The organism is Polaromonas sp. P1_H6, from assembly GCF_056405195.1.
On record NZ_JBFUCN010000014.1, the window covers coordinates 110990 to 167853 of the forward strand.

Sequence of the window (56864 nt, forward strand, 5' to 3'; positions counted from 1 at the left end):
ATGCAGTAGTTGGCGCCCACGCATTGTTTGATCTGGTCTTCCTTGCCGTCGCGGATCTTGATGACCATGTGCGGGTCGGCGATCTGCGCGCGCGTCATGCCGACCATGTCGACCATGCCGGCGGCCAGGATGCGTTCAGCCTGCGAGGCGTCGCGAATGCTTTGCGCGTGCATGACCGGTACCCTGGACACCGATTTGATGCCGGCGGCCAGGTGTACAAAGGGCTCGGGCGGCAGCGCCATCGGCGGCATGCAATTGACGAGGGTGTTGTGCGTATCCGCACCGGAGCCGACCACGCTCAGGAAATCGATCAAGCCGCTTTCCGACATGGCCTGGGCAATCTCCTTGGCCATCTCGTGGCTGATGCCGTCTTCATGGAATTCATCGCCGCACATGCGCATGCCGACGCAGAAATCGGCGCCGACCTGTTCGCGCACGGCTTGCAGCACTTCCATGCCGAAGCGCAGGCGGTTTTCCAGGCTGCCGCCGTACTCGTCGGTGCGGTGGTTCACCCGTGGACTCCAGAACTGGTCGACAAGCTGCTGGTGCGCTGCGGAGATTTCGATACCGTCGAGTCCCGCGTCCTTCACGCGCCTGGCGGCCCGGCCGTAGTCGGCCACGATGCGGCGAATCTCTTCGATCTCTATCGTCTTGGCGTTGCCGCGGTGCACCGGTTCGCGGATGCCCGAGGGACTGACCAGATGCGGCCAGTCAAAACCGTGCCAGGCATTGCGCCGGCCCATGTGGGTGGCCTGGATCATCAGTTTGGCGCCATGCTTGTGCATGGTGTCGGCCAGCTTGGCCAAAGGCTCGATCACCGAGTTCTTCGCCAGATTGACGGAACTCCACCACGACCAGGGACTGTCGCGCGACACCGGGCTGGAGCCGCCGCAAATCGCCAGGCCCACGCCACCTTTGGCTTTTTCCTCGTAATACCGGATGTAGCGCTCGGTCGGGTTGCCGCCTTCCGCGTACACCTCGGCATGCGCGGTGCTGACGATGCGGTTGCGCAACAGAACCTGGTTCAGGCGAATGGGCTCAAACAAGTGCGGGTAGCGCATGACGGATCTTTAGAGAGGACTGACGGTGAAGACGCAGTGGCTGTGGCCTTCCGCGGCGCACTGGGTTTCGGCGCTTGTGGTGCGCACGGCCGAGCCGCTGGTTTCCAGCACCCAGTCCATCGCACCCGAGAACCAGCCCGCGAACAGGTAGCAAACCTTGGCATCGTTCACCGGCACACCGGCAATGCCTTGCGCGAGCACGAACACCGAATTTTCCAGCTTGACCAGGGCATGGCCGGTCGCGGCGTTTGATTCGATGAACGAAAAAAGGCCCCAGCCGCGCTGCGACAAGCGCTTGAGGTAGTGCTCATAGACGGCCATGCCGGCCAGTCCATGGGTGGCCGCTTCCTGCTGGCACCAGAAATAGGCCGAGCGATGTCCGGCCTTGTAGAGCGCGGGGGCATAGACCTCCCGGCCCACCATGGCTTCGGTCTCGACGTGGTTATTGACGAAGAAGTGCCGCGGCACATAAATCATCGGCAGACCGTCTGTGGTCCAGACGCCGCTTCGGGCGTCAACTTCAATGGGGAGTTGCGGGTTCATCTTGGGTCTCGTTATGAATGGCAAAACGCAGGCCAATTTCGGATCTCAATCTGCAATGAAGGTCTCCGCCTTGCTTTGCTGCCGCATTGCCGGCGGCGGAACGCGGACTTCACCACAATCCAGCCGCGGCCGGAGGTCCCAGGCCGGCCTGGGACCAACTTCTTCAGGAAGGCGACGACGGCGGGAGCCTTGGTGTTCAGCGCCGGGTTGATGACGCTGTCCACATGCTCTTCCGCGCCGTAGATGTTTTTGGGGTCGGCCAGGAAGCGAAGCTTGTACTTGGCGAACATCCAGTGGGGAATCCAGCCCGTGACGGCAATGGATTTGTTGGCGCGATAGGAGCGGTCGAGTTCGGCGGCCATGGCGGGGCCGGAACTGGGCAGCAGGCGCATTTCCAGGCCGTAGGCTTTGATGGCTTCCTCGGTTTTGCGCATGACGCCCGCGCCGGCGTCGATGCCCACAATACGGTTGTCGAAATCGGCGCGGAAGTTGTTGAGGTCCGTCAGGCTGGTGGCCTTGACGTAGTCGGGCACGATCAGGCCGATCTTGGCGCCGGGGTAGTTGGCGCCCAGGATCTGGACCTTGTCCTTGAAGCTGGTCAGGTAGGCTTCGTGCGTCACCGGGAGCCAGGCCGACAGCGTCATATCCAGGTCGCCGCGCGCCACGCCTTGCCACATGATGCCCGCTGCCAGCGGCACCAGTTCAACCGGGTTCCCCAGCTTGCTGCGGATGATGGCCGCAGCCAGGTTGGTGGTGGCCACACTGTCGGACCAGCCATCGACAAAGCCGATTTTGATCGTGGGTTTGGCCTGGGCGAAAGCACCCATGCCCGAAGCGGCCAGTGCGGACAGGCCCAGCGTTTGCGCCAGAAACTTGCGGCGAGGACGGGGGGAAGAATTTTGCGTTTTCATCATGGTACGAACACTCCTGATTAGAAGAAGAAAGCGGAACAAGCTCAATCGGGCAGTGTGAACTACACGCCCCACACCTCACCAAAAACACGGAGCCAGTTGCGCCCCATGACCTTTGTGATCTTTGCCGCCGGCCAGCCCGCGCGCTCCATGGCGGCCGTCAGGTTGGGCATCTCGCCGATAGTGCGTATGCCCAGCGGGTTTTGCACGGTGCCGAAATTGGTGAGGCGGCGGCCACGGCCTTTGTCGTGGGTGATGTGGTCGAAAAATTCCTGTCCGTAGCCTTGCGTGTGGTCGGTCCCCACGCCCACGCAGTCCTCGCCCACCAGCTTGATCACATAGTCCAGCGCCTCGACATAGTCTTCCACGGTGGCGTCCGTTCCCCGCTTCAGGAACGGCGGGAACATGGTGACCCCGATGAAGCCGCCATGGTCGGCGATGAACCGGAGCTGCTCGTCGCTCTTGTTGCGCGGGTGTTCCTTGAGGCCCGCGGGCAGGCAGTGGCTGTAGGTGACCGGCTTCTTCGATTCGAGGATGGCTTCTTCGGAGGTCTTGGCGCCCACGTGCGAGAGATCCACCATGATGCCGACGCGGTTCATCTCGCCGATCACCTCGCGTCCGTAGCCCGAGAGTCCTCCGTCGCGTTCGTAGCAGCCGGTGCCGATCAGGTTCTGCGTGTTGTAGCAGAGCTGGACCACCCGCACCCCCATGTCGGCGAAGGTTTCGATGTAGCCCAGGTGGTCTTCAAAGGCGTGCGCGTTCTGGAAGCCCAGGATGATGCCGGTCTTGCCGTCCTTCTTGGCCCGCTCGATATCCGCCGTGGTGCGCACCAGGGACAACAGGTCGCTGTTGGCGCGGATCAGCGCCTTCATCTCGGCGATGTTGTGGACCGTGCTTTTGAAGTCATCCCACACCGATACGGTGCAATTGGCGGCGCTCAGCCCGCCCTTTTTCATGTCCTCGAAAACCGAGCGGTTCCACTTGGAGATGATCAGGCCGTCGATGATGATGGAGTCTTGGTGCAGGGTGCTCATGGTGAATTCCTTACAGGCGCGATGTCGGGTTGAACTTCAGGCGTAGAGAGGGAAGCGGGCGGTCAGCGCCTTGACGCGGGCGTAGACGGCGCTTTCCGTCGCCGCGTCGCCGGCGGGATTGGTTTTCAGGCTGTTGAAAACTTCCAGCATCAGGCGGCCGACCTCTTCAAACTCGGCCGTGCCGAAGCCCCGTGTGGTGCCGGCGGCCGTGCCGACACGGATGCCGGAGGTGATGGTCGGCTTCTCGTCGTCGAACGGAATGCCGTTCTTGTTGCAGGTGATGCCGGCGCGCTCGAGCGCCACTTCGGTCGTATTGCCCTTCAGGCCCAGGGGACGCAGGTCGACCAGCAGCAGATGGTTATCCGTGCCGCCGGTCACCAGGTCCAGGCCGCCGGCCTTGAGCACCGCGCCCAGGGCCTTGGCGTTGGCCACCACCTGCTGGGTATAGGCCTTGAAGCCGGGCTGCAGCGCCTCGCCGAAGGCCACGGCCTTCGCGGCAATCACGTGCATCAGCGGGCCGCCCTGCGAACCGGGGAACACGGCGGAGTTGATCTTTTTGGCGATCTCCGCGTCGTTGGTCAGCACCACGCCGCCGCGCGGGCCGCGCAGGGTCTTGTGGGTGGTGGAGGTCGTCACATGGGCGTGCGGAACCGGGCTGGGAGAGACGCCGGTGGCCACCAGGCCGGCCACGTGGGCCATGTCGACCATCAGGAATGCGCCGACCTTGTCGGCAATTGCGCGGAAGCGCGCCCAGTCGATGGTGCGCGGGTAGGCGGAAAAACCCGCGATGATGAGTTTGGGCTTGTGTTCGATGGCCAGGGCCTCGACCTCGTCATAGTCGATCAGCGAATCGGCGCGGCGCACGCCGTATTGCACGGCCTTGAACCATTTGCCGGAGAGCGCCGGTTTGGCGCCGTGCGTCAGGTGGCCGCCGGCCGACAGCGCCATGCCCAGCACCGTGTCGCCGGGCTGCACCAGCGCCAGCATGACCGCGGTGTTGGCTTGGGCGCCGGAGTGGGGCTGCACATTGGCGAATTCGCAGCCAAACAGCTTGCACAGGCGCTCGATGGCCAGGGTTTCGACCACGTCCACGTGCTCACAGCCGCCGTAGTAGCGCTTGCCGGGGTAGCCTTCGGCGTATTTGTTGGTCAGCACCGATCCCTGCGCATCCAGAACGGCCTGGGAGACGATGTTTTCGGAGGCGATCAACTCGATCTGTTCGCGCTGGCGCTGTAATTCGTGGTCCATGGCGATGCTGACGGCCGGGTCGGCCTGGGCCACGCCTGTGGAGAAGAAATCTTCAGTTTGCATGGGAACGCTCTTTCAAACGATTTCGAACAAGGGGGTGAAAATCGGGTCGGCGCATTGCGCCGGGCTGGTAATGCACAGCTGGTAAGGCCTGGCGGTGCGCTCCAGCAGGCGCCAGGTGTAGTCCGCAAAGCTCCGGCGGAACACCAGCACCACACCGGCTTCGTCGGTGCGCGCCACGGTGAAGTCGGTCTTGGACGCCACGGTGGCGGCGCAGCGGCCCACGGCCAGGCTCTCGTAGTCGTAAGGGCCGAGCTGGCGCATCAGCAGCATGTGGTCGGGCCCGGTGATGCGCAGCGCCGTCAAGCCGCCGCTGTTGTCCACCACCTGGGCGAACACCTCCTGCAACGCACTGGTCAATGCAGCCAGCAGCGCATTGCGGTCCGAACGCTTGCAGACCAGCAGCCATTCGTCGGGCGAGACCCACAACACCGCACCGGCGCTGGTGGACAAAACCGTCATCGGCTGGGTCGGCAGCGCCTGGCCCAGCACGCCGGCCACGCCCTGCATGAATGCCGTGTCGCCGGCTTGGCCTCGCAGCACGATATAGCCCAGGTGGGGCAGCTCACTCATGATCACGCGGTTCGCATTGGCGGGCGTTGCCACGCGGCTGGGCAGGCCAAAGGCGTGCAGGGCGGATTCCAGCATCACATTGGGTGGATTAAACATTTTGACGGTCGCCTTTCACGTCCACGAACACGCTGCCGCCGACTTTGACGGGAGTGACCTTGCCGTGGGCATGCACATACAGGGTCTGCTCCTTGCGCTGCAGGCCGCCGGCAACCACGGCCATGGCGATGGAGCGGCCCAGGAAGGCGCTGTGGTAGCTGGACGTCACATGGCCCAGCATCTGGTTGGCCGCGCCCGTGGTGGCGCTTTCCATGATCTGCGCACCTTCGACCAACACGCTGGACGGGTCTTCGGGCAACAGCCCCACCAGCTGTTTGCGGCCTTCGCGGGCCGTGTCGCTGCGGGCCAGCGAGCGCTTGCCCAGGAAGCTGAACGGTTTCTTCATGCCGACGGCCCAGGCCATGTCCAGGTCCAGCGGGCTCATCGAACCATCGGTATCCTGGCCGACGATGATGAAGCCCTTTTCGGCGCGCAGCACATGCATGGTTTCGGTGCCGTAAGGCGTGATGTCGAACTCGGCGCCGGCGGCCATCACGGCCTCCCACAGCGCGCGGCCGTAGCCGGATTCGACGTTCAGCTCATACGACAGCTCGCCCGAGAAGCTGATCCGGAACACGCGTACGGGCAAGCCGCACACCGTGCCCGAACGCCAGTCCATAAACTTGAAGTTGTCCGGGGAAAGATCGATGTCGGAACACAGCTTCGCCAGCACCGCGCGTGATTTGGGCCCCACCAGGGCGATGGTGGACCAGTGGTCGGTCACCGAGGTCATCCACACCTTGAGTTCGGGCCATTCGGTCTGGTGCCAGCGCTCCAGCCAGTTCAGCACGCGGGCCGCGCCGCCGGTGGTGGTGGTCATGTAGAACTGGTTTTGCTGGATGCAGGCGGTGACGCCGTCGTCCATCACCATGCCGTTTTCGTCCAGCATCAGGCCGTACCGGCATTTGCCGACGGCCAGCTGGGTCCAGGCATTGGCGTAGATGCGGTTCAGGAATTCGCGCGCGTCCGGGCCGTCGATCTGGATCTTGCCCAGCGTGGAGGCGTCCATCACCGCCACGCCCTTGCGCGCCGCCAGGCATTCGCGGTTCACGGCGGCGTGCAGGTCTTCGCCGGGCTTTGCGAAGTACCAGGGCCGCTGCCATTGGCCGACCGGTTCCAGCGCCGCGCCGCGCCCCACGTGGGAAGCATGGATGGCGCTGTAGCGGTTCGGGTCGAACAGCTCTTCGCGCATGGTGCCGGCCAGCGCGCCCAGGCTCACCGGCGTGTAGGCCGGACGGTAGGTGGTGGTGCCGACCTCGTTCACCGGGCGCTTCAATGCGCGGGCGGTGATGACAAAGCCGTTCACATTGGACAGCTTGCCCTGGTCGGTGCCGAAGCCCAAAGCGGTGTAGCGTTTGACGTGCTCGATCGAGTGGTAGTTCTCACGCACCGCCAGTTCGATGTCGGCGGCGCTGACGTCGTTCTGGTAGTCGACAAAAGCCTTGGCGCCCGCGCCTTCGGCCTTGCCGTCGGGCAGGCGGAACATCGGACGCGCCGCAAGGCGCCGGGGCTGGACGCAGGAGGGGACCTGCAACGATTCTCGTTTGCCGCAGGCGCTCAGCACCTGTTGCATCGCTTGCGTGGTTTGCGCCAGCGCGTCGGCCAGCTCGAAAGCGCCGGTGACCGAGCCGGCGCAGGCAACCCCTTTGCGCCCGGTGTGCGGCGCCACAAAGGCCGCGATGGATTCATCCCATTGCGGGCGGCTGCCGTCGTGGCAAAACAGGTGCACCGTGGGCGACAGGCCGCCGGAGCTCAGCACCACGTCGCAGGCAATGAAAGTGCCGGCGCCGGTGGCTTCATCGCGGGTGGGATGCAGGGGCACAAGTTTCACGCCCTTGACTTCGCCGCCACCCGTGACTTCGGCGATGCCGTGGCCCGCCATCACCGTGTAACTGCTGTTGCGCGCCACCGCGCTGTGGCGCACATCCGCCACCGTGACCTGGGCGCCGGCTTTGGCCAGGCTTTCGGCGCAGTCGTGGATCAGGTCGCTGGTGCCGCAGATCACGACGCGACGGCCGACGCGCACGCCGTAGCGCTGCAGAAAGGTCTGGCCGGCGGACACGGTCATCACGCCGGGCAGGTCGTTGTTGCCGAACACCAGCGGGCGCTCGATGGCGCCCGTGGCCAATACGACCTGGCGGGCGCGGATCTTGTGCATGCGGTGGCGCGGCAGGTGGGCCTGGCGCTGCTCCGGCGGGAGATGGTCCTGCACCAGTTCCACGGCCTGCACCAGGTTTTGTTCATACATGCCGAAGGCGGTGGTACGCACCAGGACGGTCACATGCGGCATGTCGGCCAGGGCGGCCTGCATGGAGCGGATATAGGCATCGCTGTTGCGGCCGTCGATCTGCGCATGGGGGTCGGACAGCAGCCAGCCACCCAGCTCGTTCTGCTCGTCCAGCAGCAGGGTTTTGAGGCCGGCGCGGCCGGCCTGCAGCGCGGCCAGCAAGCCGCAGGCGCCGCCGCCGACGACCAGCACGTCCACGTGGTGGTGCAGGTGGTCGTAGTTCTCGGGATCGGGTTCGGCCGGCGCGTCGCCAAAGCCGGCAAACTTGCGGATCACGGTTTCATACAGCGGCCAGAGCTTTTGCGGCCACTTGAAGGTCTTGCTGTAAAAGCCGGCCGGCATGAAGCGCGAGCCCTGGCCCAGGACCGACTTCAGGTCGAAGTCCAGCGAGGGCCAGCCCGAGGTGGACCGGGCGCTCAAGCCCTCGTAAAGCTCGGCCTGGGTGGCCTTGACGTTGGGTGTGGTCAGTGCGCCCGTGCCCAGCTGCACCAGTGCATTGGGTTCTTCCGCACCCGCGCCGATGATGCCGCGGGGCCGGCCGTACTTGAAACTGCGCGCCATGCGGCGCACGCCATGGGCCAGCAGGGCGGAGGCCAGCGTGTCGCCGGGGTGGCCGGTGTAATCGCGGCCGTCAAAGCTGAAATTGACCGTGCGCGTGCTGTCGATGCGCATGCCGGCCTGGGGGACTCTGGTACCGCTCATACCTTTTGCTCCCCGGCAATGTCCGCCAGAAACAGGGCCTTGCCTTCGGCCAGCGTCCAGGTGCCGGCTATTTCATAGGTCGCGGTGTTGCGCTTCACGGCAAATACCTTGCGGCAGGCCGCCGTGTGCTGCCATTGCTCCCAGAACCAGCCCTTGGTGTTCCTGCGCATGAAAACATAGTCGCCCCAGGTGGCGTCGTCCACGGTCTCAGGCTGGAGCGGGCGGGGAATGTAGGCTTCACCGGCATTGCTGAACTCTTCCTCGTCCCGCGTTTCGCCGCAATGGGGGCAGTGCAATAAAAACATATCAGTGGGCGACGCCTGCGGCGCCGTGTTCGTCGATGAGGTGGCCGGTGTGGAACCGGTCCACGGAGAAGGATTTGGCGAGCGCATTGGGCTCACCCCTGGCCAGCATGTCGGCAAAGACATGGCCCGAGCCCGGCGTGGCCTTGAAGCCGCCGGTGCCCCAGCCGCAGTTGAAGAACAGGCCTTGCACCGCGGTCTTCGAAATGATCGGGCAGGCGTCGGGCGTCACGTCCACAATGCCGCCCCATTGCCGGTTCATGCGCACGCGGGAGAACTGGGGAAACAGCTCGATGATGGCGGCTGCCGTGTGCTCTATCACGTGCGGGCTGCCGCGCTGGCCGTAGCCCAGGTAGCTGTCGATGCCGGCGCCGATCACCAGTTCACCTTTGTCGGACTGGCTGAGGTAGCCGTGGACCGCGTTGGACATGATCACGGTGTCGATCACGCGCTGCATCGATTCGGACACAAAGGCCTGCAGCGGATGGCTCTCCAGCGGCATGCGCAGGCCGGCCATTTTGGCCAGCACCGATGAATGGCCGGCGGCCACGCAGCCCACGCGATCGGTTTTAACGGTGCCCAGGTTGGTCTCCAGGCTGCGGATTTTGCCGCCCGCGATGTCCATGCCGGTGACTTCGCAGCCTTCGATCAGGTCCACACCCAGGCGGCTGGCGGCGCGGGCGAAGCCGCGCGCCACGGCGTCGTGGTGGGCGATGCCGGCGCGCGGCTGCCAGCTGGCGCCCAGCACCGGATAGCGGCGGCTGCGGCTGCAGTCCAGCTGGGGAATTTTTTCTTTCACTTCCCGCGCGTTCAATACATGGGCGTCAATGCCTTGCAGCGCGTTGGCGTTGACCCGGCGCTCGATGTCGCGCATATCCTGCAAGGTGTGGCCCAGGTTGAACACGCCGCGCTGGCTGAACATCACGTTGAAGTTCAGGTCTTCAGTCAGGCCTTCCCACAGCTTGAGCGAATGCTCGTAGATCGCCGCCGACTCGTCCCACAGGTAGTTGGAGCGCACGATGGTGGTATTGCGCGCGGTATTGCCCCCGCCCAGATAGCCTTTTTCCAGCACCGCGATCTTGCCGACCTGGGGGTGGTTTTTGGCCAGGTAATAGGCCGTGGCCAGGCCGTGCCCGCCGCCGCCGACGATCACCACGTCGTAGGACGGCTTCAATGCCACCCGCTCCCAGGCGGGCTCCCAGGTTTGGTGATTTTTGAAACCGTGCTTGAGCAGGCTCCAGAGAGAGTAGTGTTGGCCGCGCATAGTCGCTTGTGGGGAGGTCCAATGAATCTGCGCCCATTGTTGGATTTCCCAGGTGCGCCAACTTGCGCCGGGCGGACGCACACTTGCTCAAATTCGACATGATGTCGGATTTGGCGTGCGCGGGAGATGCTGGTGATCTTCCGGGCTGCGTTCGTCACGAGTCCGGAGAGGAAGTCACGGTTGAACGCGGTGAAGCGTTCGGAGTTACCGACGGGTCAGCCCGCCAGCGCGAGGCTCGCCACCTGGACAAACCAGCTCACGCCCAGCGGCAGCACCTCGTCGTTGAAGTCGTAGCTGGGATGGTGCAATGAGGGGGTGTCTTCACGTCCCGGGTTGGCGCCCTGGCCCAGCCAGAGGTAGGCGCCGGGCCTGGCTTTCAGCATGAACGCGAAATCCTCGGACGTGAACGCCGCCGAGGGCGCCACCGAAGCCCGCAGGCCCGCGGCTTCGGCGGCGCGCAGCGCCAGCGATGCTTCTTGCGGCGTGTTCACGGTGGCCGGGTAGTAGCGCACGTACTCCACGTCGATCGCGGTGCCGGTGGCCTGGGCCACGCCTTGCGCGACCTGCCGGATGGCGGTTTCGATGGTGTCCTGGACGCCGGCGTCGAAGCTGCGCACCGTGCCCGTGAGTTCGACCGCGGAGGGCAGCACGTTGTGTGACTGGCCGCCGCTGATGCGCGTGACCGAGAGCACCGCATTCTCGGTGGGTGGAATGCGGCGCGAGGTGATGGTGTGCAACTGGGTGACCAGCTCGCTCGCGGCGAGCACCGCGTCGGGCGTGCGATGCGGCTGGGCCGCGTGGCCGCCCCGGCCCCGCACCACGATGTCGAAGCGATCCGCCGCCGCCATGATGGCGCCCGGCCGCGTCTGGGCCGTGCCGGCGGGCAACTCGGGCCAGTTATGCAGGGCGTAGACCGCGTCGCAGGGAAAGCGCTCGAAGAGCCCTTCCTGGACCATCACGCGTGCGCCGCCCCGGCCTTCCTCGGCGGGCTGGAAGATGAAGTTGACGGTGCCGTCGAAGCGGCGCGTGCGTGCCAGCTGGCGTGCCGCGCCCAGCAGCATGGCGGTGTGCCCGTCGTGCCCGCAGCCGTGGTGGACGCCGGGAAAGCGGCTGACGTAGGGCCGTTCGCCTTGCTCAAGAATGGGCAGCGCGTCCATGTCGGCGCGCAGTCCCACGCTGCGCTGTCCGCTGCCGGCGCGCAGCACGCCGACAACACCCGTGCCGCCTATGCCCTCGTGCACCTCCAGCCCCAGGTCGCGCAAGGCCTTGGCGACGATGCCGGCCGTGCGGTGTTCCTTGAATGCCAGCTCCGGATGCGCGTGCAGGTCGCGCCGCAGCGCGACCAGGTCGGGCAGCAGGTCCGCGATCTCCTCTGTCATGGTGCGGCTCAGCATGCCGTTCGCGGCTGGCCGGCGGTCGTCAGGTACTGCCCCGGTGTCATGCCGAACACGCTCTTGAAATGCCGCGAGAGATGGCTTTGGTCATAAAAGCCCGCTTCACTGGCCGCGCTGGCGACCGGCATGCCCTGCCGGATCAGGGCCTGCGCGCGCGCCAGGCGGAGCCGGCAGATGTAGCGGTGCGGGGAAACGCCCACTTGCTGGCGAAACACGGTGGCGAAGCGCCAGATGCTGAGCCCGGCAAGATCGGCCAGCTCCGACAGTGACAGCGCCTGGTTGAGGTTCTCGTGGATGTGCCGCTGCACTCGCTGGATCGCTGCGGCCGAGCGGGCGGGCGCCGGGATGCGGGAAGGAGGGTTCATGCTCCAAGCGTAGGCCGGCCCCACCGGAGATGGCACCGGAAACGGACGCCGGTGCAGCAGCAAATGTCGAATCGGGCCGGGCTGCAGCAAAAGCTGCGGCCCCGCGGCCCGCTCAAGCGTGCGGCTGGATCAGTTGCTCGATCGGGTAGAAGTTCTTGACGAAGGGCGTCTTGATCACGATGTAGCTGAAGTATTTTTCGATGCCGATGTTGGCTTCCAGCAAGCCTTCAACGATCTCCTGGTAGTGGTTCACACCGCGTGTGACGAACTTCAGCAGGTAGTCGTAGCCGCCGCTGACCAGGTGGCACTCCACGATCTCGTCGATCGGCCGGATGCTCATCTCGAACTTGACGAAGTCCTCGCGCTTGTGGTCCTGCAGCGTGACCTCGGTGAACACCAGCAGCGTGTCGCCCAGCTTCTCCAGCCGTATCTGCGCGCCGTAGCCGGCGATGTAGCCGGCTTGCTCCAGCCGCTTCACGCGCACCAGGCAGGGGCTGGGGGACAGGCCGACGGCATCGGCGATTTCGACGTTGGAGGCGCGCCCGTTCTTCTGCAGGTGGCACAGGATACGCAGGTCAAGGCGGTCTAGCTTGGGGTTGCCGGTGGAGGTATTCATCGTTAACCCCATTTAAGCAAGTTCCACGCCCAAGTCAATCAGGTCAAGCCAGGGCGCGCCGCACTTCGGGCTGCTCCAGCACGGTGTCCAGCGTGCGGTTCAGCCGCTCGAACATCTGCTCGAACTCCGAGGGCGTGAAGCACAAGGCCGGCGCAAAGCCCAGGATGCCGTCGCCGAAAGCGCGGAAGATGAGGCCGTTCTCGTAAGCCGCTTTGGCGATGCGGTCGGGCAGCTGCAGCGCGGGGTCGAAGCCGGCCCTGGTGTATTTGTCGCTCACCAGCTCCAGCGCGCCCAGCAGCCCGCGCGAGCGCGCGTCGCCCACCAGCGGATGGCGCAGCATGGCGCGCAATCCCGCTTCGAAGTGGGGCGCGACGCGCTGGCCGTTGGCGAGGATGCCGCCCTCTTCGTAGAGCCGTATGACTTCCAGCGCCACGGCGGCGCTCACCGGGTGCGCGGAGTAGGTGGCGCCGTGGCCCACCAGCGCGCCGGCCGGCGTGCCGTCGGCGATGCCGGCGTACACGCGATCCGACATCAGCAGCGCGCCCATGGGCGCATAGCCGGAGGTCAGCCCTTTGGCGACGGTCATCAGGTCCGGCGACACGCCTTCGGCATCGCAGGCGAACATCGGGCCGGTGCGGCCGAAGCCGGTGATCACCTCGTCGGCTACGAACAGGATGTCCAGCTCGCGGCAGGCCTGGTGCATAGCCTTGAGCCAGCCCGCCGGCGGCACGATCACGCCGCCCGAGCCCTGGATCGGTTCGCAGAAGAAGGCCGCGACGTTCTCCGCGCCCAGCGTGTTGACCTTCTCGCGCAGCGCGGCCACCGAAGCCGCGATCAGCGCTTGCGGGTCATCGCCCACGGGGCTGCGGTAGGGGTAAGGCGAGGGGATGTAGTGCTGTTCGGGGCGCGGCAGGTCGAATCCGCGATGGAAGGCGGGCAGGGCCGTCAAGCCGGCGCCGGTGGAGGATGAGCCGTGGTAGCCGCGCTCCAGCGCGATGAAGTGCTTCTTGCTCGGCCGGCCCGTGGCGTTGTAGTACTGCACGATGAGGCGCACGGCGGCATCGATCGCCTCGGATCCGCCCAGCGTCAGGTACACGTGCTCCAGCCCGGGCGGCGAAATTTCCACAAGCTTGGCGGCCAGGCGGATGGCCGGCTCGCTGGCGTAGCCGAAATAAGCCGTCGCGTAGGGCAGCTCGCGCATCTGGCGCGCGGCGGCTTCCACGACGCTTTCGTGGCCGTAGCCGATGTTGACGCACCACAGGCCGGCGAAGGCATCGAGCAGTTCACGGCCGTCGGCGTCGCGCAGCCAGGCGCCCTTGCCGGAGCGCAGCACCGTGGCGCCGCGCTGCTCATGGCCGCGCCAGTTGGCCACAGGGTGGATCAGGTGTGCGCGGTCTAGCGCCACAAGCGAATCGAGTGAAAGGGTTTTGGTGGACATCATGGGCACAAGCTTAGGCGCGAGTGCGCAGCGGGTGCTGCGGCTTGGCCCCTTGCGCGCGCACGACCATGCTGTTGTTCGTACGCCTACGGTAGAAGATTCTGCGGCCCTGGGGCCCGTGGACGGGCCCAGGAGTCTGGGCGGCAGAAGGAGCATCGGCTGCAAAGCGAGCGCAGCGGTCCATTTTTCACCGGCTTTTTGCCCCATAGCTACGGCTATGGGTCTGCAAACCCGGTAAAAACTGTCCTCGCTGGGCTCGCTTTTCGCTTCGATGCCTTCTACCGCCCAGACTCCTAGTACCCGCGCAAGCGGTCCACCACGCCCTCAAGCGGCAGGCCGAAGGCGTATCGCCGCAGGTTGTCCAGCAGCGCTTCGCCCGCGGTTTCTGCCTGGGTCGCGCTGGCAATATGGGGCGTGAGCCAGATGCGCGGGTGCTTCCAGAACGGATGGCCCGGCGCGGGCGGCTCGGGCTCGCAGACGTCCAGCACCGCAGCCGACAGCCGCCCGCTTTCCAGCGCGGCGAGCAGGTCAGCTTCCACGAGGTGGCCGCCGCGCGCGGCGTTGACCACGCAGGCGCCTTCCGGCAGCGCGTCGAACACGCGCCGGCCGAGAATGCCGCGCGTTTCGGGCGTGAGCGGCAGCAGGCATACCAGGATGTCGGTGCGGGCCAGGAACTCGTCCAGCTCCGCCTCGCCGCTGTAGCAGCGCACGCCCGGCTCGTTGCGCTTCGAGCGGTTCCAGCCGGCGCAGTCAAAGCCCAGCAGCCGCAGCTGCGCGAGCGCCGCGCGCCCCAGCATGCCCATGCCCATCACGCCCACGCGCCGCGTGGAGGCCGGCCGAACGGGATGCTCTTTCCATTGGCCCAGGCTTTGCTGATGCAGGTACTGCGGCATCTCCCGGTGCAGCGACAGCACGGCCCAGCTGACGTATTCGCACATGCAGGCCGTCAGCCCCGGCTCCACCATCCTGACCACGGTGAGCCCGGCCGGCAGTGCCGCGAAATCGAACTGGTCCACGCCGGCCCCAACCGAAAACAGCACCTCCAGATTGGGAAGGGCTTCAGTGATCCGCGGCGGCGGCTCCCAGGCCGCGAGGAAGCGCACCTGCGCCGGATCCCCGATCTCGGGCCAGGTCAAAAACGGCAACTGCGGCATCCTGCGCGCGAACTGCTCGGCCCAGACGGCCCCGCGCTGCGCGGGGCCTTTGTACAAAAACGCCATCGTCAGCCCATCGCTTGATTAACGAGCGCCCAGCCGCCCACGGCCGGGCCCCGCTCCAGCGGCCCGCCGCGCACCATGGTCGTGACGCTGCTCACGCGCAGCAGGCCCTGCGCTTCCAGCCATTCGGGCAGCCCGCCGGTGGCGTCGACGTCGATGCGCAGGAACTTGCCGGCAAAGCGGCTGCACCAGTGGCCGACGAGTGCCTGTGCGCTGGTGAGGTCGGGCGCCACGACCGGGCCGATGGCATGGCCGCGCCCGAAGCGCCGCACGACGGAGAATCCCACGGCTTCACCGCCGCTTGCCAGCACCACTGTTTCGCCTTCGGCCAGCAGCTGGCGCAGCATGGCTTCGCGCGGCATGCCGGCCGAGCGCGCATCAAGGGCGACCAGCGTTTTTGCGTCGTTGCGTCCCAGCGGCCGCAGCCGCTGTCCCTGGGGCAGCGCCATCAGCTGGGCCGGGGCCGCCAGGCTCTGGTGCTGCCGGATCTCGCCCGTGATGGCGAAGCCCATGCGTTCGTACAAGCCGCGGCCTTCAGGTGTGGCGTTCAGCATCACGGTGCGGTCTTCCAGTCCCGCCATCACCGCGTGCATGAGATGCTGGCCCACGCGTTGCCCCTGCATGTGAGGGGACACCAGCACCAGGCCCACCGACGCGTATTGTTTTCCCCAGGCCCAATGCATCGCCGTGCCGACCAGTGCACCGTCGCGCACCGCGGCCACGCCCTGGCCGTGCGCCAGGCCGAACTGCCAGTCCTCCAGGCGATGCGGCCACTGGAACTCGCGCGACAGCGCCTGCGCCGCTTCCAGGTCGTCCGCTTGCAGCCGGCGAAGCGTCACGCCGTCGGGCAGCGGGCGGCCCACCGCCTCAAGTGCGGCCTGGGAAATGGAAACGTGGTCGGGCATGGGGCTTTCCTTCAAAACGTCAAGTGCGGTTTGGGGAAGATGATGCTCGGCGCAAGGGCCCCCGGCTTGTACGATCTTGGCGCCGGCCACGGCCGCTGGAAGAACGGCACAAAGCGCCTGGAGCCCGCGGTACTGCGAAGGAATGCTGCGTTCGCGCCGCGCAGAACCGCAACAACTGCGGCGGATGCTGCCTAGGATTGCTCCTATTGAACCACCGCGTACAACATAAAGCTTACCGATGTCCGTCGACTGCCACCCGCTCCCTGTGCCTGCCGGCTGTTTCCCCTCCGTCGCCTGAACCCTTTTTCCACCCTACCACCCACGAGGTAAACCATGATTTTCCGACCCAAGTACATCTCCTTCGATTGCTACGGCACGCTCATCTACTTCCGCATGCACGAGGTGGCGCACAGCATCGTCGGAGACCAGCTGCCGCCCGAGCGCATGCAGCAGTTCCTCAAGGACTTCAGCGCCCTGCGGCTGGACGAGGCCATGGGCGACTGGAAGCCTTACGACCAGGTGCTCAAGTCCGCGTGGGCGCGCACCTGCAAGCGCCACGGGGTCGCTTACCGCGACGAGGACGGGCAGAAGTTCTACGACGCCGTGCCCACCTGGGGCCCGCACACCGACGTGCCGTTCTCGCTCACCCGCGTGGGCAACAAGATCCCGCTGGTGATCCTGTCCAATGCCATGAACGAGCAGATCGACGCCAACGTCCGCAAGCTCGAAGCGCCCTTTCACAAGGTGTACACGGCGCAGGACGCCGGCGCCTACAAGCCGCGCCTGCAGGCCTTCGAGTACATGTTCGACCAGCTGGGCTGCTCGCCGGACGACATCCTGCACGTGTCCTCCAGCCCGCGCTACGACCTGATGTCGGCCCACGACATGGGCATCAAGAACAAGGTCTTCGTCAACCGCGGCCATGAGCCCAAGCCCAGCGAGTTCTACAGCCACGTGGAGATCCGCGACATCAACGGGCTGCCCGCGCTGGTCGGCCTGTAATCCGGCACGCGCCCGCCTTCCCACTTTCCGCCTTTTCGCCTTTCCGCCTTCATTCAATTGCATAAAGACCCGCCACCCATGAGCAACCTCACTTTCTTCAAACTCGACGACCTCGGCCCCGGCCGCGAGAGCGGCCCCTTGCCCGAGCGCCTGCTCGACGGCGATCCACGCTTCACCAACTGGGACGTGGAACAGACGGCCGACGGCAAGCTGCGCACCGGCGTGTGGGAAATCACGCCCGGCACCATCCGCTCGATCAAGGGCGGCGTCTGGGAGTACTGCCACATCCTTTCCGGCGTGTCTGAGCTGATCGAAGACGGCAAGGAGCCCATCCGCATCCAGGCCGGCGACAACTTCGTCATGAAGCCGGACTACGTGGGCAAGTGGCGCTGCATCGAGACCACTCGCAAGATCTGGATCATCTACGGCAACGCGTGAGTTCCATGAAGCCCAGGTCCGCCTGACTTTTTCCACCGAGGAGACATAAACACAATGACAAAACAAGAACAGACAAACAGCCTGATCGGGCCCGAAGAAAGCCGCAGCATCATGGGTGAACTGCAGCGCGGCGCCAGCCGGCGCGACGTGCTGGCCATGCTGGCGGCCGGCGGCATGCAGGCCACGCTGGCGGGCAGCCTGGCCTCGACGGGGCTTGCGGCGCAGGCGGCGGCCCCGCGCAAGGGCGGGCGCATCAAGGTCGCCGGGGCGACCGCCGCGCTCAGCGACACGCTGGACCCGGCCAAGTGCTCCAACCACACCGACTACATCCGCAGTTGCATGTTCTACAACGGGCTGACCTCGCTCGACGGCAGCCTGACGCCGCAGCCCGCGCTGGCCGAGGAATTCAGCACCAAGGACGCCAAAACCTGGGTCTTCAAGCTGCGCCAGGGCGTGACCTTTCACGACGGCAAGCCCTTCACCTCCGCCGACGTGGTGTTTTCCATCATGCGCCACAAGGATCCGTCGACCGGTTCCAAGGCCAAGGTGCTGGCCGAGCAGATCGAGGAGGTGAAGGCCACCGGTCCGCATGAAGTGACCATCCGCCTGGCAGCACCGAATGCCGACCTGCCGGCCATCCTGGGCACCTGGCACTTCCATATCCTGCGCGACGGCGTTACTGACGTGAACGCGCACATGGCGGGCATTGGCACCGGCCCCTATAAGCTCAAGGAGTTCAAGCCGGGCGTGCGCTCGCTGGCCGTGCGGAACGACAACTACTGGAAGCCCGGCCGCCCCTACCTGGACGAGATCGAGTATGTGGGCATCAGCGACGAGGCGGCACGTGTCAACGCGCTGTTGACCGGCGAGATCGACCTGACCATGGCCATCAACCCGCGCTCGGTGGACCGTATCCAGGGCAGCCCCAGGCACGCGATCTTCGAGACCAAGGCCGGCCTTTACACCGACCTGATCATGCGCCGTGACAGCACACCCGGCGCCAACCCGGACTTCGTGCTGGCGATGAAGCACCTGGTGAACCGCGAGCAGATGGTCAAGTCCGTCGTGATGGGTTACGGCGAGGTCGCCAACGACCAGCCCATACACCCCAGCGACCGCTTTTTCTTCAAGGGGCTCAAGCAGCGGCCCTACGACCCGGAGAAGGCAAAGTGGCATGTGCAGAAAGCCAAGCTCGGCAGCGCGGCCATCCCGGTGGTGGTGTCTCCTGCGGCGACTTATTCGGTGGAGATGGCGCTGGTGATGCAGCACGCCGCACGCCAGATCGGCTTGAACCTCGACGTGCGCCGCATGCCGGCGGACGGCTACTGGTCGCAGCACTGGATGAAGCACCCGGTGGGCTTCGGCAACATCAATCCGCGGCCGTCGGCCGACCTGCTGTTCACGCAATTCTTCAAGTCCGACGCGCCGTGGAACGAGGCGGGCTGGAAGAACCCGAAGTTCGACCAGTTGCTGCTGGCCGCGCGGGTGCAGCCCGACACGGCCAAGCGCGCCAAAATGTACGCCGACATGCAGGTCATGATCCACGAAGACTCGGGCATAGGCGTCCCTTTCTTCATGTCCAGCATCGACGGACATACAAAAAAACTCAAGGGCCTGTCACCCATCCCGCTGGGCGGCCTGATGGGCTATAACTTCGCTGAAAACGTCTGGCTCGACGCATGAAGGACCTGCTTGCCATGCCCAACAATCTCCTCGTCACCTTCAAGCTCGACCAACTGGGCGAAGCACGTGAATACCGGCCGCCCGCCGACCGTGTCATCGAAGGCGACATCGTGTGCCGCAGCTGGGACGTCGACAGCGCCAAGGACGGCAAGGTCCGCGCCGGCGTGTTCGAATCGACCCCGGGGGTCAACCGCTCCATCAAGGGCGACACCTGGGAGTTCTGCCTGATCCTGTCCGGCGTGGCGGAAATCACCGAGGATGGACAGCCGCCGGTGACCTACCGGGCGGGCGATTGTTTCATCATGAAGCCCGGCTACACCGGCACCTGGCGCACGCTTGAAACCGTGCGCAAGGTCTGGGTGACAGCCTGAGCCGTCGAACCGGAGCCATCATGACCAGCGCCTTCACTCAATCCCCTCAGTCCCCCAAAGCCCGCCATCAAGTGAACGACGGCGTGGACCTTGTTCCATTCGCCGATGCCCACCTGGAGGGCGCCCTCAAGCTGTCGCAGGAGATGGCCTGGCCCTACCGGCTCGAGGACTGGGAGGTCGCGCTGCAGCTGGGCCGGGGCTTCGTGCTGCAGGACGAAGCCGGCCAGGTGATAGGCACTGCGGCCTGGTGGCCGTACGGCGAGACCCATGCGTCCGCCGGAATGATCATCGTCGCGAAGGCCGCCCAAGGCCGTGGTTACGGTGCCCGGCTGATGGACGCGCTGCTGGCGGCGGCGCACCCGCGCAGCATCACCTTGAACTCGACGGTCGAAGGCCAGGCACTTTACCAGCGACGCGGCTTTGTGCCCGTCGGCGTCATCGAGCAGTACCAAGGCATTCCCACGGAGCGCCATGAGGCGCCGCCGACTGGCCTCGTCAGGGTGATGGCTGCATCGGATTTTGAAGCGGTCGCGCACCTCGACCAGCAAGCGACGGGTTGGGCCAGGCCGGCGACGCTGCGCCGGCTCATCGAACTTGGCGAGGGCCATGTCCTGCTGCAGGACGGCGTGCCGCGCGGTTATGCCATTTGCCGCCGGTTCGGCCGCGGCCATGTCATCGGTCCCGTGGTCGCCGAAAACCTGGGCGATGCGCAGGCCCTGATCGAGGCCGCACTCGCGCGCCTGGGGAGCATGTTCGTGCGGGTCGATACTTCCGCCGCCCTGCAGCTCGGTCCGTGGCTTGAGCGCACCGGCCTGCGGCAGGTCGACAAGGCGACCACCATGGTCCTCGGGACACCGCTTGCCTCTCCCGGCCCGGTGCGCATGTTTGCGCTCGCCAACCAGTCGTTCAATTAAACACAACAATGATTCAAGAGGCCCTATGAAACTGACATCCTATTGGCTGGACACATCGCAAGCCTTCAAGAGCGCCACCCCGGGGCCGGTGCAGGGTAGCTGCGACGTTGCGGTGATCGGTGGCGGCCTCACCGGTGCTTCGGCCGCGCTGGCGCTTGCCAAGAAGGGCGCTCGCGTCGTGCTCCTGGAAGCGGACACGATAGGCAACGCGGCGTCCGGCCGCAACGGCGGCATGTGCAACAACGGCTTCGCCCAGGACTACGGCATGATGTCGGCCAAACTCGGCAAGGATGTCGCCAACCGGCTCTACCGGGCTTTCGATGCCGGGGTCGACATGGTCGAGCGCCTGGTCGCCGAAGAGAACATCGATTGCAGCTTCGCGCGCGTCGGCAAGATCAAGCTGGCGGCCAAGCCCGAGCACTACGAGAAGCTGCTGCGCAGCCAGGAATTGCTGGCCGCCACTGTCGATCCCGACACGGAAATGGTCAGCCGCGCGGACCTGGCAAACGAGGTCGGTTCGGACCGCTATCACGGCGGCTTGATCTACCGCAAGGGCGCCGGCATGCATGTGGGGCGCTTTGTGCGCGGCCTGGCGGAAGCGGCGGCGCGGCGCGGCGCTGAAATCCACGAACGCTCGCCGATGACGGGTTTGCGGCCGGCGCCCGGCGGCGGCCACATCGTCGAGACGCCGACGGGCCGGCTCCAGGCCAAGCAGGTATTCCTGGCGAGCGGAACCTCGCAGACCGGGCCGCTGGGCTGGATACGGCGCAGGATCGTGCCGGTCGGCGCCTTCCTGATCGTCACCGAACCCCTGCCGGTGGAGACGCTGGACCGGCTGCTGCCGAAACGCCGGATGGCGGTCGATACCAAGAATCTGGTCAACTACTTCCGCACCACACCCGACAACCGGCTGCTCTTTGGGGGGCGCGCCCGCTTCGCCGTCTCCGACCCGGCCTCGGACGAAAAAAGCGGCGCCATCCTGCGCACCGCATTGCACGAGGTGTTTCCCGAACTCCGCGATGCGCGCATCGACTATTGCTGGGGCGGCATGGTCGACATGACGCGTGACCGCCTGCCACGTGCCGGCGAGCGCAACGGCATCTACTATTCCATGGGCTACAGCGGCCACGGCACCCAGATGTCGACACTGATGGGCAGCATCATGGCGGAGGTCATGGACGGGCGCACCGACCTGAATCCCTGGAAAGACTTCACTTGGCCGGCCATCCCGGGCCACTTCGGCCCTCCCTGGTTCCTGCCGCTGGTCGGCGCTTACTACCGCCTCAAGGACAAGCTGTCCTGAAGACCAGCCCGCACCCCGGCCTGGGCGGCGAGCTGGCCCGGCTGGTGCTGGCCCAGCTCTTCCTCAACGCCTGCGTGACCGGCACACGCATGGCCGCGCCACTGCAGGCGCTGCGCCTGGGCCACGGCGAGGCAGCGGTGGGATTCCTGATCGCGCTGTTCGCCCTGGCCCAGGTCTTCCTCGCGCTGCCCGCGGGCCGCTACTGCGAGCGCCATGGGCTCAAGCGGCCGATCATGGGATCGGCTGTGGCGGCCGTGGCCGGCTGCGCGATGGCGGCCGCGTGGCCGGTGTTCCCCGTGCTGTGTGCCAGCGCCGTGCTCACGGGCGGCGCGGGCGGTGTCGCCATCATTGCGGTCCAGCGCCATACCGCGCGCATCGCGGCTGACCCGGCCGCACTCCGGAAGTCGTTTTCATGGCTGGCGATCGGCCTGGCCTTGTCCAATGTTTTGGGACCGGTGCTGGCTGGCGTCATGATAGACAGCGCCGGGTTTCGCGCGGCTTTCGTGGCGATTGCCGTGCTGCCGCTGCTGGGCTGGCTGTCGGTTCGCGGCGCGGCGGATCGCGTGTCCGTGCCGCCCGATGCGGCCCAGCGCCGGGGCGGCGCCTGGGACCTGTGGCGCGACGCGGGCCTGCGCCGGCTCCTCATCGTCACCTGCCTGCTGTCGTCGTGCTGGGACGTGCACACCTTCCTGGTGCCGGTGCTCGGCCACGAGCGCGGCTTCTCCGCCTCGGTGATCGGCAGCATCCTGGGCGCCTTCGGCATCGCCGCCGCCGCCGTCCGGCTGCTGACGCCGCTGGTGGCGGCACAGCTGCGCGAATGGGCGATCCTTGTCGGCGCGATGGCCGCCACGGCCGTCCTGTTCGGCCTCTATCCGCTGATGCACGCGCCGCTGGCCATGGGCCTGTGCTCCGTGCTGCTGGGCTTCACCCTGGGCAGCGTGCAGCCCATGGTCATGAGCCTGCTGCACCAGCTGGCGCCCCAGCATCGCTACGGCGAAGCGGTGGCCATGCGCGTGATCGTGATCAACGCGTCCAGCGTGGGCATACCCATGCTGTCCGGCGCGGCGGGTTCGCTGATCGGCGCGGCGGGTGTCTTCTGGGCCGCAGGCTTGATGGCGGCTGCGGGCGTCAGGCTGGCGCTGGGGCTCAGGCCCGATCCAGCTGCGCCGCGATGAGATGCAGCGGATGGGTGCGTTTGCCTGATGACTGGCGCAAAACAATCCGGCTCGTGAACTTCCCGATCCCGATGTCTTCCTGTAGCAGGCTCTCCATCAGCGCCTGGAAATGGGTGACGTTCGGCGCCACGATTTTCAGCAGGTAGTCGTAACCGCCGCTGACGTTGTACCACTCCACGATTTCGCCGTGCCGGTCCACGGCCTGTTCGAACTTGCGGAAATCGGGAGGCCGGTGGCTGCTGATCGTCACCTCGGAAAAAACCACCACACAATTGCCCAGCTTCTCCAGCGCGATGTCAGCGCCATAACCTCGAATCACGCCGATTTCCTGCAGCCGCTTCGTCCGTACCAGGCACGGGCTCTGGCTCAGGCCGACGGCGTCGGCCAGCTCGACGTTCGAGCAGCGACCCTCGCGCTCGAGGTGCGCGAGGATCTTGAGGTCGAAGCGGTCCAGGGACACTGCTGGGGTCATGCCTGGATGGTAGCGCCGGATGCCGAATGCGACTAGTGCGTGCCGGCGGTGCGCGCTTCGATGAGGGATTCGTCGAGCGCCTGGATGACGAGGCCGGCCTGCTCCGCCGACAGCACCAGGGGCGGACGTATCTTGAGCACGTTGTGCCCCATCGCGCAGGCGCTGATCAGCACGCCCTTGTCGCGCATCCGGTTGACCACCTGGCTCGTCAGGCCGCGGTCCGGCGCCCGCGATGCCCGGTCGGAGACCAGTTCGACCCCGACAAACAGGCCGGCACCGCGCACGTCACCGATAGCCTCGTGGCGTGCTGCAAGGGCTGCGATGCCGTCGTGAAGAACCTTTCCTACCTTGGCGGCGTGCTGCACCAGCCCGTCCCGCTCTATCGTGTCCAGTACCGCCAGTGCCGCCGCGCAGGAGACGGTGTTGCCCGCGAAGGTGTTGAAGTAGCGCGAACTCTTGCCGAATTCGGCCAGCACGTCGGCCGTCGCCAGGAGACCCGCGATCGGCTGGCCGTTGCCCATCGGTTTGCCCATGGTGACGATGTCGGGCACCACGTCATGGCGCTGGAAACCCCAAAGGTGTTCGCCAGTCCGGCCGAAGCCGGGTTGCACTTCGTCGGCAATGAAGAGGCCGCCTGCCCGCTTGATCGCGTCGACCGCGCCCTTCAGGAAGCCTTGCGGTCCGGGGAGTATGCCGTCGCTGGTGAACAGCGAATCGACAATCAGCGCGGCCGGCTGGATGCCGTGGCGCCGCAGGTCGGCGATGGCCGCCTCGACGTCACGGGTGAAGCGTTCGGACAGGTCGGCTCCCCCGGCGTGGTACTGGCGCGGCGCCGGCACCAGGCGCACATGCGCGCCGAGATCGACGCTCAGGCCCAGCGAGGGCGAAAATTTGGCCACGGCGTCGGTGATGCCGTGGTAGGCGGTGTCGGTCACGATCATGCCGGTGCCGCCGGTGCGGACCTTCGCGATGCGATAGGCGAGGTCGTTGGCCTCGCTGCCGGTGCAGGTCAGCATCAGGTGGGCCAGGTCGGTCCCGGGCACGCTCGCGAGCAGGCGCTCGGCCAGTTCGAGAATCGTGTCGTGCAGATAGCGCGTGTTGGTCGCCAGCGTCTGCACCTGCCGGCAGATCGCCTCGGTCACTGCCGGATGGCAATGCCCGAGCGAGGTGACGTTGTTGTAGGCGTCGAGGTAGCGGCGTCCCTCGGGGTCGATGAGCCAGGCGCCTTCGCCGCGCACGATATGCAGCGGCCGTTCATACATCAGGCGGTAGGCCGGACCGAGCAGGGCGTCGCGGCGCGCGATCATTTGCTCGGTGGCCGGGCCCACGTCGGCGCGGCCGGGGATATAGGCATTGACCATGTTGAGGTCGGTGGTGCTTTTCATGGGGTGGCTCCTGTTTGTGTGTGTACGTGTACGCCGGCCAGCAGCCGGTCGCGTGCGGTGTCGCGGGAAAGATCGGCCATCTGGGCCAGGCCTTCCCACGCCGCGGGGTTGTGCCGCATGATGTAGGCGCGGTTCTCGGGGTAGCGCGCGGCGCGCCATTCCGAGATCAGCGCCGTGATGAGATGGCGCGTGGCCAGGAGGTCGGCAAGGACTTCCTGTTCGGCGCCGGTCAGTGGCAGCACCGCGTGATAGGCGGCCACGAACTGGGCCGGTCCCTCGAAAGGATCGGCGTTGCCGGCCATGTGGAAGGCGGCGGCCGTGGCCACCTCGCCGACCAGCGGTGCGTGCACCATGTCGCCGAAGTCGATGATGCCTACGATGCGCGATTCGTCGCCGGGGGCGACCAGCACGTTGTAGAGGTGGTAGTCGTTGTGGATCACCTGGGACCGCAGCGATGCCAGGCGCGGCAGTACATGCGTCGTGAAGCGCGCCATGAAGGCCTGGGCCAGTGCGCGCTGCTTGCCGTTCACGAGGCTGTCGAGCTGTGCGCCCAGCCGGTGCGCCGTGGCGACGTTCCACAGCAGGTCGTGCGCCGCGCCCGGATGCGCGAAGCCGTGCAGCGCGCGGTTCAAGCCGGCGAGTCCGGCGCCCATGGCGCGCCGTTGTGCGGCGGTGCGCACGGTCTCACGGATCTGGATGCCGTCCAGGTAGCTCAGCATGCGCACGCGTGTCTGGACGCCCCCGGCGAGCGCGACCGTATCGTGCGTGTGTCCTGCCAGTGTCCGTACGACGCGCGGCACCGGCTGCTCCGGTGACATGCGGGCGATGTGGTCGAGCGCCGCGATCTGGAAATCGACGACCGCGGGGGACTCGGACGGGTTGCTGATCTTGAGGACGTAGCGAGAGCCGTCGGCCGCCTCCACCAGGCAGTTCTGGTCACGCTCGCCCGCCAATGGCCGGGTGCAAGCCTCGATGCCGTAGAGGCGGCGGACCAGGGCCTCCACTGCCGCCGGCGCGAGGGCCGGCACGGTGGTGCTCAGTTCGGTCATAGGCCGAGCAGGCCGGGAAGCTGGCGGACGTCGGTCAGGCGGCTGACACCGTAGGCGTCGGAAGCCGGCTCATGCCCGCGGTCTATGAAGGCCTTGGCCATGAAGCCCAGGTCGGAGGCCGTCATCAGGTCATAGCGAAAGCTCGACGAGACGTGCATCATCTGGTCAGGCGCGCACCCAAGCTGGTCGAACATGTATTCAAAGGCCTGGAAGCGTGGCTTGTAGGCGCGCGCTTCCTCGGCGGTGTAGACCGCGTGGAACTTCGCCTTCAGGTGGGCGACGCTGGCCGGGATCAAATCGACCATCGAATTCGAGAGGATCACCAGCGGCACGTGCGGCGCGATCGCCTCCAGGACCTCGACGACGTTCGGGTGCGGTTGCCAGCTGGGAATGGCGTCGTACAGCGCGGTGGCGTCCGACGGCTGGCAGGCTATGCCGTGCGCCTTGCAGGCCCGGCGGATCGAATTCTCCACAACCTCGAAGAAGGGCTTCCACTCACCCAGCACCTCGTCGAGGCGATAGGCCCGAAAGCTGTCCAGGAAGGCCGGCATCCGGCTGGCCGGAACGCGGTCTTTGAACAACTTGTTTGCGGTCGGACCCATCTCGAAGTTGATGAGCGTGCCGTAGCAGTCGAAGCTGATGAATCTGGGTTTGAATGTCATAGAAGGATCCACGCTGTTGGGGTGGATATGAGTCTATGAATTCCCCGCCTTCCGAAATGCCGCATTCACATGCGATGCAAGTGGAATCCGTTTCAATCCGGGGGCTTGCCGGAACTTTGCTTGGCCCCGGCTTTCGGGCGCCGTGCCGGCGCAGCGTTCGCTGCGGGGCTCAGGCGGCTGAACTGTGCCAGCAGCCACTCGGCGAGTTCAAACTCCACGCCTTGCAGTTCACCAGTCCCCTGCCATATCAAGCCATACTGGCTGCCATCCGGGTCAAAGCCGGCGGGCGCCGCCAGGCTTCCCCGTTCCACGTCGTCAACGGCGAGCACCAGCGGGCTCAGGGCGACACCCAGGCCCGCAGCCGCGGCTTCGACGATCAGGGAGTGATGGTCGTAGTAGCGGATCTCCGTGGGCCGGCGCGCCGACGGATGGGTCTTCAGCCATTGCGCCCATGCATCGGGCCGGGTCTTCGACCCGAGCGCGAGATAGTCGCCGCGTTCGAAGCTCGGCACCCATTCCGGCCTCATCACCGGCCCGACCCTTTCGGCGAAAAGAGGCCGGACGTTCCATGCCTCGGGCACGGCGAAATCCAGCCGTCGAATCGCCAGATCCACCTGGTTCTTGCGAAAGTCCACAAGCCCCCCACCCACGGAGAGGTGCAGGGCAATGCCCGGATGCGCCGTTTGGAAAGCGCCCAAGCGTGGAATGAGCCACCGCGCGGCAACCGAAGGCTCGCAAGAGAGAACAAGGGCGGTCTTCCCGGCGCGGGTGGCACGCAGGCTTTGCACGGTGGCGCCCAACTCACCGAAGAACCTGCCGAGGGTGAGGTTGAGGGTCTCCCCGGCCGGCGTGAGCCGCAGGCCTCGCCCATTCTTTTCAAACAAGCTGACCCCGATGTCATTGGCGAGTTTGGTGATGCGGCGGCTGACGGCGCCGTGCGTGAGCGCCAGCGAGTCCGCCGCCAGCCGGACCGAGCCCAGCCGCGCTGTGGCTTCGAATGCCCGCAGGTCGTCGAGCGAGGGAATGTCTGAACGATCCATTGGTGACAATATATCACCGGTATCCCTCAGAAACTATCGCTTTTCATAGCTTGATGAGGTTTTGATAATTGATGCATGTGCACCAGTTACCCATCCAGCCAGCCCAGCATGGCGATCCTCGCCGACGACCTGACCAGCGCGGCGGATGGCGCGGCACCTTTCGTTGCCCGCGGCCTGACGGCAGCTATCGGACGGGGCCAGCTTCCGCGCCAGGCGGCCGGGGTGGTGGCCGTCGACAGCGCTTCGCGGTCCGCGACCTCATTGCAGGCATTCGAGCGGGTCGCCCGATTGACCGGCCAGCTTGCCGGCTGGGACCTGCTCTACAAAACGGTGGACTCCACGCTGCGCGGTCACATCACGGAGGAGCTTGAAGCATGCTTTGCGGCGAGCGGCCGCAAATCCATGGTGTTTGCACCGGCCTTCCCCCAGGCCGGGCGGACGACGGTGGGCGGCATCCAGTTCGTTGACGGCATACCGGTCTCCGAGAGTTCTTATGGCCATGACCCGGTGCATCCCGCGCGGCATTCCGCGCTGGCCGACCTGATCCCGAAGCGCATCACGAATGTCACGCTGCTCGATGCGCTGACGCAGGAAGAACTCGACTCGCAGATTGCTTCCATCGAGGAGCCGGAGTCGGTCCTCTGGGTTGGCTCTCCCGGGATGGCCGCGGCGCTGTCGCGGCGTTTTGCGCCGGCGAAGGCCCCGGCGCCGTCGATCGATGGCATCAGCAACGATGTCCTGGTCGTCATCGGGAGCGCGAACCTGCGCAGCCACCTACAGGCCGACCAGCTCCAGCAGGCCGGCGGCGTCAAGTTGCTGCGCGGACCCAGGACGCGCGAGCAGGACCCGGCCGCGCTGCTGCGCCGTATTGCGCAAGACGCGGCGGGGCAGCTTCAAGACCCGCGCTTCGGCGCGCTGGTCGCCACCGGCGGTGACACGATGGAAGCCATCCTGGACCTTCTCAATGTCCGTGAGTTCGAGATCCTGCAAGAACTTGATCCCGGATTCCCGCTGGGCCGCGCCAGGCTTGGCGATGGGCGCTCGCTCCTGCTCGCCATGAAGGCCGGCGGCTTTGGCGGCGATGACGCCCTGCAGCGCGCCGTCGCGCGGATACGTGGCGCAACCCAACCTTAATGAACGGATTCACTGTGAAGAATATTTCCCCCCCGCTGGCCCTGACCATGGGCGACGCATCCGGCATCGGGCCGGAGATCGTGGCGAAGGTACTGGCGAAGGGCGGCGAACGCGTCGTCGTGTTCGGCAGCCATGTCGTCATGCAGGACGCCGTGCGCAGGCTCGGGCTGGACATCGAGGTGCGGCGCATCAAAACGCCCGATGCGGCCCGGTTCCAGCCGCGGGTCATTGAAGTCATCGAGGCCACCCGCATCACCGAGCCGCCGCCCATCGGGCAGATCAGCGCGATCTCCGGGCAGGCCGCCTTCGATGCCATCGTTGCGGCCATCGCGGCGGCGAAGTCCGGCGAAGTGAGCGGCGTCGTCACGGCGCCAATCAACAAGGAGGCCATGGCCAGCGCGGGAATCCGCTACCCCGGCCATACGGAAATCCTGGCCGACTACGGCGGCGCGAAGCGCGTGGCGATGATGCTTGCGAACGACGACATCCGCACGGTGCTTGTCACCATCCACACGTCGCTGCGTAAAGCGATAGAACAAGGCGATTTCGACGCCCAGATGTCCGCCATCCGGCTTGCGCACGAGGGTGGGAAGGCGCTCGGCTTCGCGGCCCCGCGTGTCGCCGTGGCAGGCCTTAACCCGCACGCGGGTGAAGGGGGCCTCTTCGGGGACGAGGAGATCAGGATCATCCGGCCGGCAATCGACGCGGCCCGCGCCGAGGGCATCGATGCCACCGGCCCCTATCCGGGCGATACGGTTTTCATGCAGGCGCGCCAGGGCCGATTCGACGTTGTCGTGGCCCAGTACCACGACCAGGGGTTGATTCCCGTGAAGTACCTCGGGCTGGAAAAAGGCGTGAACATCACGCTGGGCCTGCCCTTCGTGCGCACCAGCCCGGATCACGGCACGGCATTCGACATCGCGGGCAAGGGTGTCGCGGACCATGCAAGCCTGGAAACAGCGCTTGCCTATGCAAAGCGCCTCGTCGCCTCGCAAACCAAGACGAACTAATTCAAAGGAAGCACCATCATGGGCCTACGTTTCATCTTCATGCTTACGCGCAACGACCGCACGGTTCCGGACGCGTCACAGCAACTTCAGACTGCGCTCAGCCTCGGCGTGCGGCACATGGGATTCAAGGACATCGGCTTGCCAATCGAGCAGCTGAAGGGCCTCAATGCGGCCATCAAGGCGGGCGGGGCAACCTCCTATCTGGAAGTCGTGTCGCTGGACCGCGAAAGCGAAATTGTGTCGGCAAAGGCGGCCGCCGAAATCGGTGTTGACGTTCTTCTGGGTGGCACGCGCGTCGACGACGTGTTGCCGATCCTCAAGGGCACGGGCATCCAATACTTCCCGTTCGCCGGCCGGATCACCGGCCACCCCAGCGTGCTGGAAGGCAGCATTGAGGAAATTGTTGAAAGTGCCAAGGCGATCACAGCCAGAGACGGCGTGCATGGCCTGGACCTGCTGGCCTACCGCTCGGCGGAAAACGTGCCCGAGTTGATGAAGGCCGTTTGCGCGGCAGTCTCCAAACCTGTCTTCATGGCGGGTTCGATCGATACCCCTGAACGTATTGCCGTCGTCCAGAATGCCGGCGCGGCGGGTTTTACGATCGGGACCGCCGCTTTGGACGGCAAATACCCGGCCAGCGGGAAGGACGTGCCGAGCCAGCTCAGCGCCATCATTCGCGACGTCGCTGTCCTGAACAAACACCTTTCGCCGATTCGCAAGAAGAACCTGTCAACTGCGTCTGCCGGCAAAGCCGGGGGCCAGGTGAATAACCTGAAATTCAGGGTTGCGAAGTTCGAGGGAAGCTCTCCCTGGTCATTTCGGCAGCACGGCGATGAACTGTTCTTTGTCCATCGTGGACGCCTGCTCATGAGGTTTCGCGACCGTGAAGAGATTGTGGAGCCGGGGGAGTTCATCGTCGTGCCGCATGGTGTTGAGCATTGTGCGGTGGCTTTGGACGGGGAGGCGTCAGAAGTGTTGCTGGCAACGACGACGGCTTAGCCTGGCTCCCGCCAGGCGCTGATCGCGCGCCCGCGGTATCGGACTGCGGATTTATGCAGTTAAATACATGTTTCGCCGTTATTAATACAAGGCCGACATGAATTACCGCCAGATCGAGTGCTTTCGCGCCGTCATGCACACAGGCTCGATGACGCTTGCCGCTGCGCAGCTGCACACGTCGCAGCCGAACGTCAGCCGGGCCATTGCGCTGCTGCAGCGCGAGACGCAACTGAATCTGTTCGAACGTGTCGGGCAGCGCGTGGTCCCCACGCCTGAAGCGCAAGCGCTGCTAAAAGAGGTAGACCGCGTTTACGTGGGACTGCAGTCCATCGGTGCGGCGGCGGACCGCATTCGCACGCTGGGCGTCGAAGGCTTGCGAATCGCCGTATCACCCAGCATCAGCATCAGTCCGGTGCCGCGCATCCTGCAGGTTTTTCGCGGACTGCGCCCGCGCGTGCCGGTCGTGGTTCACACGGCCGACTCCGCGACGATCTGCAAGTGGGTGTCGTCCGGCTATTACGAGCTCGGCCTGGTCGGCTACGTCGCGCTGCCGCAGGAGGTCGACACCGAGCTCGTGTATTCGGAGCGTGCCGTGTGCGTCGTGCCGCGGGGGCACCGGCTGGGGCGCAAGCGCAAGGTCGGTCCTGCGGATCTGGCCGGCGAGTCCTTCATATCGTTTGCGTCCCCGGACGTGATGCGCGCGGCCATCGACAAAGTCTTCAATCCCGAGGTGCGCAGGCTGGAGATCGAAACTTCGCTGGCGACGGCGGCCTGCGCGATGGTGGCGCGGGGCCTGGGCGTCAGCATCGTGGATCCGGCGATGCTCAGCGAGCTGGCGCTCACGGGCGTGCATGCGCTGGAGTTCGAGCCGGCCATCCACTTCAACTGCCACGTGGTGCGCGCCCCCCAGCAGCCGGCGCAGGCGCTCGTCGCGGATTTCCTCGAGGCTGTGCGCATTGTGGTGGGCGGCCCCGAAAACACCGCCCGCAAGAGCAAGAAGGTCAGCCGATCGCCTGGGTGACCAGGGCCCAGCCGCCCTGGGCAGGCCCCCGCCCCGGCACGCGGCCACGGACCATGATGGTCCCGCCGCCGACGCGCGGCAGCCCCAGGCTCTCCAGCCAGGCCGACAAACCGCTCATGGCGTATACGTCGACGCGCACAAAACCCTCGATGTGACGGCAGCAATCGGAGATCAACACGCGTGCGGCATCGAAATCCGGCGCCGCCACCGGCCCGACGAGATGCCCGCGGCCAAAGCGGCGAAGTACGGCGAAGCCGGCGGCTTGGCCGCCGCGCTCTAGAACAACCGTCCTTTCCTGGGCGAACAAGCGGCGAAGCAATTCGCCGCGCGGCATGCCCGCGCCACGGGCGTCCATCGCGATCAGGAATTCGACGTCGGCATCCGCCAGCGGCCGCAGGCGGTCCCCCTCACGTACCGCCAGCGCCGGCACGGCCGCAAGCACGCCCTGGTGCTGGTCGATTTCGCCTGTAGAGACGAATCCCAGGCGCTCATACAGGCCGCGGCCTGCCACGGTCGCGTGCAGCAGCACGTCTCGTGGGGACAGCTGATCTAGCAAGGTCTCCATCATGCGATTGCCGATGCGCTGGCCCTGCAGCTCGGGCGCGACGATCACCAAGCCGATGGTGGCGTAGTTCCCAAATTGCCAGGACAGCGCGGTGCCCAATACTTTCCCGCCGCGTTCGGCGGCCACGCCTTGCCCCAGCGACAACGCAAATTGCCAGTCCTCGATCCGATGCGGCCAATTGAAGGTGCTGGATAAGGCGTGCGCGGCCGGCAGGTCGCCTGGCTCGAATGGGCGCAGGCGGGTGGCATCGGTTGTGGCGGCGGCTTCGGAGTGCTTGACTGTGAGGGTGGTGGAGGCGGATGTCATGCGGTCGAGTATCGGTATGCAGGCTCATGCAGTCCAATAAAAATTCCCATGCCATTCATTCCGATTTGATATGCCAGCCCCCCAGTCGACGGACTCCCATCAGGGGTTACCCGCATCCTTTTGGCCTACCCGATCAGTACATATCAATATTGTATGAATATAGCCAAAACTTATATTTGACCGCATGAATCGGCATTCCGATACTCCGGGACATCAAGTCATTCCGATGACTCTCACCAACCCGAGGCCCCTGACCATGACCACACAATTGCCCGCGCCCCTGGCCCCAGTGCATGTGGGCGTGATCGTCGAACGTCTCAAAGCCGCCGGCCGCCTGGATCGCCTGTTCATAGACGGCGAGTGGGTCCTGCCCGCAGGGCAAGCCCGGGCCAGCGTCATCAACCCGTCGACCGAGGAACCCATCGCGCAAATCGCCTTGGGAAGCGCCGAGGACGTCGCAACAGCTGTGGCCGCAGCCCGCTCCGCCTTTGCCACCTGGTCCACCAGTTCCGCCGAAGGCCGGGCCTTGCTGCTCGGCCGCATCCACGCCCTGATCCTCGAACGCGCAGAACTCTTCGCCCAGGCGATCTCGCTGGAGATGGGCGCCGCCATCGGCTTTGCGCGCAGCACCCAGGTGCCGGTCGCGGCCGAGCACATCCGCGTGGCCCGTGACAACCTGGCCGGCTATCCCTTCCTCACCCACCGCGGGGAGGTGGCCATCCTGCGCGAAGCCATTGGCGTGTGCGGCCTGATCACCCCCTGGAACTGGCCGCTGTACCAGATCACCGCCAAGGTCGGCCCCGCCCTGGCAGCCGGATGCACCGTTGTCCTCAAGCCCAGCGAGCTGTCTCCCTTGAGCGCCCTGCTGTTTGCCGAGGTGGTGCACGACGCCGGCATGCCGCCGGGCGTGTTCAACCTGGTGAACGGCAATGGGCCGGAGGTCGGCGCCGCGCTGTCGGCGCATCCGGACGTGGACATGATCTCGATCACCGGTTCAACCCGGGCCGGCGTGCTCGTCGCCCAGGCGGCGGCCCCGACCGTGAAACGCGTGGCCCAGGAGCTCGGCGGCAAATCACCCAACGTGATCCTGCCGGACGCGGACCTGGCGCGTGCCGTGCCGGCTGGCGTGGCAGCAGCCTTTCGCAATGTCGGCCAATCGTGCAGTGCGCCGACCCGCATGATCGTGCCGCGCGAGCGCCTTGAGGAAGTTGAACGGATTGCGGTCGAAGCGGCCTTGAGCTTTGTTGTGGGCGATCCACGTTCGCCGCAGACCACGCACGGCCCGGTGGCCAACCGTGCCCAGTTCAACCGCGTGCAGGAAATGATAGACACCGGGATCGCCGAGGGTGCGCGCCTGGTGTGTGGCGGCCCCGGCCGGCCTGAGGGCCTGGAGCGCGGCTTTTACTGCCGCCCGACCATCTTCTCGGGCGTGAACTCCCAAATGCAGATCGCGCAGGAAGAGATCTTCGGGCCGGTGCTGGTGATCATTGCCTACGACAGCGTGGACGAGGCGGTGGAGATCGCCAACGACACGGTCTACGGCCTGGGCGCGCATGTGCAGGGCCAGGACCTCGCTGGGGCGCGGGCGGTTGCGGCGCGCATCCGCTCGGGGCAGGTGCACATCAACTACCCGGCCTGGAGCCCCCATGCCCCCTTTGGCGGCTACAAGCGCTCGGGCAACGGCCGCGAATACGGCATCGAGGGCCTTGAGGAGTACCTGGAGACCAAGGCGATCCTGGGTTTTCAGGACGCCTCGATGCCCAGTACGACAGTGAAACCATCGCGCAATGCGCAGGAGCAATCATGACAGTGGCCTTAATGCTGCACCGTGCCAACGGCGCATCCGTTTCAACCTCTTTTCGCCGGGCGGCGTTCGGCAAGGATGATCCCTTTGCGCGAAATCGCGAAATCGCCTGGGAAGGACCCGACGCGATAGCCGTGGGCCGAACCAGCTTCATTGGTGAGTTCCAAGTCGCAAGTTATCCCCACATCGAAACCATCGTGGTGTCCGAAGGAGAGCTGACGCTGACGGCGGCCGGAGCGGCCCCGCTGGTGCTCGGCCCCCAAGCGGGTGCCGTCATCGGATGCGGCACCGCGCTTCGCATCCACGCCGCATCCCGCGTGCAGTTTTCGTTTTGCGCGGCCGCTTGCGACAAGCCGACGAAACAAAGCCTTGTCCCCTTGCGCGTCGACGCCGACTTCAAGCCGTCCGCAACGCTGCCGCCGGAGGCGCTGCTGGGCCCAGCCCCGGAATGCCGCAGCGACAACGTCTTTACTGAGGAAAGCGTGGAGTACCGCGCGGGTACCTGGGATTCAACCCCCTACCACCGCATCGTCCGTCCGCATCGCCAGAACGAGTTCATGCACCTCGTGGCCGGCAGCGTGCGATTTGCCGCACCCGACGGCAGCGTGCTGTCGGCAGACACCGGCGATGCGCTTTTCGTGCCGAAAGGCGTCTCGGTCGGATGGGAAAGCAGCGATCGCGTGGCGAAGTTCTTTGTGGTGCAGGCCGTCCAGGCTTGAACGGGCGAGCGAAATCCATCATGTCCCCTCCCTTGGTCCACCTCAACACCTCCCCCAAGCTGCCGGCCTCCGCTGACGTCGTCGTGATCGGCGGCGGCATCGTCGGTGTCTTTGCCGCCTACTACCTGGCACAGCGCGGCGTTTCGGTCGCCCTGGTCGAAAAGGGCCGCATCGGCGCCGAGCAGTCCAGTCGCAACTGGGGCTGGTGCCGCCAGCAGAACCGCGATGAACGTGAGCTGCCCATGGCCACCAAGAGCCTCGAACTCTGGGACCAGTTTGCCATCGACAGCGGCGAAGACACGGGTTTTCGTCGCTGCGGGCTGCTGTTTCTCAGCAACGACGAGGCTGAATTGTCGGGCTGGGCCAACTGGCGCGATTTTGCCAAGACCTCCGGCGTCACCAGCCACATGCTCAGCAGCCGCGAGGCTGCCGAGCGGGGGAATGTCACCGGCCGGCCCTGGAAGGGCGGCGTCTTCTCGCCCAACGATGGCACGGCCGACCCGGCCAAGGCCGCGCCGGCCGTGGCGGCTGCGCTCATGAAGCTCGGCGGCAGCGTCCACCAGAGTTGTGCCGCCCGCGGCATCGAGACGGAAGGCGGGCGCGTCAGCGGTGTCATCACGGAAGCCGGCGTCATCAAGACCAGGACGGCCGTGCTCGCCGGCGGCGCGTGGGCATCCGCGTTCTGCCGCCAGCTGGGCATCCGTTTCCCGCAAGCGTCTATCCGCCAATCCATCCTCAGCGTGTCCCCCGTGGCGCACCATTTGCCCGATGCCCTGGTGATGCAGGGCGTGTCGGCCACGCGCCGCGGCGACGGGCGCTACGCACTGGCCATCAGCGGCCGGGCGCGCGTGGACATTACGCCGCAGTTCATGCGCTTCGCTCCGCAATTCGTGCCGATGTTCGCCAAGCGCTGGCGCAGCCTTCTGCCGGGGGGCCTGCAAGGCATTCGGGGTGGCCACGAAACGCTGAGGCGGTGGCGGCTCGATGCGCCGACGCCCATGGAGCGGATGCGCATCCTTGATCCGAAGCCCTGCCTGAGCACGATCAAAGAGACGCATCGCCGCGCCGTCGAACTGCTGCCCCAACTTCAGGGCGCAAAGATCACGCACGCCTGGGCCGGCTTCGTTGACAGCACACCGGACGGTGTTCCCGGCATTGGTGAAGTGCCGGGCATGCCGGGATTCATTCTGGCCGCCGGCTTTTCAGGACACGGCTTTGGCATCGGCCCCGGCGCAGGTCATCTGATTGCGGACCTGGCCACCGGCGCCGAACCGATCGTGGATCCCACACCCTTTCGGCCCGGCCGATTCAGCAGCTCCGCGTGGGGCAAGGTCGCGGAATTCTAGGCCTCCCCCTGCCCATCCATCCACCCAGCAATCCCGTAGCCCCCCCCAGGAGAAAACCATGAACGACCACCACGATAGCGAACTGAACAGCGAACTGAAAGGTACCCACATGAAACAGACCCACAACACTGGCGATGCCCTCATGGGCAAACTGACGCGGCGCGACGCCGTATTTGCCGGGGCGGCAAGCTTTGCCCTGGCTTCCCTGGGTGTGGCGGAGAGTGCCCATGCCTCCACGCCAGCCGCGAAGCCGACGGGCCAGGCCATCCTCGGCTTCGCCCAGGAAGTGACCGTCCTGCATCCGCTGATGGCCGCCAACGAGGTGGACCAGGGCGTCTGGTGGAACCTCTTCAGCCCGCTGTGGATGTTGGACGCGGAGGGCAAGTTCGTTCCGGTGCTGGCGAAGGCGGTGCCCACCGTCGAGAACGGCGGCATTTCGGCCGACGGCCTGACCTGGCGTGTCGAGTTGCGCAACGACGTGAAATGGCATGACGGCAAGCCGATGACGGCCGAGGACATCAGGTATTCGATCAACCTGATGAAGAACCCGGGCTTTCGCGCCGCCAGCCGCGGCGGCTTCGAGCTCATCACGTCCGTGGCTGTCGAAAGCAACCAGGTGGTCACCTGGAAACTGAAGGAGCCGCACGCTCCGCTTGCGTCTGTGCTGAGCTGGACTTTCATCGTCCCCGCGCACGTTCTTTCCCAGGATGCGGATCCGAACTCATCGAAATTCGCCGTCGCGCCCGTCGGCACCGGGCCGTTCCGCTTCGTCAGCCGCAAGACCGGCGACCACATGATCCTCGAAGCCAGCCCGAACTACTTCGGCAAGGGGCCGTCCCTGAACCGGCTCATCTTCAAGTACGTGCCGGACCTGAACGCGATGTACACCCAGTTCAAGACCGGGGAGATCGACTACATCGGCCTGCAAGGCATCCCCGCCAACTTCTACAAGGAGGCGATTGCCTTGGGCGGCCGCCGCGTTCAAGCCGTGCCTCGCGCCGGGGTAGAGAACCTGACGCTCAACCTTGCGCATCCTGTTCTCGCGGACAAGGCGGTGCGCAAGGCGCTGAACATCGCGATCGACCGGCAGTCGATTTGCGATCTTGTGTATTACGGCGTACCCAAGCCAGCGAACAACTACATGACCCCGACGCACTGGGCCGCCAACCCCAACCTGCCGAAGCCCGAGTACGACCTGAAAAAGGCCGGTGCGATGCTGGACCAGGCCGGCTGGGTGCGGGGTCCGGATGGCATCCGTGTCAAGAACGGCGTGCGGCTGTCCTTCACCAACTCCACGACCACCGGCAACTCCCTGCGGGCGCAGACGCAGCAGCTCATCGCCGATGATTTCAAGAAGATCGGCGTCGAGATGTTGATCAAGAACCTGGTGGCTGCGGTGCTGTGGGCCGACTTCTGGAGGAACTCCGAGTTCGACAGCCTGATGACCGGGACGACCTACACCATCGCCTCGGACCCGGATGTCACCAACCGCTTCGGCTCCGGCCGTATTCCGAAGCAGAGTGGATCGGGTGCGAACGTGAGCCAGTACAAAAACGGCGGGGTGGATACGCTGCTCGCCCGGGGGCGCCAGGAATACAACATCGTCAAGCGCAAGGAAATCTACGCCAAGGTCCAGGAGCTCATCAACGACGACCTGCCATTCCTGCCGATCTTCGGCGAGGTGTTCATCGAGGGCACGAAGGCCGGACTGACGGGCTACGTGAACAACGTGAACGCGCGGACGAATACCTGGAACGCGGCCGGCTGGCGCTGGACGGCCTGACGCATCATGGGACGCTATCTCCTGCGCCGCTTGCTGCAGTCGCTGCTGCTGCTCGTGCTGGTCTCGATGATCGCCTTCGCGATCCTGCATCTCGCACCGGGGGGGCCGCTGGCGCAATTCGTGGCCACCGGTAATCTCGGCCAGGAAGACGTCGATCGCCTGATGGCCCAGTACGGCTTGAACCGGCCGCTGCCGATCCAGTACCTGGACTGGGCGGCAAGCCTGGTCACCGGCGACTGGGGAAGCTCCTATCGCGACCAGTTGCCGGTGCTCAAGAAGATCGGCATGCACATCGGGCCGACGCTCGAACTCATGGTGAGCTCGACGCTGCTTGCGATGTTCATCGGCGGCATGATCGGCATCCTGGGAGCGGTGCGGCGCTACTCGTTCTTCGACCACCTGGCCACGGTGGGGGCGATGGTCGCCCTGTCGATCCCCACCTTCTGGTTCGGCCTGGCCGTCATCTATGTGTTCTCGGTGAACCTGGGCTGGCTTCCGGCAGGCAACCGCGAGAACATCGGAGACGGCTCCTTCGTCGACAGGCTGCAGCATCTGCTGCTGCCTTGCATCGTGCTGGCGCTGGTGTCCACGGCGGTGTGGAGCCGCTACATGCGTTCTTCGATGCTTGACGTGGTGAACCAGGATTACATCCGCACCGCCAAGTCCAAGGGCGTGCCGGCCATGCGGATCCTGCTGCACCACGCGCTGCGCAACGCGCTGCTGCCGATGATCACGATCACCGGCCTGCACGTGTCCACGTTGTTGAGCGGCGCGCTGGTGACGGAAACCGTCTTCACCTGGCCGGGCATGGGCCGGCTGTTCCTCGACAGCGTCAGCAACCGCGACTACCCCGTGGTGATGGGGATGTTGATGTTCACGGCGTGCATGGTCCTGCTGGGCAGCCTGCTCGCGGACCTTCTCTACTCTGTCGCGGACCCGCGCATCAAAGGAGCGTCGAAATGAGCACCGTCCAGACCGCGTCGCTGGTTCTGCCGCGCCGCACGCTCGCCGAGCGCTATCCGGCTTTGAGGCGTTTTTTGCGCCACCGGGCTGCGCTTTTGGGCGTGGGCGTCGTGCTGTTCATGACGCTCTTCAGCTTCGTGGGCCCCTGGCTGATGCCATTCAACGCCACGGACACCGATATTCGCGCACGCTTGACGGAGCCGTTCGCCGGCGCGCACGTGCTCGGAACCGATCCGCTGGGCCGCGACGTCCTGGTGCGCCTGATGTATGCCGGCCGAATCTCCCTGTCCATCGGCTTTGCGGCCACCGCCCTGGCGGTGGTGGTAGGCGTACTGGTCGGTCTCCTGGCGGGTTTCTACCGCGGCGCGATCGGGGCTGCGCTGATGCGCTTCGTGGATGCGATGCTTTGCTTCCCGACCATCTTCCTGCTGCTGGCCATTGCGGCCCTGATCGAGCCCTCGGTCGCTTCCATTGTGTTGCTGATCGCCCTGGCGAGCTGGATGGAGGTGGCGCGCGTGGTGGAAGGGCAGATACGGTCGCTGCGCGAACGCGATTTCGCGCTCGCCGCAGAATCGCTGGGCGCCAGCGACAGCCGCATCATGTTCCGCGAGCTCTTGCCTAATGCCGTCGCGCCCATCGTGGTCGCCGCAACGCTGAACATCGCGCACGCCATCCTGGCCGAGTCCTACATCAGTTTCCTGGGCTTCGGCATCCAGCCGCCGACACCGAGCTGGGGAAACATGCTGGAGAACGCGCAAAGCTACCTGACCAACGCGCCCTGGCTCGCCATCGTGCCGGGGCTGGCCATCACGCTCACGGTCACCAGCTTCAATTTCATTGGTGACGGCCTGCGCGATGCGCTGGACGCCAAACTGGATCGTTGAGGTGATGGACATGAATCTTTACGAACCCATCCACACCCCTGCTGCCCAAGCCGACGCGCAAGCGGAGAACATCCTGGATGTACGCGACCTGAACGTCGCCTTTCGCACGGCAGCCGGAACGGTGCACGCCGTGCGCGACGTCAGCTTCTCGGTGCGCCGCGGCGAGACACTGGCGCTGGTGGGGGAAACCAGTTCCGGCAAGAGCGTGACCTGCCTGGGCCTGCTCGGCCTCACGCCGCCCGCGCCGTATTGCACCATCACCGGTTCCGCGCGCCTGATGGCTCGCGATGGCAACTCGTATGAACTGGTCGGAACGCCCGAGCGCGTGATGCGGCGGGTGCGGGGAGGGGTCGCCTCGGTGATCTTCCAGGAGCCGATGACCTCGCTGAATCCGGTGCACACCGTCGGCGCGCAGATCTGCGAGAGCTTGCGGATCCATCTGGGGATGAGCGCGCGTGCCGCCACGGACCGTGCCGCCGAACTCTTGAACCAGGTCGGCATCTCGGACCCGAAACGCCGCTTGACCAACTACCCGCACGAACTGTCCGGCGGCATGCGGCAGCGCGTGATGATCGCCATGGCGATTGCGTGTGAACCTTCGCTGCTGATCGCCGACGAGCCGACCACCGCGCTCGATGTCACCATCCAGGCGCAGATCCTCGAGTTGCTGGAAAAGCTGCAGTCCGAGACCAAGATGGCCATGATCTACATCACGCACAACCTGGGCACCGTCGCCGAGATTGCCGACCGTGTGATGGTGATGTATGCGGGCCGCATCGTCGAGCAGGCCGATGTTGTGGAGCTGTTCACGCAGCCGCGGCATCCCTACAGCCGCGGCCTGATCCACTCGGTGCCGCGCTTGCATTCGAACCGTGCCCGAAAAACCCCGCTGTTCGCGATTCCGGGGAACGTGCCCGATCCCGCCGCGCACCCGCCCGGCTGCACCTTCGGGCCACGCTGCGGCCATTTCGAGCCGGGCCGCTGCGATGCCGCAGTGCCGGTCCTGGAGAACGCACAGCCGGGCCATCTGGTGCGATGCGTCCGTTGGCCGGAAATTGAAGGAGCCGTGTGATGCAGCAAAAACCTCTTACTCCTCTTACTCCTCTTACTCCCCTTGCTCCTCTTACGTCCCTTACGTCCCTTACGTCCCTTACTCCCCCCTTGTTGCAAGTCGAGGGATTGCGCAAGTGGTACCCGCTGGGTGGCGGCTGGCTCGGCAAGGCGGCGCAGAACGTCAAGGCGGTCGACGGCGTTAGTTTCGAGATTCGCCGGGGCGAGGTCCTGAGCCTTGTGGGCGAAAGCGGCTCGGGCAAAAGCACGGTCGGCCGCGCCATCCTGAACCTGGACCCGCCTACCGCTGGGGAGGTGCACTTCGACGGAGAGCCCCTGGTGGGCCTCACGCGGCGCCAGATGCGGCCGCTGCGGCGTGCGATGCAGATGGTGTTCCAGGACCCGTACTCGTCCCTGAACCCGAAACACACGGTCGAGGAACTGCTCTCGGCGCCGCTGGAAATCCACATGCCCGAGCTGAGCTTGCAGGAGCGCCGGGACCGCATCGACGCCGTGCTGAAGACGGTCGGGCTGAACCCGGCGCACCGCTCGCGCTATCCGCACGAGTTCTCGGGCGGGCAGCGCCAGCGGGTCGGCATCGCCCGCGCGCTCATGACCGATCCGCAACTGCTGGTGGCCGACGAACCGGTGTCGTCCCTCGACGTGTCCGTGCAGGCCCAGGTGATCAACCTGCTGCTTGAGCTGAAGCAGCGCCTCGGCCTGACGATGCTGTTTATCAGCCACGACCTTGCGGTGGTGGGCCATATTTCGGACCGCATCGCCGTGATGTACCTGGGCCGCCTGGTGGAGATCGCCGACGCCGAATCCTTGCTGAAAAACCCGCGGCACCCCTATACGCGCGCCCTGATGGCCGCCGTGCCTAACCTTGATCCGCGGCAGCGGCGCCCGCGCGAACTGCTCAAGGGCGACATTCCCAGCCCCTTGTCTCCGCCCTCCGGCTGCGCGTTCCGTACGCGCTGCCCACACGCCCAGTCGGCGTGCGCCAACGGGGTTCCCGAACTCAGGTTCGTCGACCGGGATCATGCGACCGCGTGCATCCGGGACGATATCTAAAACAGAACTTATGTCTCCACCCATTCTTCGCATACGCAGCGACGACAAGCTGCCCGAACGAGCCGATGCCGTGGTGATCGGCGGCGGCATTGTCGGCGTTTCCACGGCCTATTTCCTGGCCAGGCGCGGCCTCTCGGTCGCGCTTCTCGAAAAAGGCTACATCGGCGGGGAGCAGTCCAGCCGCAACTGGGGCTGGTGCCGCCAGCAGAACCGCGACGCGCGCGACCTGCCGCTCGCCACGCTGGCGCTGCGGCTCTGGGAGGAACTCTCGCGCGACATCGGGCGGGACCTCGGTTTCCGCCGCTGCGGCCTGTACTACGCCACCGACAAGCCGCAGCAACTCTCCACCTGGGAGGCGTGGGGCCAACAGGTCGGACGACCCGGCGGCGTTCGCACCCGCATGCTCGGCGCAGCTGAGGCCGCGAGCGTCATGAAAGGCAGCGGCAACCGCCGGTGGCTGGGAGGCGTGCATTCGATGGACGACGGCACGGCCGAGCCCGCCCTTGCCGCGCCGGGCATTGCCGAAGGCGCACGGGCGCTGGGCGCGACCGTCCACCAGGATTGCGCGGCCCGCGGCCTTGACATCACCAATGGCACCGTGAGCGGCGTGATCACGGAACGCGGCCTGATCAAGACCAGCGCCGTCGTGTGTTCCGGTGGCGCCTGGGCGTCCGCTTTCTGCCGCCGGCACGGCATCTCCTTCCCGCAGGCGAGCGTGCGCGCGAGCGTCCTGCGCACCCGCCCCATCGAGGGCCTGCCGGCGGCGCTCTCCGCGCCGGAGTGCTCGCTGACGCGCCGCCTGGGAGGCGGCTACAACCTGGCGATCAGCGGCAAGGCGAAACTCGAAATCACACCGCAGGGGCTGCGCTATGCACGCGAATTCATGCCGATGTTCATGAAGCGCATCAAGGCCGTGGAGTTCGGCATTGGCCGCTCCTTCTTCCGCGGCCCCGAAGCGCTGGGCAACTGGCGCTTCGACGAGGTGTCGCCGTTCGAGCAGATCCGCGTCCTTGATCCCGCGCCGGATCCGCGGGCCATCCTCAACCTGCTCGGCTGCTTCCAGAACCTGTACCCCGCCTTGAAGGACGTGGCGGTGGACCAGGCCTGGGCTTCCTACATCGACAGCACGCCGGACGGCGTGCCGGTCATTTCACCGGTCGATGCCGTCAAGGGCTTCGTACTCGCAGCCGGGTTCAGCGGCCATGGTTTCGGCACCGGCCCCGCCACGGGGTTGCTGGCCGCGAGCCTGGTCACAGGCGAGCAGCCACCCGTCGATCCGACACCCTTCCGCTTCTCGCGCTTTGCCGACGGCTCGAAAGTCACCGTCGGTGCTTTCTGACGACTTCCCCGCCGCGGCCTGTCCATCAATTTCTCTCTTCACAAAAGGACCACCTCTCATGAGCAATCTCACCTTCTTCAAGTTTGACGACCTGGGCCCCTCGCGCGACAGGGCACCGTTGCCGGAACGCCTCATGGAAGGCAACCCGCAGTTCAGGAGTTGGGAAGTCGAACGATCTTCCGACAACAAGGTGCTCACCGGTATCTGGGAGACGACACCGGGCACCTTCCGATCGATCAAGGGCGGCACCCTGGAGTTCTGCTACATCCTCTCGGGCGTGTCGGAACTAACTGAGGACGGAAAGCCGCCGGTGCGGGTCCAGGCCGGCGACGCCTTCGTGATGAAGCCCGACTTCATCGGTGTTTGGCGCTGCATCGAAACTACCCGCAAGATCTGGGTCGTGTACGAGTAAGCCGCATGTCTTTCCTGTACAAGGCCGACCCCGTGCGCGGGGCGGAATGGGCACGCCTGTTCGCCGCCAGGGCACCCGGCATCCCGTTTCATATCTGGCCCGACATCGGGCAGGCGGACCGCGTGCGCTATCTTGCCGCGTGGGTGCCGCCGCCGGACATCGCGCGGCAGTTTCCCAACCTGGAGCTCTTCTTCTCCACGGGCGCGGGAATCGACCAGTTCGACCTCGCCACGTTGCCGCCGGAATTGCCGGTGGTGCGCATGGCCGAGCCCGGCGTTGTCGCCGGTATGGTGGAGTACGCCACGATGGCGGTTCTCGCGCTTCACCGCGACCTGCCGGCCTATATACGGCAGCAGCGCGAGGGCCTTTGGGCCGCGCACCGCGTTTATCCCGCGTCGAAGCGCCGTGTGGGAGTCCTCGGCCTGGGCGTGCTCGGATGCGCTGTGCTGGGCCAGCTGCGCACACTCGGCTTCCAGCTCGCCGGCTGGAGCCGCACTCGCCGCCAGCTTGACGGCGTGGCCTGCTACGCGGGCCAGGAGGAACTGCCGGCGATGCTGGCCGGCACCGACATCCTGGTATGCCTGCTACCCCTTACCCCAGAGACGCGTGGCATTCTCGATTCGACCCTGTTTCAGCACCTGCCGCGCGGCGCGTCGCTGGTGCATGTCGGCCGCGGGGCGCACCTCGACCACCCCGCGCTGCTCGATGCGTTGGAGACGGGCTGGTTGTCGGGCGCGGTTGTCGATGTCACCGATCCAGAGCCGCTGCCGTCAGGCCACCCCTTCTGGGCACACCCGAAGATCCTGCTCACGCCGCACATCGCGAGCATGACGCAGCCGGAGACGGCCGTGGAACAGGTGCTGGCCAACATCCACCGGCACGAGGCGGGTGAGCCGCTGATCGGGCTGGTTGACCGTTCGCGGGGGTATTGAAAATCATGAACAAAGGCATCGAACACATAGAGGATTTGCTGCCGGCCCTGGTCGCGCTGCGGCGTGACCTGCACGCACACCCCGAGCTGGCGTTCGAAGAGCGCCGCACTGCCGGCGTGGTCGCTGCCGCGCTGCGCGACTGCGGCCTCGAGGTGCACGAGGGAATCGGCGGGACCGGCGTGGTGGGCGTTCTGCGCAAGGGCGATTCGACGCGCATGGTGGGCCTGCGCGCAGACATGGATGCGCTTCCCATGCGGGAGGACACCGGGCGACCTTACGTCAGCCGCCACCCCGGCGTTCACCACGGCTGCGGCCACGACGGCCACACGGCCATGCTGCTGGGAGCCGCCCAGCAGTTGGCGCGGGCCGGCAGCTTTGATGGCAGCATTGCCTTTATCTTCCAGCCCGCCGAAGAGGGGCGGGGAGGCGCACGCGAGATGGTGCGGCAAGGTTTGTTCGACCGCTTTCCGTGCGAATCCGTGTTCGCCCTGCACAACTGGCCCGACCTGCCCGCGGGCACGGTGGCCACAAGGCCGGGGCCTATCATGGCCGCGGCGGATCGCTTCGACATCGTCGTGCGCGGCCAGGGCGGCCACGCGGCGCAGCCGCACCGGACACCCGACGTGGTGCTTGCCGCGAGCCAGCTCGTTGCGCAGATGCATACCATCGTGTCGCGGCGAATCCCTCCCACGCAGAACGCCGTCTTGTCGGTGACGCGTATCAGCGGAGGCCAGTCGCACAACGTCCTGCCGGCGGCCGTGGAGCTGACCGGCACCGTGCGCAGTTTCGACGCCGGCGTGCAGGACACGATAGAGCAGGCGATCCGCGACGTCGCGGCGGGTGTCGCGCGCGCAAGCGGCACCGCGATAGAGGTCGAGTACACGCGCTACTACCCGGCAACGATCAACAGCCCTGAGCACGCCCAACTCGCACTCGAGGCGGCTCGCGGCGTCGGCCTGCAAGCACAGGTGGCGGAAACGCCGGCTTTCACGTCGGAAGACTTTGCCTTCATGCTCCAGCAGCGGCCCGGGGCCTACCTGTGGCTCGGCCAGCGAGGCGCGGACCATGCTGCCCCGCTGCACCACCCTTCGTACGACTTCAACGACGACGTTCTGGCCTGCGGCGTGCGTTGGTTCACTGCCGTCGCGCAAATGGCCCTGCGCTGAACGGGACCTACTTCAAGCAACGGAACCCACGATGCTCTACTTATCCACCCGCGGCCACCCCGACCGCAAACTTTTTTGCGAAATCCTGCTGGAGGGCCTGGCGCCCGACGGAGGTTTGTACCTGCCGGAGCACTATCCACAGGTCACGCCCGGGCAGCTGTCCAGGTGGCGCGGCTTGCCGTATGCGGAACTCGCCTTTGAAGTCCTCTCGCTCTACGTCGACGACATCCCGGCCGAGGACCTGCGCGCAATCTGCCGCAAGACCTATACCGAAGAGGTCTTTGGCACAAAGGAGATCGTGCCTCTCAAGCAGCTGGAGGAGGGCGTCTACCTGCAAGCCCTTTCCAACGGCCCAACGGTGGCCTTCAAAGACATGGCCATGCAGCTGCTGGGCAACCTGTTTGAGTATGAGCTGGGCCGGCGCGGCGAGGAGCTGAACATCCTGGGTGCCACTTCCGGCGACACCGGCAGCGCCGCTGAGTACGCGATGAAGGGCAAGAAGGGCGTGCGCGTCTTCATGACCTCGCCGCACGGCCGCATGAGCCCCTTCCAGCAGGCGCAGATGTTCAGCCTGCAGGATGCCAACATCCACAACCTCGCGCTCGAGGGCGTGTTCGACGACTGCCAGGATATCGTCAAGGCCGTGTCCAACGACCTGGCTTTCAAGCGCAAATACAAGATTGGCACGGTCAACTCGATCAATTGGGCGCGCCTCATGGCGCAGGTGGTGTATTACTTCGCCGGCTACTTCCAGTCTACGAGCCCTCACCCTAACCCTCTCCCAGAGGGAGAGGGGATGAAGAAAGTCAGCTTCACCGTGCCGTCGGGCAACTTCGGCAACATCTGCGCCGGCCATGTGGCGCGCATGATGGGCCTGCCCATTGACAAGCTCGTGCTCGCCACCAACGAGAACGACGTGCTGGACGAATTCTTCCGCACCGGCGTTTATCGGGTGCGCGGCGGCGCCGACACCTATGAGACCTCCAGTCCGTCGATGGACATTTCCAAGGCCAGCAACTTCGAGCGGTTTGTTTTTGACCTGCTGGGCCGCGATGCGGGCAGGGTCAAGCGCTTGTTCGGCGAAGAGCTCGCGAAGAATGGCTATTTCGATCTGAGTGCCGACCCGGCCTTCGAGCAGGCCCACGCGCACTACGGCTTCCTCAGCGGAAAAAGCACGCACGCCGACCGCCTGATGACGATCCGCGACACGCACCGGCGCTTTGGCTTGACCATAGACACCCACACGGCCGACGGCCTGAAAGTCGCGCGCCACTTCGTGCAGCCAGGTGTGCCGATGATCGTGCTGGAGACGGCGCTGCCGATCAAGTTCGCGGCAACCATCGTCGAAGCCCTGGGTCATGAGCCGGACCGGCCCGCGCGGTTTCAGGGTATCGAAGACCTGCCCAAGCGCGTGACGGTTCTGCCGGCCGACGCGGCACGGGTCAAGGCATTCGTTGCCGCACACGTTTCCTGATCGAAGCATGGCTGTCTTCACCGAAGTGCCCTACGACGAGGCTGCCGCCTTCTTGCGGCGGGTGGGTGTCGGCAATCTGCAGGCCATGGCGGTCTGCAGTGGCGGTATTGAGAACACCAACTACTTCGTGGACACGGATCGCGGCGAGTACGTGTTGACGCTGTTCGAGCGCCTGGCGTGGGAACAGCTGCCGTTCTACCTCCACTTGATGCAGCATCTGGCCAGCCGCGGCCTTCCGGTACCCAGGCCGGCGCCAGACGCGGAAGGCCGCATCTTGCACCGCCTCAAGGGCAAGCCGGCGACAGTGGTGGGAAGGTTGCGAGGAAAGAGTGAACTGTCGCCAGACGCCCGGCACTGCGCCGCGGTGGGCGAAATGCTGGCGCGAATGCACCTGGCCGGCAAGGACTATTCCCGGCACCAGCCCAACCTGCGCGGCCTGCCGTGGTGGACTGAAACTGTGCCGGCTCTGCTGCCACACGTGGGCCAGGCCCAGTGCAAGCTGCTGCTGGACGAACTGGACTTCCAGACGGGAATTGCCGCATCCCCCGACTACGCAGCACTGCCACGCGGCCCGGTACATGCCGACCTGTTTCGCGACAACGTGATGTTCGAGGGCGGCTGCCTGAGCGGCCTCCTCGATTTTTACTTTGCGGGTTGCGACACCTTTCTGTTCGACATCGGTGTCTGTCTCAACGACTGGTGCGTGGATCTGGGGAACGGACGCATTGACCCGGTGCGAAGGGCTGCATTCCTGGCCGCCTACCAGTCGGTGCGCCCGCTTGTGACTGAAGAGCAGCGCCTGCTGCCGGCCCTTGAGCGGGCCGCGGCTTTGCGCTTCTGGGTATCGCGGCTCTGGGATTGCCACAGCCCCCGCGAAGCCGCCGTCCTGAAGATTCATGACCCCAGCCACTTCGAGCGTGTTCTGCGCCAGCGCGTAAGCGATGCCGCCGGCGCGGGAATTTTCTATCTTCCAGGAAGGACCTTGGGCTGACCTGGGCCCTGACCAGCCCCATGGGGTTGGGTTCCGAGGCATGACCTTGCGGCGACTGTTCGCGACATGTTGAAGAACTTGTGACCGGGTGAAACCGCGTTCCACCGTGATGGCGCGAGGCCGACGGCGGTGGCTTTATTGGTTTATTGATCTATTGAGAAGAGGTTAAATATGAACACACAACACTACATCGCGGGCCGCTGGCAGCCAGCCCATGACGAGCGCTGCTTCGAGGTCCGCAATCCGGCCGACGACAGCCTGGTTGCGCAAGTGAGCGAAGGCGGTGCCGCCGACGCGCGGCTGGCCGCGGATGCCGCCGTCCTGGCGCTGCCGGCCTGGAAGGCGCGCCCGCCGCGTGAGCGTTGCCTGATCCTCAAGAAATGGCAGGCGCTGATCGAGCGCGACGTGGAGCCGCTCGCCCAATTGATTTCGCGCGAACAGGGCAAGCCGCTGGCCGAGGCACGCGGCGAGATCGCCTATAGCGCCGGCTACGTGGAATGGTTTGCCGAGGAGGGCGTGCGCGCCAATGGCGAAGTGATTGCGGCGCCCGTCAACTCCAAGCGCTTCATCGTGCTGAAGGAAGCCGTCGGCGTCGTGGCGGTGGTCACGCCCTGGAACTTCCCGGCCGCGATGATTGCACGCAAGATCGCGCCCGCGCTGGCCGCGGGCTGCACGGTGCTGGCCAAGCCGGCCGAGGACACGCCGCTCACGGCGCTGGCCCTGGTCAAGCTGGCCGAGGAAGCCGGCGTGCCGCCGGGCGTGCTCAATATCGTGTCGGCTTCGCGCGAACGTACCCCGCAAGTGGTGGGCGAGTGGCTGGCCGATCCCCGGGTGCGAAAAATCAGCTTCACGGGCAGCACCCCGGTGGGCAAGTTGCTGGCGCGCGATTCCGCCGCGACGCTGAAGAAGCTGTCTCTGGAGCTGGGCGGAAACGCGCCCTTCATCGTGTTCGAGGACGCGGACCTGGACGCCGCCGTGGAGGGCCTGATGGCCGCCAAGTTCCGCAACGCCGGGCAGACTTGCGTGAGCCCGAACCGCGTCTACGTCCATACCGCTGTACATGATCGCTTCGTCGACAAGCTGGCCGCGCGCGTGGGCGCCCTGCGGGTGGGGCCGGCCGACTGGGCCGAGGCCGAGATCGGCCCGATGATCAACGCCCGTGCGGTGGACAAGATCGAGCGGCACGTGAATGATGCCGTGGCCAAGGGTGCCAAGGTGATCGTGGGCGGCCAACGGGTGCGCAATGAAACGGCCCGCGGCCCTAATTACTACGCGCCCACGGTGCTCATCAACGCCACGCGCGAGATGGAACTGTCGTGCGAGGAAACTTTTGGCCCGGTGGTGCCGGTCTTCCGCTTCGCGAATGAAGCGGAGGTGATGGAGCAGGCCAACGACACGCCCTACGGGCTGGCCGGCTACTTCTATTCAAACGACGTCAAGCGCATCTGGCGCGTGGCCTCGGCCCTGGAGACCGGAATGGTTGGCATCAACGAAGGCGCCATCGCCGCGCAGGCCGCGCCCTTTGGTGGCGTGAAGGAGTCGGGCTACGGGCGCGAGGGTTCGCATTGGGGCCTCGACGAGTATTTGCACACCAAGTACCTGTGCCAGGGCGGGCTGGGGTGAAGCAAGACGGGCAAGCCTAAAAATCAGCCACCTTGCCCCACATCGACTCTTTGAACCGGGCGGGGTCGAAAGGCTTCGGGTCGAAGATCGGTTGAGCCCCCGACACGATGTCGGCGATCAGGTGGCCCGCGCCGGGGCCGATGCCGAAACCGTGCCCCGAAAAACCCGCGGCCAGGATGAGGCCGGGCACCTGCGGCAGTTCCCCGATGCCCGGCACGCCGTCGGGCGTGCTGTCGATGTAGCCCGCCCAGGTGTTGGCGATGCGGGCTTCGCGCAGCACGGGCAACAGGTCGACGGCACGGCGGTGGATTTCGCGGACACCGGCGGGGTCGGGCTTCGGGTTGAGGATGCGCGCCCGTTCCATGGGGGTGGGCGCGTCCAGCTTCCATCGCGCGCGGGTTTCGTGGCCCCAGCGTATGCCTTCCAGGCCGCCGGGAAACACGTTGCGCCAGCGCTTGGCGAACATCGGGATGAACTGCGGCGCGAAGCGCAGCAGCTGCGGCGTGGGGTCGGCGCGCCCACGGCCGCTGATGGCCAGGACGTAATGGCCGTCGGGGCGCCGGGTGACGGCGACGCGCGGGCTGGTCAGCGCCGCCGGCAGTTGCTGCGCCACTGGTGACAGGCGCACGATGGACTGGCGTATCGTGGCGAGCGGAAACTGCACGCCGAGCTGGTTGCAGAACGAGGAGGCCCACGCACCGCCCGCAAGAACCGCGGTGCGGGTCTTGATGGTCCCCGCTTCGGTGACGACGCCGCTGAGCCGGCCGCCCTCCATCTCGATGCCGCGCGCGGCGCAGTTCTGGTGGACGGTGCCGCCGAGTTTCATGAGCGCGGCCGCCACCGCGGGCGCTGCCTTGGCCGGGTCGGCCGTCCCGTCGCTGGGTGAGAAGACGCCGCCTTTCCACGCGCGGCCGGTCGCCTGGCCGCGCTCCGAGGCCTCGCGGCCGCTCAGCATGTGTGTGGTCACGCCGGCGGTCGTCGCGAATTCGCGCCACTTGGCCCAGCCGGCAATCTGGGCCTCGTCATCACTGAGGTACAACAATCCGCAGCGCGTAAAGCCCGTGTCTTCGCCGCTGTCGGCGGCAAACTGGTCCCAGAGTTCGAGGCTCCGGGTGGCCATGGGCAGTTCACGCGCGTCGCGGTTCTGCTGGCGGCACCAGCCCCAGTTCCGGCTCGATTGCTCTGCGCCGATGTGGCCTTTTTCGACCAGGGCGACCGAAAGCCCGCGCTTGGCGAGGTAATAAGCGGTAAAGACACCGATGATGCCGCCGCCGATCACGACGACGTCGGCGCTGGCCGGCGGGGTGCTGGAAGTCTCGAGGAGGCGCAGGGGCTGGGACATGGATGGGTTTCGGTCGTTGTTGGGTGTCTGCACTGTCTGTGCTTTTTTTGCAGTTTGTACCAAGGTTGTGCTCATGCTGTCTGCTCCTGCCCGAAGCCCAGGATGGCCTTGGTTTCCAGGTACTCCTCAAGGCCTTCGATGCCGTATTCGCGGCCGTTGCCCGAGCGCTTGTAGCCGCCGAAGGGGGCATGGGGGCTCCAGGCCGGGTAGTTGATGTGCACCTGCCCGGAACGGATGCGCGCCGCGACCGCGCGCGCCGCGGCAAGGTCCTGGCCCTGCACGTGCGCGCCCAGGCCATAGACCGTGTCGTTGGCGATCTCCACCGCCTCGTCCACGCTGTCGTAGGCGATGATCACCAGCACCGGCCCGAAGATTTCTTCCTGCGCGACCTGCATTTGGGAGTTCACGCCAGAGAAGATGGTTGGCCGGCAGTAAAAGCCGCGCTCCAGGCCCTCAGGCCGGCCGGGGCCGCCGCAGACAATGCGCGCACCTTCGGCAATCCCGGTGTCTATCATTTCCTGCACCCGGTTGAACTGGGCGCGGTTGGCCACCGGGCCGTGCGTCGTCTGCGGCGAGCGCGGGTCGCCCACAACAAAGCTCAAGGCCGCTTCAAGCGCGATCCGTTCAACCTCCTGCAGGCGCTCGCGCGGCACGATCATGCGGGTTGGCGCGCTGCAGGACTGGCCGACGTTGCGAAATGCTGCCCCCACGCCGGCGGGCACGGCGCGCGCCAGGTCCGCGTCCGGCAGGATCACGTTGGGCGATTTGCCGCCGAGTTCCTGGGCCACGCGTTTGACCGTCGGGGCCGCCGCCTGGGCCACCAGCACACCGGCCCGGGTCGAGCCGGTGATCGAGATCATGTCCACGTCCGGATGCGCCGACAGCGCGGCGCCGACTTCCGGCCCATTGCCGCTCACCAGGTTGAACACGCCCAGCGGAATGCCGGCGTCATGCACCACCTCGGCAAACAGCAGGGCGCTCAGGGGCGACAGCTCGCTGGGTTTGAGGACAACGGTGCATCCGGCCGCCAGGGCGGGGCCGACCTTGGCCGTGATTTGGTAGAGCGGCCAGTTCCAGGGCGTGATCAGGCCGCACACGCCGATGGCCTCGCGCTGGATAGTCACGTCGCCTCGGTGGGAGAGAAAGGGATAGCTGGCCAGGTTGTCCCGGGCCACGCGGATGTGCTCGGCCGCGACCGGCACCTGGGTGCTGCGCGCAAACCCGATGGCGGCGCCCATCTCCAGTGAGATCGCGTGGGCGAACAGTTCTGCGCGTTCGAGGATCAGGGTGTGGATGCGGCCTAGCAGCAAGGCCCGGCTTTCGGGAGAACTGGTGGACCAGGTGGCAAAGGCACTGCGGGCTGCGGCCACCGCCGCCGCGACGTCTTCAGTGCTTCCCAAGGCGATCTGCGCGATGGGCTCTTCGGTCGACGGGTTGATAACGCTGGCCCGGGCTTGCCCTGCGGGCAGGACCCACTCACCGTCTATGAACAGGCGATCCAGGCGGCCGGCGGCTTTGAGGCGTTCGACAAGGGAGACGTTCATGGGCGCACATCCTTTGCCGCAGTGCGGTGAATTCCGCGCTGCCCCGCGGGGAAATTACCCTTGTGCAACCCGCGCAGTGTGTCGTCATATTCCATGCTTGCCCTCTCAAAAGAATCGGATTCATGGTACGCCCTTGCCTGGAATTGATCTGCCGTTTCAGCGTGGGCATTCGGCATGAACGGTGCGCAAGCGGCGCACAACCGCAGCATCTGCGGCGATGGTTCAATAGCATTCATTGCATGGCGCCGGCAAACCGGCACAGGCTTTGCACCACCCCTTCCAGGAGGACGCTTTTCATGAGCTTTCGTCCCAAGTCCACCGGCTTCGATTGCCGCGGCACGCCGACTGGTTTCGCCATGCGCCGGATGGCCTGTATGCGCCGCGGCATCGCAAGGGCGGCCGGCCCCGGCCGGGCGGCAAGCCGTCGGGGGCGCGCCGCACACCATGCCGCCGGCTATCCGCAAAACCGCAGTTTTAACCAAGCGCCCCAGCGTGATCGAGGTATATCCCCGGTCGGCAGGTGCTCCAATGCCTTTACCCCACCCACGAGATGACTAGGAGAAAACCATGGCAGATAACAAGCAGCTGAACGGCCTGATCGGCCCCGAAGAGAGCACACGCATCCTGGGTGCGTTGCAACGCGGCGCGAGCCGGCGCGATGTATTGGCCATGTTGACGGCCGGTGGCATGCAGGCGGCCCTGGCCGGCAGCATCGCCGGCCTTGCCGCGAATGCACAGGCGCAAACGCCAACGCCGCGCAAGGGCGGCCGCATCAGGGTCGCCGAAGCCACTTCCGGGGTGAGCGACACCCTGGACCCGGCCAAGCAGGGCAACGGCACCGACTATTCCCGCGGCTTCATGTTCTACAACGGATTGACCTACCTGGACGCGAGCCTGACACCGCAGCCCCAGCTGGCCGAGGAGTTCAGCACCAAGGACGCCAAGACCTGGATATTCAAGCTGCGCAAGGGCGTGACCTTCCACGACGGCAAGCCGCTCACGCCGGCCGACGTGGTGTTCTCCATCATGCGCCACAAGAACCCGGCCATCGGCTCCAAGGCCAAGGTGCTGGCTGACCAGATCGAGGACGTGACGGCCACCGGCCCCAATGAAGTCACCATCCGCCTGGTGGCCTCCAACGCCGACCTGCCGGCCATCCTGGGCACCTACCACTTCCACATCGTCAAGGATGGCACGACCGACTTCAACGCGGGCATCGGCACGGGGCCGTACAAGGTCAAGGAGTTCAAACCCGGCGTGCGCGCGATCGCCGTGCGCAACGACAACTACTGGAAGTCCAACCGGCCTTACCTGGATGAGATCGAGCACGTGGGCATCAGCGACGAAACGGCACGCGTGAACGCGCTGCTGGCGGGCGAACTTGATCTGATCGGCCGGGTCAACCCGCGCTCGATCGACCGCGTCAACGCCAGCGGCAAGGCAGCCATCTTCGAGACCAAGGGCGTTTCGTATACCGATCTGATCATGCGGCGCGACAGCGGCCCAGGCGCCAACCCGGACTTCGTGCAGGCCATGAAACTGCTGTTCAACCGCGAGCAGATGCTCAAGTCCATCCAGCTGGGCCGTGGCGTCGTGGCAAACGACCAGCCCCTCGATCCGGGCAACCGCTTCTTCTTCAAAGGCCTGAAGCAGCGCCCCTACGATCCCGAGAAGGCGAAGTGGCACTTGAAAAAGGCCAATCTGGGCAGCGCCGCGATCCCCGTGGTGGCCTCGACGGCCGCCACCAGCTCGGTGGAGATGGCCCTGGTGCTGCAGCATGCGGCGCGGCAGGCCGGCCTGAACCTGGACGTGCGCAACATGCCGGCCGACGGCTACTGGTCGCAGCACTGGATGAAGCACCCGGTCAATTTCGGCAACATCAACACGCGCCCCACGGCCGACCTGGCCCTGACCCTGTTCTTCAAGTCCGACTCCCCCACCAACGAGTCCGGCTGGAAGAACGAGAAGTTCGACCAGTTGCTGGTGGCCGCGCGCGGCGAAACCGACCAGGCCAAGCGCGCCCAGATGTACGCCGACATGCAGGTCATGATCCACAGCGAAGGCGGCATCGGCATTCCGATGTTCCTCTCCAGCCTGGACGGCCACAACAAGAAACTCAAGGGCCTCAGCCCCATCCCGCTGGGCGGCATGATGGGCTCGAGCTTCGCCGAACACGTGTGGTTGGAAGGATGACTCCCCCCCGAAGCGCCTTCGGCGCCTCCCCCCTAGGGGGGCGCCACCTGCGGCCCGGCAGAGCCGGTTCCGCGATGGCACTTGAATGGAAGAAAACGCCATGAACTTAACCGTCGTTAAATTGGTGGCGGGCCGCATCCTCGCCGGGCTCGGCTCGCTGCTGGCGGTGTCGGCGGTGGTGTTCGCCATCACCTCCGTGCTGCCCGGCGACGCGGCCGAAGAGACGCTGGGGCAGGACGCCACGCCCCAGGCGGTGGCGGCGCTGCGCAAGGAGATGGGACTGGACCGCAGCGCGATGCTGCGCTACTTCGACTGGCTGGGCGGCATGGCCAAGGGCGACATGGGCAAGTCTGTGGTCACCGGCCTGCCTGTGGGTGAGGCTGTCGCCAGCCGCCTGCCGGCTTCGCTGCAGCTGGCCGCGGTGACGACGGTGTTTTCCGTCCCGCTGGCCCTCGGCCTGGGTATTTTGTGCGCCTTGCGGCGCGGCTCGGCTTTCGACCGTTTCACCAGCATGGCGACGGTGGCCGTTGTGTCGGTGCCGGAATTCCTGGTGGCCACGCTGGCCGTGCTGGTATTCGCGGTGCAGCTGAAATGGCTGCCCGCGCTCTCGTACGCGGTCGACGTTTCGTCGCCGGGCGAGATGCTGCGTTCCTTCGCGTTGCCGGTGCTCAGCCTGGGCAGCGTGATCGTGGCGCAGATGCTGCGCATGACGCGCGCGGCCGTCATCGACCAGCTGGCCGCGGCCTATATCGAGATGGTGCGGCTCAAAGGCGCGAGCGCCGCGCGCACCGTGCTGTTCCACGCGCTGCCCAACGCCATCGGCCCCATCGCCAACGCGGTGGCGCTGAGCCTGTCCTACCTGCTGGGCGGCGTGATCATCGTCGAGGTGATCTTCAATTACCCGGGCATCGCCAAGCTCATGGTGGACGGCGTCGCGCAGCGGGACATGCCGCTGGTGCAGGCCTGCGCCATGATCTTCTGCTCGGCCTATCTGGTCCTGGTGATGCTCGCCGACGTGTGCGGCATCGTCGCCAACCCGCGATTGAGGCACCAATGAGCACCGCACGGCCGCCCGAAGGGGGGCGCACCGCAGAGTGCAGCGCGAAGGTTTTCCTATGAATATTGCAACACTTGTTCCTTCGGCGGCCGCCACCCGGCGCCGCGCCTGGCTCGCGGGCTGGTCGCGTGCCGGCAAACTCGGGCTGGCCGTGCTGGCCTTCTGGGTGGCTGTGGGGATCTTCGCCTGCTTCGTGCCTGACAGCGCGCTTGGCGAGATGTCCGACGCCGGCGTGTTCCAGGGCATGAGCGCGCAGCACTGGCTGGGCACCGACTACCTGGGCCGCGACATGCTCACGCGCATCGTGGTCGGCACACCCTACACCATCGGTGTGGCCTTTGTCGCCACGCTGATCGCCTGCGGCGTGGGCGCGGTGCTCGGCCTGCTGGCCGCCGTGGCGGGCGGCGCGGTCGACGCGGTGCTCAGCCGCGTGCTGGACACGCTGGTGTCCATCCCGAGCAAGATGTTCGCGCTGGTGGTGATCGCCGGTTTCGGCTCCTCGGTCCCGCTTCTGATCGCGGTGACGGCCGTCGTCTACGCGCCGGGCGCTTACCGCATCATCCGATCGCTGGCCGTGAACATCAACGCCATGGACTACGTGCTGGTGGCGCGTGCCCGCGGCG

Annotated in this window: 52 protein-coding genes (2 of these 52 running past the window's edge); 29 read left to right on the forward strand and 23 right to left on the reverse strand. The window is 66.0% G+C overall.

What is annotated here, in order from left to right; genetic code table 11:
* The 15 genes from AC1D1F_RS14675 to AC1D1F_RS14745 form a co-directional block, all read right to left on the reverse strand.
* Window positions 1-1061: the 5' portion of an oxidoreductase gene (locus AC1D1F_RS14675; RefSeq protein WP_477696668.1), read on the reverse strand. 1000 nt of this gene lie to the left of the window's left edge; 1061 of the gene's 2061 nt are visible here — the first part of the coding sequence; its start codon is at window positions 1059-1061; the stop codon falls past the left edge of the window.
* Between the two features lie 9 nt (window positions 1062-1070).
* Window positions 1071-1604: a DUF5943 domain-containing protein gene (locus AC1D1F_RS14680; protein WP_477696667.1), complete on the reverse strand. Its 534-nt coding sequence runs from the start codon at window positions 1602-1604 to the stop codon at window positions 1071-1073.
* An 11-nt stretch (window positions 1605-1615) separates the two neighbouring features.
* The gene (locus AC1D1F_RS14685) at window positions 1616-2515 is read right to left on the reverse strand and encodes a glycine betaine ABC transporter substrate-binding protein (RefSeq protein WP_477700766.1); all 900 of its coding nucleotides are present in this window, start codon (window positions 2513-2515) and stop codon (window positions 1616-1618) included.
* Between the two features lie 62 nt (window positions 2516-2577).
* A complete protein-coding gene (locus tag AC1D1F_RS14690; protein WP_477675143.1) occupies window positions 2578-3549 on the reverse strand; it encodes a dipeptidase in 972 nt (323 codons plus the stop codon).
* 36 nt (window positions 3550-3585) lie between these two features.
* Entirely contained in the window at window positions 3586-4860 is a 1275-nt protein-coding gene (gene glyA, locus AC1D1F_RS14695; protein ID WP_477675142.1) for a serine hydroxymethyltransferase, read from the reverse strand.
* Between the two features lie 12 nt (window positions 4861-4872).
* A complete protein-coding gene (locus AC1D1F_RS14700; RefSeq protein WP_477675141.1) occupies window positions 4873-5526 on the reverse strand; it encodes a sarcosine oxidase subunit gamma in 654 nt (217 codons plus the stop codon).
* The gene (locus AC1D1F_RS14705; protein WP_477696666.1) at window positions 5519-8515 is read right to left on the reverse strand and encodes a sarcosine oxidase subunit alpha family protein; all 2997 of its coding nucleotides are present in this window, start codon (window positions 8513-8515) and stop codon (window positions 5519-5521) included. The genes AC1D1F_RS14700 and AC1D1F_RS14705 overlap by 8 nt, the downstream gene beginning before the upstream one ends.
* Complete coding sequence (locus AC1D1F_RS14710) at window positions 8512-8820, reverse strand: sarcosine oxidase subunit delta (protein ID WP_477675139.1); 309 nt, start codon at window positions 8818-8820, stop codon at window positions 8512-8514. Before AC1D1F_RS14710 ends, AC1D1F_RS14705 begins: the two co-directional genes overlap by 4 nt.
* Window position 8821: 1 nt before the next feature.
* Entirely contained in the window at window positions 8822-10081 is a 1260-nt protein-coding gene (locus AC1D1F_RS14715) for a sarcosine oxidase subunit beta family protein (RefSeq protein ID WP_477675138.1), read from the reverse strand.
* A gap of 215 nt (window positions 10082-10296) precedes the next feature.
* Window positions 10297-11460: a M20 aminoacylase family protein gene (locus AC1D1F_RS14720; RefSeq protein WP_477675137.1), complete on the reverse strand. Its 1164-nt coding sequence runs from the start codon at window positions 11458-11460 to the stop codon at window positions 10297-10299.
* Between the two features lie 8 nt (window positions 11461-11468).
* Window positions 11469-11840 (reverse strand): helix-turn-helix domain-containing protein, encoded by a 372-nt coding sequence (locus AC1D1F_RS14725; RefSeq protein ID WP_477675136.1) that lies wholly within the window; start codon window positions 11838-11840, stop codon window positions 11469-11471.
* 112 nt (window positions 11841-11952) lie between these two features.
* A complete protein-coding gene (locus tag AC1D1F_RS14730; protein WP_477675135.1) occupies window positions 11953-12456 on the reverse strand; it encodes an Lrp/AsnC family transcriptional regulator in 504 nt (167 codons plus the stop codon).
* Between the two features lie 43 nt (window positions 12457-12499).
* The gene (locus AC1D1F_RS14735; RefSeq protein ID WP_477696665.1) at window positions 12500-13897 is read right to left on the reverse strand and encodes an aminotransferase class III-fold pyridoxal phosphate-dependent enzyme; all 1398 of its coding nucleotides are present in this window, start codon (window positions 13895-13897) and stop codon (window positions 12500-12502) included.
* A 290-nt stretch (window positions 13898-14187) separates the two neighbouring features.
* The gene (locus AC1D1F_RS14740) at window positions 14188-15114 is read right to left on the reverse strand and encodes a 2-hydroxyacid dehydrogenase (protein ID WP_477675133.1); all 927 of its coding nucleotides are present in this window, start codon (window positions 15112-15114) and stop codon (window positions 14188-14190) included.
* A gap of 2 nt (window positions 15115-15116) precedes the next feature.
* Entirely contained in the window at window positions 15117-16016 is a 900-nt protein-coding gene (locus AC1D1F_RS14745; RefSeq protein ID WP_477675132.1) for a GNAT family N-acetyltransferase, read from the reverse strand.
* Between the two features lie 333 nt (window positions 16017-16349).
* Between AC1D1F_RS14745 and AC1D1F_RS14750 the strand changes: the two genes are divergently transcribed.
* From AC1D1F_RS14750 to AC1D1F_RS14780, 7 genes are all read left to right on the forward strand, one after another.
* Window positions 16350-17018 carry a haloacid dehalogenase type II gene (locus AC1D1F_RS14750; RefSeq protein ID WP_477675131.1) on the forward strand — a complete coding sequence of 223 codons (669 nt, stop codon included), beginning with the start codon at window positions 16350-16352 and terminating at the stop codon, window positions 17016-17018.
* Window positions 17019-17096: 78 nt separating this feature from the next.
* Window positions 17097-17456, forward strand: coding sequence for a cupin domain-containing protein (locus tag AC1D1F_RS14755; RefSeq protein ID WP_477675130.1), 360 nt, complete (start codon window positions 17097-17099; stop codon window positions 17454-17456).
* 54 nt (window positions 17457-17510) lie between these two features.
* Entirely contained in the window at window positions 17511-19139 is a 1629-nt protein-coding gene (locus tag AC1D1F_RS14760) for an ABC transporter substrate-binding protein (RefSeq protein WP_477675129.1), read from the forward strand.
* A gap of 14 nt (window positions 19140-19153) precedes the next feature.
* Window positions 19154-19510 (forward strand): cupin domain-containing protein, encoded by a 357-nt coding sequence (locus AC1D1F_RS14765; protein ID WP_477696663.1) that lies wholly within the window; start codon window positions 19154-19156, stop codon window positions 19508-19510.
* An 83-nt stretch (window positions 19511-19593) separates the two neighbouring features.
* On the forward strand, window positions 19594-20424 hold the full coding sequence (locus AC1D1F_RS14770) for a GNAT family N-acetyltransferase (RefSeq protein WP_477696662.1): 831 nt from the start codon (window positions 19594-19596) through the stop codon (window positions 20422-20424).
* A gap of 25 nt (window positions 20425-20449) precedes the next feature.
* Window positions 20450-21727 carry an NAD(P)/FAD-dependent oxidoreductase gene (locus AC1D1F_RS14775; RefSeq protein ID WP_477675126.1) on the forward strand — a complete coding sequence of 426 codons (1278 nt, stop codon included), beginning with the start codon at window positions 20450-20452 and terminating at the stop codon, window positions 21725-21727.
* 20 nt (window positions 21728-21747) lie between these two features.
* On the forward strand, window positions 21748-22902 hold the full coding sequence (locus AC1D1F_RS14780) for an MFS transporter (RefSeq protein WP_477675152.1): 1155 nt from the start codon (window positions 21748-21750) through the stop codon (window positions 22900-22902).
* Here AC1D1F_RS14780 and AC1D1F_RS14785 read toward each other — a convergent pair.
* From AC1D1F_RS14785 to AC1D1F_RS14805, 5 genes are all read right to left on the reverse strand, one after another.
* Entirely contained in the window at window positions 22874-23374 is a 501-nt protein-coding gene (locus tag AC1D1F_RS14785; protein ID WP_477675125.1) for an Lrp/AsnC family transcriptional regulator, read from the reverse strand. The two genes, AC1D1F_RS14780 and AC1D1F_RS14785, sit on opposite strands and share 29 nt — an antisense overlap.
* A gap of 32 nt (window positions 23375-23406) precedes the next feature.
* Window positions 23407-24759 carry an aspartate aminotransferase family protein gene (locus AC1D1F_RS14790; protein WP_477675124.1) on the reverse strand — a complete coding sequence of 451 codons (1353 nt, stop codon included), beginning with the start codon at window positions 24757-24759 and terminating at the stop codon, window positions 23407-23409.
* On the reverse strand, window positions 24756-25808 hold the full coding sequence (locus tag AC1D1F_RS14795; protein ID WP_477675123.1) for a phosphotransferase: 1053 nt from the start codon (window positions 25806-25808) through the stop codon (window positions 24756-24758). Before AC1D1F_RS14795 ends, AC1D1F_RS14790 begins: the two co-directional genes overlap by 4 nt.
* Window positions 25805-26470 (reverse strand): haloacid dehalogenase type II, encoded by a 666-nt coding sequence (locus AC1D1F_RS14800; RefSeq protein WP_477675122.1) that lies wholly within the window; start codon window positions 26468-26470, stop codon window positions 25805-25807. Before AC1D1F_RS14800 ends, AC1D1F_RS14795 begins: the two co-directional genes overlap by 4 nt.
* 92 nt (window positions 26471-26562) lie before the next feature.
* Entirely contained in the window at window positions 26563-27510 is a 948-nt protein-coding gene (locus AC1D1F_RS14805) for a LysR substrate-binding domain-containing protein (RefSeq protein ID WP_477675121.1), read from the reverse strand.
* 108 nt (window positions 27511-27618) lie between these two features.
* Between AC1D1F_RS14805 and AC1D1F_RS14810 the strand changes: the two genes are divergently transcribed.
* The 4 genes from AC1D1F_RS14810 (at window position 27619) to AC1D1F_RS14825 (ending at window position 31674) form a co-directional block, all read left to right on the forward strand.
* On the forward strand, window positions 27619-28644 hold the full coding sequence (locus AC1D1F_RS14810) for a four-carbon acid sugar kinase family protein (protein ID WP_477700762.1): 1026 nt from the start codon (window positions 27619-27621) through the stop codon (window positions 28642-28644).
* A complete protein-coding gene (pdxA, locus tag AC1D1F_RS14815) occupies window positions 28644-29654 on the forward strand; it encodes a 4-hydroxythreonine-4-phosphate dehydrogenase PdxA (RefSeq protein WP_477675119.1) in 1011 nt (336 codons plus the stop codon). Before AC1D1F_RS14810 ends, pdxA begins: the two co-directional genes overlap by 1 nt.
* A gap of 18 nt (window positions 29655-29672) precedes the next feature.
* Complete coding sequence (locus AC1D1F_RS14820) at window positions 29673-30653, forward strand: cupin domain-containing protein (RefSeq protein ID WP_477700763.1); 981 nt, start codon at window positions 29673-29675, stop codon at window positions 30651-30653.
* 97 nt (window positions 30654-30750) lie between these two features.
* The gene (locus AC1D1F_RS14825; protein ID WP_477675117.1) at window positions 30751-31674 is read left to right on the forward strand and encodes a LysR substrate-binding domain-containing protein; all 924 of its coding nucleotides are present in this window, start codon (window positions 30751-30753) and stop codon (window positions 31672-31674) included.
* Here the strand turns inward: AC1D1F_RS14825 and AC1D1F_RS14830 are convergent.
* Window positions 31655-32545: a GNAT family N-acetyltransferase gene (locus AC1D1F_RS14830; RefSeq protein ID WP_477675116.1), complete on the reverse strand. Its 891-nt coding sequence runs from the start codon at window positions 32543-32545 to the stop codon at window positions 31655-31657. The two genes, AC1D1F_RS14825 and AC1D1F_RS14830, sit on opposite strands and share 20 nt — an antisense overlap.
* A 256-nt stretch (window positions 32546-32801) precedes the next feature.
* Between AC1D1F_RS14830 and AC1D1F_RS14835 the strand changes: the two genes are divergently transcribed.
* The 15 genes from AC1D1F_RS14835 (at window position 32802) to AC1D1F_RS14905 (ending at window position 50105) form a co-directional block, all read left to right on the forward strand.
* Complete coding sequence (locus tag AC1D1F_RS14835; RefSeq protein WP_477700764.1) at window positions 32802-34352, forward strand: aldehyde dehydrogenase family protein; 1551 nt, start codon at window positions 32802-32804, stop codon at window positions 34350-34352.
* Window positions 34349-35068 (forward strand): cupin domain-containing protein, encoded by a 720-nt coding sequence (locus AC1D1F_RS14840; protein ID WP_477675115.1) that lies wholly within the window; start codon window positions 34349-34351, stop codon window positions 35066-35068. The genes AC1D1F_RS14835 and AC1D1F_RS14840 overlap by 4 nt, the downstream gene beginning before the upstream one ends.
* Before the next feature lie 20 nt (window positions 35069-35088).
* A complete protein-coding gene (locus tag AC1D1F_RS14845; RefSeq protein WP_477696658.1) occupies window positions 35089-36414 on the forward strand; it encodes an NAD(P)/FAD-dependent oxidoreductase in 1326 nt (441 codons plus the stop codon).
* 58 nt (window positions 36415-36472) lie between these two features.
* Window positions 36473-38197 carry a peptide ABC transporter substrate-binding protein gene (locus AC1D1F_RS14850; protein WP_477696657.1) on the forward strand — a complete coding sequence of 575 codons (1725 nt, stop codon included), beginning with the start codon at window positions 36473-36475 and terminating at the stop codon, window positions 38195-38197.
* A gap of 6 nt (window positions 38198-38203) precedes the next feature.
* Complete coding sequence (locus AC1D1F_RS14855; protein WP_477675113.1) at window positions 38204-39160, forward strand: ABC transporter permease; 957 nt, start codon at window positions 38204-38206, stop codon at window positions 39158-39160.
* Window positions 39157-40044, forward strand: coding sequence for an ABC transporter permease (locus AC1D1F_RS14860; RefSeq protein ID WP_477700765.1), 888 nt, complete (start codon window positions 39157-39159; stop codon window positions 40042-40044). The genes AC1D1F_RS14855 and AC1D1F_RS14860 overlap by 4 nt, the downstream gene beginning before the upstream one ends.
* Before the next feature lie 10 nt (window positions 40045-40054).
* A complete protein-coding gene (locus AC1D1F_RS14865) occupies window positions 40055-41116 on the forward strand; it encodes an ABC transporter ATP-binding protein (RefSeq protein WP_477675111.1) in 1062 nt (353 codons plus the stop codon).
* 89 nt (window positions 41117-41205) lie between these two features.
* Window positions 41206-42168 (forward strand): ABC transporter ATP-binding protein, encoded by a 963-nt coding sequence (locus tag AC1D1F_RS14870; RefSeq protein WP_477655457.1) that lies wholly within the window; start codon window positions 41206-41208, stop codon window positions 42166-42168.
* Window positions 42169-42178: 10 nt separating this feature from the next.
* The gene (locus AC1D1F_RS14875) at window positions 42179-43507 is read left to right on the forward strand and encodes an NAD(P)/FAD-dependent oxidoreductase (protein WP_477696655.1); all 1329 of its coding nucleotides are present in this window, start codon (window positions 42179-42181) and stop codon (window positions 43505-43507) included.
* A 58-nt stretch (window positions 43508-43565) separates the two neighbouring features.
* Window positions 43566-43919 (forward strand): cupin domain-containing protein, encoded by a 354-nt coding sequence (locus AC1D1F_RS14880; protein ID WP_477675108.1) that lies wholly within the window; start codon window positions 43566-43568, stop codon window positions 43917-43919.
* A gap of 5 nt (window positions 43920-43924) precedes the next feature.
* Window positions 43925-44851: a 2-hydroxyacid dehydrogenase gene (locus AC1D1F_RS14885; RefSeq protein ID WP_477696654.1), complete on the forward strand. Its 927-nt coding sequence runs from the start codon at window positions 43925-43927 to the stop codon at window positions 44849-44851.
* A gap of 5 nt (window positions 44852-44856) precedes the next feature.
* A complete protein-coding gene (locus tag AC1D1F_RS14890; protein WP_477696653.1) occupies window positions 44857-46017 on the forward strand; it encodes a M20 aminoacylase family protein in 1161 nt (386 codons plus the stop codon).
* A 31-nt stretch (window positions 46018-46048) separates the two neighbouring features.
* On the forward strand, window positions 46049-47491 hold the full coding sequence (thrC, locus tag AC1D1F_RS14895; protein ID WP_477696652.1) for a threonine synthase: 1443 nt from the start codon (window positions 46049-46051) through the stop codon (window positions 47489-47491).
* A 7-nt stretch (window positions 47492-47498) separates the two neighbouring features.
* Window positions 47499-48482 carry a homoserine kinase gene (locus tag AC1D1F_RS14900; RefSeq protein ID WP_477675106.1) on the forward strand — a complete coding sequence of 328 codons (984 nt, stop codon included), beginning with the start codon at window positions 47499-47501 and terminating at the stop codon, window positions 48480-48482.
* 171 nt (window positions 48483-48653) lie between these two features.
* Entirely contained in the window at window positions 48654-50105 is a 1452-nt protein-coding gene (locus AC1D1F_RS14905) for an NAD-dependent succinate-semialdehyde dehydrogenase (protein WP_477675105.1), read from the forward strand.
* A gap of 16 nt (window positions 50106-50121) precedes the next feature.
* Here AC1D1F_RS14905 and AC1D1F_RS14910 read toward each other — a convergent pair whose 3' ends face one another.
* Both AC1D1F_RS14910 and AC1D1F_RS14915 read right to left on the reverse strand, forming a co-directional pair.
* Entirely contained in the window at window positions 50122-51447 is a 1326-nt protein-coding gene (locus AC1D1F_RS14910) for an NAD(P)/FAD-dependent oxidoreductase (protein WP_477696651.1), read from the reverse strand.
* A gap of 71 nt (window positions 51448-51518) precedes the next feature.
* Window positions 51519-52991: an aldehyde dehydrogenase family protein gene (locus AC1D1F_RS14915; RefSeq protein ID WP_477675103.1), complete on the reverse strand. Its 1473-nt coding sequence runs from the start codon at window positions 52989-52991 to the stop codon at window positions 51519-51521.
* Between the two features lie 567 nt (window positions 52992-53558).
* Between AC1D1F_RS14915 and AC1D1F_RS14920 the strand changes: the two genes are divergently transcribed.
* The 3 genes from AC1D1F_RS14920 to AC1D1F_RS14930 all read left to right on the forward strand — a co-directional run.
* On the forward strand, window positions 53559-55184 hold the full coding sequence (locus AC1D1F_RS14920; protein ID WP_477675102.1) for an ABC transporter substrate-binding protein: 1626 nt from the start codon (window positions 53559-53561) through the stop codon (window positions 55182-55184).
* A gap of 100 nt (window positions 55185-55284) precedes the next feature.
* Entirely contained in the window at window positions 55285-56241 is a 957-nt protein-coding gene (locus AC1D1F_RS14925; protein ID WP_477675101.1) for an ABC transporter permease, read from the forward strand.
* 58 nt (window positions 56242-56299) lie between these two features.
* A protein-coding gene (locus AC1D1F_RS14930; RefSeq protein WP_477656079.1) for an ABC transporter permease crosses the window boundary here: on the forward strand, window positions 56300-56864 show its 5' portion. The gene runs 305 nt beyond the window's last position; 565 of the gene's 870 nt are visible here — the first part of the coding sequence; it begins with the start codon at window positions 56300-56302; its stop codon lies off the right edge, out of view.

Coding starts and splice junctions, on each gene's coding strand:
- AC1D1F_RS14825 (WP_477675117.1), top strand. CDS start 30,751: ATGAATTACCGCCAGATCGAGTGCTTTCGCGCCGTCATGCACACAGGC.
- AC1D1F_RS14835 (WP_477700764.1), top strand. CDS start 32,802: ATGACCACACAATTGCCCGCGCCCCTGGCCCCAGTGCATGTGGGCGTG.
- AC1D1F_RS14925 (WP_477675101.1), top strand. CDS start 55,285: ATGAACTTAACCGTCGTTAAATTGGTGGCGGGCCGCATCCTCGCCGGG.
- AC1D1F_RS14830 (WP_477675116.1), bottom strand. CDS start 32,545: ATGACATCCGCCTCCACCACCCTCACAGTCAAGCACTCCGAAGCCGCC.
- pdxA (WP_477675119.1), top strand. CDS start 28,644: ATGAACGGATTCACTGTGAAGAATATTTCCCCCCCGCTGGCCCTGACC.
- AC1D1F_RS14735 (WP_477696665.1), bottom strand. CDS start 13,897: ATGATGTCCACCAAAACCCTTTCACTCGATTCGCTTGTGGCGCTAGAC.
- AC1D1F_RS14855 (WP_477675113.1), top strand. CDS start 38,204: ATGGGACGCTATCTCCTGCGCCGCTTGCTGCAGTCGCTGCTGCTGCTC.
- AC1D1F_RS14910 (WP_477696651.1), bottom strand. CDS start 51,447: ATGTCCCAGCCCCTGCGCCTCCTCGAGACTTCCAGCACCCCGCCGGCC.
- AC1D1F_RS14690 (WP_477675143.1), bottom strand. CDS start 3,549: ATGAGCACCCTGCACCAAGACTCCATCATCATCGACGGCCTGATCATC.
- AC1D1F_RS14705 (WP_477696666.1), bottom strand. CDS start 8,515: ATGAGCGGTACCAGAGTCCCCCAGGCCGGCATGCGCATCGACAGCACG.
- AC1D1F_RS14725 (WP_477675136.1), bottom strand. CDS start 11,840: ATGAACCCTCCTTCCCGCATCCCGGCGCCCGCCCGCTCGGCCGCAGCG.
- AC1D1F_RS14840 (WP_477675115.1), top strand. CDS start 34,349: ATGACAGTGGCCTTAATGCTGCACCGTGCCAACGGCGCATCCGTTTCA.
- AC1D1F_RS14745 (WP_477675132.1), bottom strand. CDS start 16,016: ATGCCCGACCACGTTTCCATTTCCCAGGCCGCACTTGAGGCGGTGGGC.
- AC1D1F_RS14845 (WP_477696658.1), top strand. CDS start 35,089: ATGTCCCCTCCCTTGGTCCACCTCAACACCTCCCCCAAGCTGCCGGCC.
- AC1D1F_RS14760 (WP_477675129.1), top strand. CDS start 17,511: ATGACAAAACAAGAACAGACAAACAGCCTGATCGGGCCCGAAGAAAGC.
- AC1D1F_RS14795 (WP_477675123.1), bottom strand. CDS start 25,808: ATGACCGAACTGAGCACCACCGTGCCGGCCCTCGCGCCGGCGGCAGTG.
- AC1D1F_RS14750 (WP_477675131.1), top strand. CDS start 16,350: ATGATTTTCCGACCCAAGTACATCTCCTTCGATTGCTACGGCACGCTC.
- AC1D1F_RS14920 (WP_477675102.1), top strand. CDS start 53,559: ATGGCAGATAACAAGCAGCTGAACGGCCTGATCGGCCCCGAAGAGAGC.
- AC1D1F_RS14755 (WP_477675130.1), top strand. CDS start 17,097: ATGAGCAACCTCACTTTCTTCAAACTCGACGACCTCGGCCCCGGCCGC.
- AC1D1F_RS14740 (WP_477675133.1), bottom strand. CDS start 15,114: ATGGCGTTTTTGTACAAAGGCCCCGCGCAGCGCGGGGCCGTCTGGGCC.
- AC1D1F_RS14905 (WP_477675105.1), top strand. CDS start 48,654: ATGAACACACAACACTACATCGCGGGCCGCTGGCAGCCAGCCCATGAC.
- AC1D1F_RS14880 (WP_477675108.1), top strand. CDS start 43,566: ATGAGCAATCTCACCTTCTTCAAGTTTGACGACCTGGGCCCCTCGCGC.
- AC1D1F_RS14730 (WP_477675135.1), bottom strand. CDS start 12,456: ATGAATACCTCCACCGGCAACCCCAAGCTAGACCGCCTTGACCTGCGT.
- AC1D1F_RS14775 (WP_477675126.1), top strand. CDS start 20,450: ATGAAACTGACATCCTATTGGCTGGACACATCGCAAGCCTTCAAGAGC.
- thrC (WP_477696652.1), top strand. CDS start 46,049: ATGCTCTACTTATCCACCCGCGGCCACCCCGACCGCAAACTTTTTTGC.
- AC1D1F_RS14860 (WP_477700765.1), top strand. CDS start 39,157: ATGAGCACCGTCCAGACCGCGTCGCTGGTTCTGCCGCGCCGCACGCTC.
- AC1D1F_RS14715 (WP_477675138.1), bottom strand. CDS start 10,081: ATGCGCGGCCAACACTACTCTCTCTGGAGCCTGCTCAAGCACGGTTTC.
- AC1D1F_RS14885 (WP_477696654.1), top strand. CDS start 43,925: ATGTCTTTCCTGTACAAGGCCGACCCCGTGCGCGGGGCGGAATGGGCA.
- AC1D1F_RS14875 (WP_477696655.1), top strand. CDS start 42,179: ATGTCTCCACCCATTCTTCGCATACGCAGCGACGACAAGCTGCCCGAA.
- AC1D1F_RS14805 (WP_477675121.1), bottom strand. CDS start 27,510: ATGGATCGTTCAGACATTCCCTCGCTCGACGACCTGCGGGCATTCGAA.
- AC1D1F_RS14820 (WP_477700763.1), top strand. CDS start 29,673: ATGGGCCTACGTTTCATCTTCATGCTTACGCGCAACGACCGCACGGTT.
- glyA (WP_477675142.1), bottom strand. CDS start 4,860: ATGCAAACTGAAGATTTCTTCTCCACAGGCGTGGCCCAGGCCGACCCG.
- AC1D1F_RS14790 (WP_477675124.1), bottom strand. CDS start 24,759: ATGAAAAGCACCACCGACCTCAACATGGTCAATGCCTATATCCCCGGC.
- AC1D1F_RS14810 (WP_477700762.1), top strand. CDS start 27,619: ATGGCGATCCTCGCCGACGACCTGACCAGCGCGGCGGATGGCGCGGCA.
- AC1D1F_RS14850 (WP_477696657.1), top strand. CDS start 36,473: ATGAACGACCACCACGATAGCGAACTGAACAGCGAACTGAAAGGTACC.
- AC1D1F_RS14865 (WP_477675111.1), top strand. CDS start 40,055: ATGAATCTTTACGAACCCATCCACACCCCTGCTGCCCAAGCCGACGCG.
- AC1D1F_RS14765 (WP_477696663.1), top strand. CDS start 19,154: ATGCCCAACAATCTCCTCGTCACCTTCAAGCTCGACCAACTGGGCGAA.
- AC1D1F_RS14890 (WP_477696653.1), top strand. CDS start 44,857: ATGAACAAAGGCATCGAACACATAGAGGATTTGCTGCCGGCCCTGGTC.
- AC1D1F_RS14800 (WP_477675122.1), bottom strand. CDS start 26,470: ATGACATTCAAACCCAGATTCATCAGCTTCGACTGCTACGGCACGCTC.
- AC1D1F_RS14710 (WP_477675139.1), bottom strand. CDS start 8,820: ATGTTTTTATTGCACTGCCCCCATTGCGGCGAAACGCGGGACGAGGAA.
- AC1D1F_RS14915 (WP_477675103.1), bottom strand. CDS start 52,991: ATGAACGTCTCCCTTGTCGAACGCCTCAAAGCCGCCGGCCGCCTGGAT.
- AC1D1F_RS14785 (WP_477675125.1), bottom strand. CDS start 23,374: ATGACCCCAGCAGTGTCCCTGGACCGCTTCGACCTCAAGATCCTCGCG.
- AC1D1F_RS14685 (WP_477700766.1), bottom strand. CDS start 2,515: ATGAAAACGCAAAATTCTTCCCCCCGTCCTCGCCGCAAGTTTCTGGCG.
- AC1D1F_RS14700 (WP_477675141.1), bottom strand. CDS start 5,526: ATGTTTAATCCACCCAATGTGATGCTGGAATCCGCCCTGCACGCCTTT.
- AC1D1F_RS14900 (WP_477675106.1), top strand. CDS start 47,499: ATGGCTGTCTTCACCGAAGTGCCCTACGACGAGGCTGCCGCCTTCTTG.
- AC1D1F_RS14720 (WP_477675137.1), bottom strand. CDS start 11,460: ATGACAGAGGAGATCGCGGACCTGCTGCCCGACCTGGTCGCGCTGCGG.
- AC1D1F_RS14680 (WP_477696667.1), bottom strand. CDS start 1,604: ATGAACCCGCAACTCCCCATTGAAGTTGACGCCCGAAGCGGCGTCTGG.